The organism is Paenibacillus aceris (assembly GCF_017874035.1).
GTDB lineage: Bacteria > Bacillota > Bacilli > Paenibacillales > NBRC-103111 > Paenibacillus_E > Paenibacillus_E aceris.
The window spans coordinates 230,685-288,355 of the sequence record NZ_JAGGKV010000007.1; the positions used below are offsets into that span (position 1 = coordinate 230,685).

The window sequence follows — 57,671 nt, forward strand, 5'->3', positions numbered from 1 at the left end:
AAGGATCTGATTTGGATGCAGACCGCGGCAAAACAAAGATCGGCGACAGCCACTTCGGCTGGTCGATGAAATACCCGGCCGGTTTAGTAAAAGGGCGACAGTCCGAGGATGGGAACTCCATCAACTTCGTGGACGCCAAAGGGGAATTTTCGCTGTCCATTCAGGTAGACAGTGAGAGCGATGAGCTATCCCCGTCTGCGCTTTTGAACAAATTGACAGGCGCTGAAGAGGATGACTATGGCTATGGCGATGAAGCGCCTTCGACCATTCTGGAGCGTCAATATGTGAAGCGCGAGGGCGGTCCTTTTGCCAAAATAGTCGGTCGCTCCGGGGACCAAGGCTATATCCAGACCCGCGGCTTCCTTCACGAGGGGCGCTTATATAAGCTTCAATTATTTGTGACGAAAGACCACTACAACAATGATTTTAAACAAAATAGTTATAACGATTTGCTGGATTCTTTCAAGCTTTCCTTTAATGCGCAGGATGAATCGCTTAAGGATATCTCCGTATATTCTAGCGGCAACACGACCTACACGAATGAGTACGGTCTATCCTTCGCACTGCCTTCCAGCTGGCAGAAAAGCAGCTACACCGGGAATTCATCCTTCTTTAACGATGATTATTCCCAAATGGTTCAGGTACGCGTCACTTCCGCTTCTTCCGGCGATACGTTAGCCGCTTGGTCTGAGCGTGAGCGCAAGCAGTTTGAAGCTCAGTATGTACCGAAATACCGCAAGATTGAGAAACCTGAAGAGCTTACTTTGGCTGGCGTTCCGGCTTTGAAGACAGCTTATGCTGAAACGTTGGGCAACAAGTGGACCGCGGGGTATTCCCTCTTTTTCATCAAAGATAAATATAAGTACCAGCTCGAAGTCAGCTATCCGCAAGATGAGGAGGGGGCTGAGGTTAACGATCTGCTGCATACCCTGACCTCCACGATTGAAGTGGATAAAGAAAGCATGGATCAGGAGCTTGGTTTCATTCAAGATCTAGACGAGTTGATGGATCCGGATCGTACCATTACCTATAAGAACGAGAAATATAAATACTCGCTGCAAATTCCGGAGATGTGGACAAGCAGCAAGTCATATGACAACAAAGATCAGGTGAGCAAATCCTTCCTCTTCACAGGCGGTTACTTGACGATCGGGGCAGACACTAAACAATCCTATGAAGATGCGGTGAAAGAGGAAGACGCCGCTCAGAAGAAGAGTCATGATAACGATAGTGAATATGTCTTTACCAATGAGGAAACCACTTTATTTGGTGGCGTGAAGGCAAAAAAATATGAAGTTAACTATGCAAGCGCCAAAGTTCCATATAAAGAAACAACCTACATTTTCAATCAAAACCAGATTTCCTATACCGTAACGCTGCGCATGGACGAAGCGGTTCGTACGGAAGCCAATGAGGCGCGGTTGAATAAAGCTTTTGCTTCCCTTAAATTTTTGGATGCTGCGAAAAAATAGCACTTAGCGCTCCTTATGAACCCTCTCATCAGTTTGAGACTGAAGGGAGGGTTCTTATGTCTTATGTTGGCTGACTAGAGGGGGACGATCAGCATGGGGATAAAGTATATCCGGCCGCTTATGTGGCTGCTTTTTATAGGCTATACGAGCTGTTTGCTGTACTGGATGTTTTTGGGGTTTGGGCGGCAGAATCTGCGGGCCCTTGGTCATTTCGACTACAATTACAATATAGTTCCCTTCAGGACCATTGGGATGTATATCCGGCATGCCGGTTCGTTTCCAATGCGGACGTGGGCGATTAATTTATTTGGCAATATTGTGGTCTTCATGCCATTCGGGATTCTGCTGCCTTTCTTATTTGGGATGGCGAGAAGGTACCGTGCGTTTCTTCTGCTTTTTGGTTGCACGCTTGTCGGTTTGGAAGTGATGCAAATGCTGCTCAGAGTAGGGAGCTTGGATGTGGATGACGTGATTTTGAATGTGCTTGGGGCAAGTCTGGCTTATGGCTTATTTATGATTTTCAAAAGGGGGTGTGCTTCGAATCGGGTTGAAATGGGTTGAAATGAAATACAGGGTATAAAATGTGACCAATTGCCTCAATATAGCCCTTGTAACGATTTCAATTCTGAGGAGGTTCCCATTCACGATGACAAAGCAAGATTCAAGCTTACAGTCACAGAACCCGATATCATCTGCGCAAAATTCAGTCGATAATGTCCACCAAGCCGTTAATCATGCCATGTCGCACCCAACGCCTCAAACGCTGCAAGAGGCCCGGAATGCCATCGGCAAAGCGGAAAATTCGCTGGAGCAGGCAACAGACCAATCTGATGCGCCTGCAGTGCAGCAAGCGATTGAATCGCTCGCCGAGGATGAAGCTAGGCTTCAATCGCTGGAATAAAGTCAATAGGGCTATCCCGGAAGTAGTTTAACTACTAGGGGTAGCCCTTTGGTTTTTTCGCAGAGTGTGCGCGGACGTAGGGCGGTAAGATGTTTGTTTGCTTTTGAGGGAACTACAGGGCGCTATTTGAGCTAAATGAGCCACTTTGAGGTGTAAGACGGAACTACAGGGCCTTATTGTTCTGAAAGCCAGTATTTCGCGGGAAAATGATACGCACGCCCGTATACCCCCGTAGACACACAAGCGCATAGCCCCCAAAGTCGCAAAACCGTATACGCCCGAAGACACAGTCGCACAACCACATGCCCCACGCTACTAAGCCAGATATCCGCACCGTCCCAAACCGATAGCCAAAAGAGGCTATCCATCAGATCATTCCTGATCTGTTCAGATAGCCCCTTGTATTTGTTTCACAGATCCACACTCAAGTTGCGGCAAATGGCAAACCTATCCGTTGCACCTCTGATAATGTCCAGGAAGTAGCCTTAGTTTGCCTAAGCAGCCCAGCATTATTTGCGGTATAGCGCATACCCTGGGTCTACCGGCACTTCAATCGCGATGATGCGAAGACTTTGCTCGCTATCTGCTTTCAGCTGAAGAGCTTCGGCTGCTTGGCTATCCGTTTGGACAACGACAAAATCTTTATGTGACAATGCTTGAAGCGATTTGCCAGCCGCGGCTTCGCTGAACCCTTGCCCCCTAATAACCAGGAAGGCCAGCTGCCGCTTTGGATCAAGAGAGTAAGTGAAGGTCGTGCCAGGCTCGAGGCTCCAGTCGTACATGTTCACGTCGGTATCCAACTGAATCGGAGCGCCGCCGCCAATGACGTTTTTCACTGTTACGCCGTCTTGTTGGTTGACTGGGAATTGATCATGCTCATACTGATTGTAGGTGGCAGGCTTCTTCGCCGTTTCACTGAGATGAGGCTCGAACCAGATTTGCATGCCTTCGGTTCCGACGGTCCGGAACGCTTCCGCGTGAGAGACGCCGGATCCGGCTTGAATGACTTGAGCGCCGCCGTCCGTCACGGTCTCTAGAGAGCCAAGAGAATCGCGGTGTTCCACGAGACCTTTAATCACATAAGTGACGATTTCGAACGCTTTATGCGGATGCATGCCGATCTCGGCAACATCGGTTGCATGACCCCATGCCCAGTAGAATAAGGAACCTACACGATCGACAGCCGTTTTTTCGCCTGGAAAGCTGATTGCGCGCTGCTCCATAAATTTACCGCCGTCAAACGCTCCAACGCCCTGTTGATCAGCTGAAAATACTTGTATATGCATAAGAATCGCTCCTTCGCTTTAAAATATTTAATTACTTACTATATGTAAGTATTATAGATCTTTTTTAGCCCAATGTAAAGTAGATTCAGTTCCTCCAACAACATATCTTGACTTCTCCGCATGACTCCTACTACAATTTGTAGTGTAAGGAGTGTGCCTATCATGAAAATGCAAAACTTTAAATACGAAGGAAGCGGACTTAACCGTTTTTTCGGTCCCTTGGAAGCCAGAATTATGGAGATTTTGTGGGATAAAGCTCAGGAAATGACGATTAAGGACGTCCAACAGAAGCTCGACAATGACAACAAAGCGAATAATTTCAACACGGTCATGACTGTGATGAACCGCTTGGTGGACAAAGGCATTTTGCAGAAAAAAACGGTTGCCCGTTCCTCACAGTACAAGCCTGTCGTTACCAGAGAAGAGTTCATGGAAGCCCAGTCCAAAGAGCTAACGCTTGATCTGATTGAAGAGTTCGGTTCCTTGGCGGTGACCCATATGGTGGATGCGCTGGATAAGGTAGATCCCGGTCTGCTCGACCAATTAGAGCAAAAAATCAAAGAAATGAAAAAGGATCGATAACGATGATGGAAAAGCGATTGAAATGGCTGTATGCTGCTTCTTTAGCCTTGTCGGGGGCTGTTTTGGGACAAATGCTGCTGTTTGTTGCCCAGTTTCTCTTCAAATCGAAAGTTCGCTACAACATCTTTGATTTGTGCGTCATCTTATTTCAAAATCTTCATGTACCTGCGCCTGTTGCACTTACTTTGGTGAATATCGTGATCCTTTATACACTCAGCGCCGTGATTTGGTTGACGGTTCTGCAGGCTATTCAGGCAACGAAAGCGAAGAATCTTGTGAAAAAGCACCACGATGTCAATATCACCTTACAGTACCGCGGCATTTATCAGCTAGACGAGCATCAACTGCGAATTATTACTTCTAAAATACCAACGGCGATGACGATAGGTTTCTGGAAGCCGCAAATTATTCTTTCGACCGGATTGTTGGATATGCTGGAACCGAGTGAACTTCAGGCTGTGATCGAACATGAAAAATGCCACATGAAGCACCGCGATCCTCTCGCCATCTTCCTGCTTTCCGTTATCTCGAAGGCACTTAGGTATATCCCGATATTCACCTGGATTGCTGACAAATACCCCATCATGATTGAGCTTAGGGCAGATAAGTATGCCATTGGTCAAATGAATCAGCCTGCAGATTTAGGCAGTGCTCTCCTCAAACTTCTTAAACAACAAGCGCCAACACCACATCTATCCTTATCTCACGCTTCATTCGCTGAAACATCCATAAATGTTCGCATTAAACATATTCTCGATCCGCAATTGAACTTGTCTCTTCCTTGGCCGCTGCTTCGTATGGCGATTTCATTGTTCACCTTCATTTTGCTGATGGGGCTCATTTAGAGCCCTGTTTGGCATAGCTTGACTTTCCAAATTTTTCACACTACACTTTGTAGTGTATAGAAAATAGATGAGTGAGGAGAGAGATTGATGGATTATATCTTGAAAAATCTGCACTTCATAGTGACGCATGTCCCTATCGCACTTCTTATTTTTAGTTTTGTCTTTGATGTCATTGCAATGATCATGAAAAAAAGGGAGTGGCATTCCGCCGGTATGCTTTGCCTTGTTGTAGGGGCGCTTGGCGCGGTTGCCGCTGTCATGACGGGCCCGTCTCCATGGCGGAATCCACTGGTTGTCCCTCATGAATTTTATGCGAAATTAACGATGCTTGCGGCGATTATTCTCGCGATTATTCGTATTGGTTTACTCATTTGGAAAAAGAAAGAGGCAGGCCGCCATCCAATTTATTTGATCGGTTCGCTAGCGGCGGTGATTCTTGTCAGTTACACAGGTCATCTTGGCGGCCAAATGGTACATAGACCCATGAACGCACCAGCCATGGCGCCTGGTGGCGGGACACCTGGTGGACAGCCCGGTGGACAAGGCGCACCTGGCGGACAGGGTGCGGGGGCGCAAGGCGCACAGGGCGCGGGAGCACAAGGCACACAAGGTGTACCCAACGGACAGGGAGTCGGCGCACAAGGAGCTAAGGAGGCTGCGGTGTCACCGGCGGCATCGGCAGCACCTTCAGGTAAGTAAGGTTTGAGCGCTCTAACCGTTCGCCTAGGAACTGGAGTCCGCTATTTGGATCAAAGCGACTGCTTTCGGGCGTTGGCGGAACTACAGGGCTTTATTTGTCCGCGGATGGATACTTTTGGCCGAAACGCAGCTAAATAAAGGACCATAGTTCCTCTTCATGTGCCGAAAGGCTGCAGTTGCTGGAAATAAGGAATCGTAGTTCCCGCTCGTGAATCAAAGGGGTTATCCAACAGGTCTATTCAGACCTATTGAGATAGCCCCTTTTTGCTCAAACACTTTATGGTTAAGCAGGCTCGTCCAATTCCAACTCCTCCAGCGAGAAACGGTTATCCCACAAGAAAACCATATCATACTGTGTAGAATCGCGTTTAATAAACCGGGCAATGAGTGCAATTACGCCTCCGATTACGACCCCGAATGCGCCAATCCATCCTAACAAAGCAAACACTTTATCGACCATGCCCATCCACTCCCCTGCGCGATATGAACCCATATGCTATGAATATGCCGGAAGATTTTGAAACATGTGTGACGATTGAAAACGTGTTAAATGGCAAGTAATTTCATCCGAAATGTCGAGGTAAGATAGTTCTTTTATAGTCTTTTTCTCCGATTGACAGTGGCTTGAAAAGGGTGTTAAGATCACCTCTGTAAGCGTAGTTATACAACTTTTGGAAAAAATAGAGACGCAAGCTGGTTTGCGATCGAGAAGGAGGGTTTCAAGATGATTAAGATGGTTCTAGATCCAATTGCGCATTTTGAGCACGAAGATATCAACCAACTAATTTCATACTTAGTAACCCGCCTGTTAGCCGAAATAGAAGCGCCTTAATGGTGTTTGTTCGGCTGCCGCAACCTCCTCACATAAGCTGATGAAGAAGCGCGGGTTACGAAGAAGTTCGTAACGAGCGCTTTTCTGTTTTAGAAAGGGCATATCGCTGCGTGCGGTGTGCCTTTTTGCGTGGATAAGTAAAGTAAAGGAGTGATGACATTCATGTTTAGCGTATTGAAAAAATTAGCTTGGTTTTTCCGAACGAACTGGAAACGATATACGATCGCAATTGGACTTCTCATTATTGTCGGAATCATTGACGTGATTCCCCCGAAGCTGATTGGCTATGCCATTGATGGGATACACATGGGGACTTTAACAGGCAGTAAGCTGTTCCAGCTGCTCGCCTTCTGGGGGACGTTAATTGTAACCGGCTATGGATTATCCTATGTCTGGCTGTACCAACTGTTTGGGGGCGCTTTTGTCCTGGAACGCGTGCTTCGTTCCCGATTAATGAGGCAATTGCTGCGTATGACGCCATCCTTTTATGAGCGCAATCGCACGGGCGATCTCATGGCCAGGGCTACGAATGATCTGCAGGCGGTGTCGACAACAGCGGGTTTTGGGATTTTAACCTTCGTAGATTCCACATTGTTCATGTTGACCATTCTCAGTATGATGGGCTTCTTCATCAGCTGGAAGCTGACGCTTGCCTCGATCCTCCCGCTGCCATTGATGGCTGCTGCGATCACGATCTATGGGGGACGCATCCACGAGAGGTTCATCCGGGCTCAGGACGCTTTCGGACAAATGAACGATCGGGTGCTTGAAACAATAGCCGGGGTGCGGGTCATACGTGCTTTTGTACAGGAAAAAGCCAGTGAACAAAGCTTTAAAACGATGACAGACGATGTTTTCCGCAAAAATATAGCGGTAGCTTTTATCGATGCACTTTTTGAACCAACGGTCAAAATCCTTGTCGGCATTTCCTATTTAATCGGACTCTGCTACGGCGGGTACATGGTGTTCCATAGTGAATTAACGCTCGGAGAGCTCGTGTCCTTCAATACGTTCCTTGGCATGCTGATTTGGCCGATGTTCGCGATCGGGGAGCTCATGAACATCATGCAGCGCGGCAATGCCTCTCTGGACAGGGTGAATGAGACGCTTGGCTATAAGCCTGATGTCAAAGACTCACCGAATGCAACGACCTTGCTGCTGCCCAATTCGATTAGCTTCAAAAGCGTTACCTTCCGCTACCCGTCATCTTCGATTGATAATCTTGTCAATATTTCCTTCGACCTGAAGCGCGGGCAGACGCTTGGCATTGTAGGCCGTACAGGAAGCGGCAAAACAACACTGCTCAAACAGCTGCTGCGCGAATATCCGCTAGGGAAAGGCACGATCGCTATCTCGGATACGCTGATTGATCAGCTGACGATCGATACTGTGCATGGATGGATTGGGTATGTTCCGCAGGAGCCGATTCTTTTCTCCAAAACGGTGAAGGAGAACATTATGTTCGGCCGCAGCCAAGGGACGGAGGAGCAGCTCATCCAAGCGCTGGAGCTTGCGGCTTTCCGCAAGGACGTGGAGTTCTTGCCGGAAGGACTGGAAACTTTGGTCGGTGAGAGAGGCGTAGCCTTATCCGGCGGCCAGAAACAACGCGTATCGATTGCGCGGGCGCTTTATATTGATCCGGAAATCCTGATGTTGGATGACGCGCTTTCTGCAGTGGACGCCAAGACAGAGGCGGAGATCATCCGCGGCATTCGCTCAGAGCGCGCAGGCAAAACAACACTCATCACGACGCACCGCCTATCTGCGGTACAACATGCAGATTGGATTCTCGTGCTGGATGAGGGGTATATCGTCGAGGAAGGCACGCATGAGGAGCTGCTGGCACTCGGCGGCTGGTATAAAGAGCAGTATGACCGTCAGCAACTAGAGGAGCAGCAGGTTAGCTGAACGGAAGAAATAGTGTAGGAAGACATCTAGTGAAAAGAAGGTGAGAATTCTAATGAAACAAACAGGCAAGCGGTTATTTCAATATGCAGCAATTTTCAAAAAGCCTCTGCTGATCGCACTTCTGTGCTTATCCGTCGCTGTTGCCACGGAGCTGGCTGGCCCTTTCATTGCCAAGAAGATGATCGACACGCATATCCTTGGGATTGAGAAACCATGGTATGAGACGGTATCAGCCACACAAACCGAAAAGGCTGTCCCGTGGAACGGGGCCTTTTATAAGCGGGTCGATCATTTTGCAGCGGGAGAGCCGAAGGGGCAGGAGGCTCGGATTCTGCAGGTAGGCACCCAGTTTGTATGGGTGGATCAGCCTCTCGTCTTTGATGGCGTACGCAAGCTGTCGGAGGATGGGAAGCTTACGATTACGCAGGGAACGGAACAGGCGGAGTATGCGGCTAAGAAGCTCGGCATTCAGGAGCTCTACACGTTCTATGAGCCTGAATTTATCAGTTTAATGAAGTTGGCGGGTCTTTACTTTGTATTAATTCTTATTGGCGCAGCTTTTACCTATGGTCAGCGCTATCTGCTGCAGTCTGCGGCGAATCGGATCATTCAGCGGATGCGGAGCGATGTGTTTGCACAGATTCAACGGCTGCCGATCAATTATTTTGACAATCAGCCGGCGGGGAAAATTGTTTCACGGATTACGAACGATACGGAGTCTGTCAAAGACCTGTACGTTCAGGTGTTAGCGAACTTTTTTACAGGTGCGATTTATATCGTCGGTATTATTGTAGCGTTGTTTATTTTGGATTATCGTTTAGCTTTATTCACGCTGCCTGTTCTTCCTTTGCTCTATGTATGGATCATTGTTTACCGCAAGTATGCCTCTCACTATAATCATGAGATTCGTGAACGGATCGGCTCCATCAACGGGATGATTAATGAGGCGATTCAAGGGATGACGATCATTCAGGCTTTTCGCAGGCAAAAAGAAACGACACAAGAATTCGAGCAGTTGAATGATGAATATACGAGATACCAAAATAAATTGCTCAGCCTGAACTCGCTGACTTCTCATAACCTGATGAACGTTGTAAGGAACTTGTTCTTCTTCGGGCTCATCTGGTACGTCGGCGGCAGCTCCCTGCACTCGTTAATCACGGTTGGTGTTCTATACGCATTCGTAGATTACTTAAACCGTATGTTCCACCCGATGGTGGGGATTGTGAACCAGCTTCCGAACTTGGAACGGGCTATTGTATCGGCTGATCGTGTGTTCGAGCTGTTGGATGAGCAAGGTCTTAACGTGGCGAATGGAGAAGCTGAGCGCTATCTGGGCAATGTGAAGTTTGAGCATGTTCGTTTTGCTTACAAAGAAGGCGAAGAGGTGCTGAAGGATATCACTTTCGAGGCTAAACAGGGGCAGACGGTTGCGCTTGTGGGGCATACCGGTTCGGGCAAAAGCTCCATCTTGAATTTGCTTTTCCGCTTCTACGATGTGAACGAGGGCCGCATCACGGTCGATGGCCGCGATGTTCGCGAGATGCCCAAACAGCTGCTCCGGCAGCATATGGGCATCGTATTGCAAGATCCGTTCCTGTTCACAGGGACGATTGCGTCCAATGTCTCCTTGGACGATCCGTCCATCACCCGGGAACGGGTCGAAGCGGCGCTGCGCGAGGTCGGCGCAGCGGAAATGTTTCAGAGCCTGCCGCACGGCATCGACGAGCCCGTGATCGAGAAGGGCAGCACGCTGTCGGCTGGGCAGCGGCAGCTGATATCTTTTGCCCGGGCGCTGGCGTTCGACCCGGCGATCTTGATCCTCGATGAGGCGACGGCCTCCATCGACACCGAGACCGAGGCCGTCATTCAGGCGGCTCTCGAAGTGCTGTCGAAGGGGCGTACCACCTTCATCATTGCCCATCGTTTGTCGACGATCAAAAACGCCGACCAAATTCTTGTGCTCGACCACGGCGAAATCGTCGAGCGCGGCAGTCACGAGGAGCTGATGGGGCTCCTCGGGCGGTATTATCAGATGTACCAGCTGCAGCAGGGACATCCGGAGACGGCCGCCGCTGACGAGGACGGGGTGCGGAGCGGCTTGTAGGAGCGCCGGCAGGGCGCAGCGTTGCCGCCTTGCCTATGTTGCACTTTTTAGGCATATCGTTGCATTTTGTGCAACATAGATAACCCGTCTCTCCTTTTCTGCTCAAACCATTTCGAGAACGTATAAGCCTATGCTACAATACAATATAGAAATAATTTCCTTGTCGAAATGGAGGGGCGGTATGCGTTCAGATACAATCCGTTTACTAAACCTGCTTCAGCTGCTATCGGAAATCGCGATTGCTGTCGGGTATTTGCTGGGGCTTATCCCCTTCGTTTACCTGTGGTCCTGTGCGTGGGTAATCCCGCTCGTGTTTGTGAATTTAGTGTTTGCGATTCTCACTCACAATGGCACTACGACCAAGACGGTAATAAACATCATTATGGCTTTTTTGAGTTTTATTCCCGTGGCAGGGTATGTGTTCCGCATTGTCGGCATCGTGATTTCGTGGCTCAACATTGCAGCTTTATCCAAAGAAAGAGCGAGACGCTACTAAAGCGTAAAAAAAGGATGGAAGCCCAAAAGGCATCCATCCTTTTTCTTTCTATGCGCACCTCCGCGATGCACCTCGCCATGCTAATAAGCTATCCCCACGCGGTGCCCGATGTACTCGTCCGCGCAAGCGACGCGGTAGGTAAAATCCGCCGTGTCGCCCACCGAGATGGATTTGCCATCATCAGGCAGGAAATCCCGTGCCACGCGGTAGGTTCCAAGCGCCTCGCCATCCGGCAAGTAGGTTGGGCAGACGATGGTCCATGCCAAACCAGAGGCTTGCAGCAGCTCCCATGCTTTGCGATGCTCCTCGGCGGCCCGTGTAGAGGAACGTCTGGTGTCCGGCGTTTCGTAGCGGAGCAGTCCGGTATGTTCCTTGCTTTGCAGGATGCCGGCTGTACCGATGGTGACAATTCGGCTAACCCCATGAGATTTCATAGCCGCGATGAGAAGGGGCGTGGCTTCGGTCAGTACCGTACCTCCATCGGTGCCCAGGCAACTGATTACCGTATCAACGCCTCCAAGGGAACGGTGGATGTCTTGGTGATGACAGGCGTCACCTTGCAGCAAGGTAAGCTGTTCTGAACTATGGTTTATTTTTTGAGGACTGCGTACAAGTGCTGTTACTCTATGGTGATCTGCCAAAGCTTGCTCCAAAACGCGAGACCCTACTCTTCCTGTAGCTCCTAGTATAAGAAAATGCATGCTAGCCTCCATATTTTATCAATGTTCAATGTGGTCCCTATTATACGCTCCTTGCTTACGGTTAGGAAATGTTCTCGGTACCGTCGAGAGTATCGGTGTTGAAATGACAGTCGGGCCTTACTCGTGCTATGCCGACGAAATAGAGCGTGTCGTGTCAAGATCGCCTCCGTTCTCAGGAATGGGGCGATTTCCTTTTGCCATTTTACACCTGACTTGAACCGAAGTTGCTAATCCAGCATAATAGGAGATAGTAGAAATCAGGATCACGGCATAGAAGGGGATTTCCCAAGCATGAGAATCAATAAATTTATTAGTGAAACAGGGGTTTGCTCCAGGCGGGAAGCGGACAAGTGGGTGGAAGCCAAACGTGTTACCATCAACGGGGTGGTTGCCGGACTTGGGAGCGTAGTCGATCCAGGCGATGAGGTTCGGATCGATGGTAAGCCGATTGGCGAGAAGAAGGATCACGTTTATATTGCGCTCAATAAGCCAGTGGGAATTACAAGTACGACAGAAGCTCATATTAGAGGCAATATTGTAGATTTTGTGGGGCATTCGGAGCGTATTTTCCCGATAGGCAGACTTGATAAAGATTCGGAAGGGCTCATTCTTCTAACGAATAATGGTGACATCGTGAACCAGATTTTACGCGCTGAAAATAACCACGATAAAGAGTACATCGTGACGGTGAACCGGCCAATTACACCGATGTTTTTGAAGGGAATGGCGAGTGGCGTTCGTATTCTCGGCACGGTCACGAAGCCTTGCGAAATTTATCCGGTTGGCGATCGGGTGTTTCGAATTATCCTGACGCAGGGACTTAACCGGCAAATTCGCCGCATGTGTGAAGCGTTCGGATATCGTGTGGTGCGCTTGCAGCGTGTACGGATCATGCATATTCATCTGGGGAATCTGAAGGTGGGCAAATGGCGTGATTTAACGCAAGGGGAAATGAAGGATCTCATGTTCACTCTAAGCCAAGAAAGCGCGAAAGCGACCAAATCCCCGAACGGTACATAAAAAGCACATCTTCAAACATCCTTGGCGGGTGCTTGGAGATGTGTTTTTTATTTTTTTATTTTTATGGGGGTCGACAGCAACTTTTTCTCCAACTTCTGCGTCAAGAAGGTACTATGGAAATTTTTACATTCCAAAAGGAGGAAGAGGACTTTGAAAATAGTCAAACAAGCAGGAACGCTGGTACTTGCTTCGAGCTTGCTGCTCACGGCTGCTCCGGCCGTTTGGGCCAATGAGGTGAGTGCAGATAGTAAGGCCATTTCACTCCCCACTTTTCCTGGCAGCGACGTTAAGCAGCTGGATGCCAAAATTACAAAAGAACAGGCGCTCGAACGGGCTAAAGCGTACATAGCGCTGCCTGAAGGCTACACCTTTCAGTCGATCAGCTTAAACGCTTACTATGGCATGAACGGCCGAAATATCCCGACGTGGAACATTAATTATGTGAAAAAGGTGAAAGAGCAGAACTATGGCTATATGAACATATCCATTAATGGCCTGGACGGATCGCTCACCGCCTATAACATGAGTGATAATGATCCCAATCGTAAACCGAGTTACCCTCCTAAGGTAGATTTCCAAGCAGCTAAAGATGTCGCTTCTGCCTTCATTGCTAAAGTAAATCCAGACAAGCAGAAGGAGGTTATCTACAACGATTCGGAAGAGAAAGCGTTCCGAACACCTCTGAATGGCAATTATCAATATAATATTCGATTCGACCGCTCGGTTGACGGTGTTCCGTTCGCTATGAATGGCATATCGGTAAGCGTTAACGGTGACGGTCAAGTTACTAGTTATAATTTCAACTGGCAGGATAACGTCACGTTCCAGCAGAACGTAACGGCTATTACCAAAGAGAAAGCCGCTCAATTGTTCCACGACAAGGCTGACTTATCGTTGCTTTACCAGATTCCATACGGCACCAAAGGAAAGAAATTGCCGATTATTTCTTACATGATGGACGCGTTCTCGCTCAATGCGGTGACCGGAGAATTGTGGAAGGCGGCCCCGCATACGGAGGAATCCAAACCGTTAACGGACAAACCGCTCGCCGAACGTCCAACCGCGACTCTGAATCTGACCAAGGAAGAGGCTGTGAAAAAGGTAACTGCCTTGTTCAACCTTTCAGCGGACTACAAGCTGCAGGAGGCTTCCTACAATGAAGGGACGAATCCTGAAACCGGGGAAACGAATTCCAATTGGAACCTGAGCTGGAACGTCACTTCCGAGAAAGACCTTACAGGCAAAATGGGCGGAGGCGCTTGGGCAGGTGTGAACAGCAAAACCGGAGAAATTACGAATTTCAATAGCTACGTGCCTTACGGGCCTGACGCCAATAAGGAGATTGAAGGTAAGATTTCCTTAGAGGATGCAGTGGCCAAAAGCGTTGATTTCGTGAAAAAGCAGATCCCTGCGTACACCGATCAATTGGTGCTTAACAAGCTATCCGCAAAGGATTACCCGGAAGATCAGTTGAAACATATGCGGAATTGGGATATCCGCTTCAATCGCGTCATTGACGGGGTTATAGCAGGTAATGAGGCTGTAATGATCAGCATCGACCGTGTAACCGGTCAGATCATGAGCTATCAATTCGGACTCAGCGACTTGCCGTACCCCAACAAGAAACCGGAGGTTTTAGCCCCGGATACAGCTAAGGATCTGTGGCTCTCCCAGTTCGATATTAAATTAAACTATGTGCTCGAAGATGGCGGGTACAATGGCGTTATTTCGATTGAGAAATACAATGTCATGGTGGCCGCAGGAGAAATTCCTCCGACTGCAGCAGTGACTGACGCCAATGAGAAAGTGGAAGCTAAGCTTGTTTACTCGCTCGTTCCGAAGTTCAACCGTGAGGCTTTCTTGCTGGATGCGCAAACTGGAAAGTGGAGAAACAGCCAAACGGGCGAAGTCATATCTTTAGATAAGGTAACCGTTAGCGATATCGATAACCACTGGGCTAAGAATGAGCTTCAACTGATGCTGGACTATCAAGCGCTCGATGTGCAGGACGGCAAGGTAAACCCGGATCAACTGATTAAACGGGGCGAGCTGGTCAAAATGCTTGTCATCGCCATGAATGGCGGGAACGGCGGCATATACTACGGAGCGGACCGCAAAGCATCGTTTGCGGATGTGAGCAACACATCGCCATATTTCGCCTTTGTCGAAAATGCGGTTGACCGTGGTTTGCTGGAAGCAGGCGCTGATTTCAACCCGGAGGCTACACTCGATCGCGAAGAGATGGCCCAACTGATCGTGAAAGCGCTGGGGTACAAAAGCTTGGCGAAATTCGACGGCGTCTTCAACAGCCAGTTCTCGGATGCCTCTGAGGTTAAACAAGTAGGCGTGGCGGCAATTGTTGTCGGGCTTAACATTATGTCTCTGGACGGTGATAAATTTGCACCGAAGCAAGAAGTGTCGAAGGCACAAGCAGCCAGCGCTTTCTACCGCTTCCTGCAAAAACGTGCGGAGCTGCAAGATTCGCCACGTTACTATTTCTAGGAAGTCAGCCCCGCGCTGTGTGAATGGGAACTACGGGGTGCTATTTGTGTGAAATGAGCTGATTTCGGGGTTATAGAGGAACTACAGGATCGTAGATCCCACTGGTGCGAGATCCGCATAGTAATCATAGAAAAGAGGGCTATCTACAGGTCATTCCAGACCTTTTGAGATAGCCCCTTCTTCACGTGCTTATCAATGCTCTAGAGCATTGGGAATACATAATGAACTAAGAAATATAGAACACCAAAGATGATAACGATGTAAGCCGCATACTTAATGAAGGTGGAAGCTACTAGGCTGGAATCTGATTTTTTCTCCACATGGCGTTCTTCAATTTCATAATTACGTGGCTGAGTCGACATGGCAATCACTCCTTTAAAGGTATCTTGATCATTAATACCCTCCTGAGTTTGGAGTGAATCAGAGCAATTTTAGAATGTTCCAATAATATTTTCTTACAGGCGCTCTCCAGTATGCTACAATAATCTTTAAAATTTATTAAGCATTTGGTGAGAAAGGAAGTAAGAGAATAATGGTTGTTTCCGGAAAAGTAGGTTTGGAAGATATTATTAGGGCCAATCATGTGCTCAGCAAGGTGATCGAACCATCGCCTCTGCAACGCAATGAGCTGCTCTCTACCTTGTATGAATGTAACGTTTATTTGAAACGTGAAGATATGCAAGTCGTACGGTCTTTTAAAATTCGCGGAGCGTACAATGTGATCCAAAGCTTGACGCCGGAGGAACGCGAAGCGGGTGTCGTGTGCGCCAGTGCCGGCAATCATGCGCAGGGCGTGGCTTATTCCTGTAAACAGTTAGGGATTGAAGGCAAAATCTTCATGCCGACGACAACGCCAAGACAAAAAATCTCGCAGGTGAAATTATTTGGCGGAGCTTTCGTAGAAGTGATTCTGACTGGGGATTCGTTCGATGACTCCTCCAATCATGCCAAAGCGTATTGCGCGAAAGAGAATAAAGTGTTCATTCATCCATTTGACGATATCCGCACGATTGCCGGACAAGGCACCGTCGGCTTGGAAATTATGAATCAAATGTCCGATACGCCGGACTATATCTTCGCGACCATCGGTGGCGGCGGTTTAGTAGCGGGTGTGGCGACTTATGTGGACAGCGTTTCTCCGCGCACGCGAATTATTGGCGTTGAGCCGGAAGGCGCCGCCAGTATGCAGGAGTCGCTGAAGCAGGGCAAAGTCGTAACGCTGTCTACGATTGAGAAGTTTGTAGACGGTGCAGCAGTGAAGCAGGTGGGCGAGCTTACCTTTGATATTTGCAAAGAAAAGCTGGACGATATCGTTATTATCCCTTCGGGCAAAGAGTGTACGACGATCCTGGAGCTTTACAATAACAATGCAATTGTTATCGAGCCCGCTGGTGCGCTGCCTGTTGCGGCGCTTGATGCATATCGGGATCAAATCCGCGGCAAGAACGTAGTTTGCATCATTAGCGGCGGCAATAATGACATTGACCGGATGCAGCAAATCAAAGAAAGATCACTCGTGTACGAGGGCTTGAAGCACTATTTTATTCTCAATTTCCCGCAGCGCGCAGGTTCCTTGCGTGAATTTCTGGAAGAAGTCCTGGGCCCGACGGACGATATTACCCGGTTTGAGTACACAAAGAAAAACAACCGGGACGATGCCCCGGCCCTAGTGGGGATTGAGCTTAAAAATAAAGACGATTATGAGGGACTTATTGATCGGTTGTCCCGGAAGGACTATGGTTACATCGAAATCAATAAGGATCCAAAACTATTTAATTTGCTCATTTAAGTATGAATAGCCAGACAGGAAACAACTGTGATATAGTTAATTAGTCCTGATTTTTAACGTTTTTAACCTGAATATCGCTAAAGGCAAACTTATCGAAAGGTAAGGACGCAAAGCTCCGGGTCTAAGGTTGCCTCCGCAACGATGACGGCTGGGCTGCCGACAGGATGCAATTTACCGATACAGGTGCGCCTACGGCTATTCCGATTTGGAATAGCCTTTTTTCATTACCGGAATGGAGGTTCCCCCCAATGAGAAGCTTTTTTATAAAGTGGATTCAACGGACCAAAGCGCAGGAGCTCCGCTATTTTGGCTTACTGGGCTTCTTTCTGCTGACAGCCAATCTACTTGCCGCTGCTTCTTTCAAATTTACCCCTAAGCTTCTACTATTCATGCTTTTTCAAGCGCTAATCTGCTTCTTTTTTGCCATCTGTATCCGTCAACTGAGACTAATCGGCATCGAGCATGAAGAGAAGAGTAAGGAGCTGGCCTACCTAGCCTACCACGATACATTAACGGGATTGCCTAACCGCCGATTGTTCGAGGACCGATTGAAGCGGGTGCTTCTCCATGCTCAGCGCAATGACCAGCTTGCGGCCGTTGTCTTTTTGGATATGGACAGGTTCAAGGAGGTCAATGACTCTATGGGTCACGCCTTCGGGGATCGTCTCATTCGTTTGGCTGCCGAGAGATTGATAGGTTGTTTGCGAGGTTCTGACACGGTCTATCGGCAGGGAGGCGATGAGTTTATCATTCTGCTTGAATCTTTTACGAGACCTGAAGATGTGAGAGTAGTAGCCACACGCATTCAATCGGTTTTGGAGGAGCCTTTTATGCTGGATGGGAAGCCTGTCATGATCACCGCCAGTATGGGAATTGCGCTTTATCCGCTGGACGGTACACAACCCGAGCATCTTTTGCAGCGTGCGGATGAGGCGATGTATGAGGCCAAAGGCCAGGAGAATAACCGGTTTCAATTCTATGCGTCACATATCGATGCTATGGTGAAGAGTAAAGCTCATATGGAAAGCGAGCTTCGTTTGGCTTTAGAGCAAGATCAAATTGAGTTGCTCTATCAGCCGCAATATGAAATCACTGGCCGTAAGCTCATCGGGATGGAGGTCAGCCTTCATTGGGAGAAAGGGAGCAAGCAGCTGCGAACCCTTATGGATTGGCGGAAAGCAGCAGAGGAATTAGGTCTTATGGTGCCGATCGGCAATTGGGCAATTGGGACAGCTTGCAGACAGATGAGAGCCTGGCAGGACGCAGGCCATGAGCCGCTTAGAATGACGATTGCGATTACGGCTTCACAATTTAAAAGTGAGTATTTCGCAGGAGAAATTGCTGATATCTTGCAAGAAACCGGGATTAATTCCGCGCAGGTCGAGCTGGACCTTACAGAGAGCATTACGTCGTCGAATGTGCAAGAAGCAAGTAAGAAGCTGATGATGCTGAAGGAGCTTGGCGTGCGCATCGCCATGGATGACTTGTGTACGGGACTATTTACACGAAGCGGAATGGAAGGCGTGCCGTTTGACAGCGTGAAACTGGACAGTACGTTGATTAGGGATTTAGTCGATGACGAAGAAAATCAACTGCTTGCAGCTGCCATTGTTCGAATGGCTCACCGCTTAGGATTAACGCTAATTGCGAAAGGTGTCGAAACAGAGGAGCAGTTCGAGTATCTGAAGTTTCTGCAATGTACAGAGGTGCAAGGACAACTATTTAGCAACCCGATGCGACCTGATCAATTCCTGACATTAATGGCCTGAAAATTTAGAAATAGGCTATCTAGATTTTATTGACCGGTGGTAGTATAATAAATAATTGGGGCTTAAAACCTATATTGTAGGGGTTTACAAAAAGGCCGTGTTAACTTGTTTAACATCACGAATTATGTTCAATTGCCGTGTCGATTGCTTTTAAGTTCATGTTCAAAGTGATACACTCGGTCTAAAGTCAGATATACATAATTTAACTAGTTCTGGTCAACCTAGAATGTGGGATTTAAGGAACAATTTTAAATTATCTTTTGGGGGTAGAAATGATGAAAAAAGTACTCACAACAGCACTAATGGCTGTCACTGTTTCCGCGTTGGCTTTAACTGGTTGCGCCAAAAAAGAAGAAACAAAACCGGCGGCATCCGCATCTCCAGCTGCAAGTAGCGCGGCATCCGCAGCACCTGGCAACAACAGCGGCAAAGATTTCAAAATCGGCATGGTAACAGATATTGGCGGCGTAAACGATAAATCCTTTAACCAAAGCGCATGGGAAGGCTTACAGCAGTTGAAAAAGCAAACCGGCGCAAACGTGAAGAACTTGGAAAGTAAAAGCGATGCTGACTACACGCCTAACTTGAACCAATTCGTTAAAGACGGTTACAACTTGACATGGGGTATCGGTTTCTTGATGGGCGATGCGCTTAAAACGGTTGCAACACAAAACCCGAATGCTAAATTAGCGATTATTGATAACGTTGTTGAAGCTCCAAACGTAGAATCCGTTACATTCTCCGAGCAAGAAGGTTCTTACCTCGTGGGCGTGGTTGCAGGTCTTACGACGAAAACCAACAAAATCGGTTTCGTTGGCGGTATCGACATCCCGGTTATCAAACGTTTTGAGGCTGGTTTCGTAGCCGGCGTGAAAGCTGTTAACCCTAACGCAACGATTAAAATTAACTATACAGGCGCTTTCGACAAGCCTGACCTTGGTAAAGCAGCAGCAGCAACGATCTACAACGATGGCGCTGATATCATTTTCCATGCAGCAGGTTCCACAGGTAACGGTGTGTTCAACGAAGCAAAAGACCGTGCGAAAAACGGTAAAAAGGTTTGGGTTATCGGTGTAGATAAAGACCAATCCCTTGAGTTCGGCGATGAAGTGACACTGACTTCCATGTTGAAACGTGTTGACAACGCAGTTGCTCGTGTTTCCAAAGACGTTATCGACAACAAATTCCAAGGCGGTAAAAATGTAACGCTTGGTCTTAAAGATGACGGTGTAGGTCTTCCTGAGACTTCCAAGAAAAACGTAACAGCCGATATCTTGAAAAAAGTGGATGAGTACAAAGCAAAAATCATCAGCGGCGAAATCAAAGTTCCTGAAAAACCATAAGAAGCGTATAATAGGCATAGCGGTTACGAACGATAGGTTTACTCCTGTTCAAACAAGGCTAGTTATAATAACTAGCCTTGTTCTTAGTTTAAAGGTAATAAAAAATTGATCCTTAGGGTGATCTGATGAGTGAAGTAGTCCCTGTTGTTGAACTTAGCAACATTACGAAGCGGTTTCCGGGTATTGTAGCGAATGATGCCATCAGCTTGAAGCTGATGAAGGGTGAAATCCATGCCCTGCTGGGCGAGAACGGTGCGGGTAAATCCACACTGATGAATATTTTGTTCGGGCTTTATCAGCCAGACGAAGGGTTTATTAAAGTACAAGGCAAGGAAGTTTTTATCGATAGCCCCAATCGTGCGATCGAGCTGGGTATCGGGATGGTGCATCAGCATTTCAAGCTAGTTCAGCCGTTTACGGTAACGGAAAACATTATTTTGGGCATGGAGCCTAAAAAAGGGCTGAATGTCGACATTAAAACAGCACAAGACAAAGTGCGCAAGCTATCCGAGCAATATGGGCTGCGCGTTGATCCAAAAGCAAGAATCGAAGATATTTCCGTCGGTATGCAGCAGCGTGTTGAAATATTGAAAACGCTGTATCGTGGCGCCGATATTCTCATTTTTGATGAACCTACAGCCGTACTAACGCCGCAAGAAATCAGTGAATTGATGGTCATTATGCGCAATCTGGTGAAAGAGGGCAAATCCATCATTCTCATTACACATAAGCTGAAAGAAATTATGGAGATTGCTGATACCGTGACGATTATTCGCCGCGGCAAAGTAATTGATTCCATCGCAAGCGCGGAAGCGAACCCGCAGATTTTGGCGGAGAAGATGGTCGGGCGCGACGTCTCTTTTAAGGTTGATAAAAAGGAAGTGAACCTTGGGGAGCCTGTTCTCCAAGTTAAGAATTTGGTTGTGCGCAATCAACAAGGGCTAGCTGCTTTGAAAGAGCTTAATTTCGAGGTGAAAGCCGGAGAAATACTGGGCATCGCCGGTGTCGACGGCAATGGACAGAGTGAATTGATCGAGGCATTAACGGGACTGCGGTCCGTTGACAGCGGACAAGTATTGCTGACGGGAAGCGATATCACGAACCAGACGCCGAGAGAGATCTCAGAGGCGGGTTTGTCTCATATTCCGGAGGACAGGCATAAACACGGACTTGTACTCGATTTCTCCATGAGTGAAAACATGGTGTTGGAAACGTATTTCCACCCTGCCTATAACAAAGCGGGCTTTCTCAATTATGAAGCGATAGACCGCCATGCGGAAGCGCTCATTAAGCAGTTTGACGTAAGAACGCCAAGCATTTATAACAAAGCCCGTTCTTTGTCAGGAGGCAACCAACAAAAAGCAATTGTTGCCAGGGAAATACACAAGAATCCAAATCTGTTAATTGCCGCTCAACCAACGCGCGGGTTGGATGTCGGAGCTATTGAATTCGTACACAGGCAGCTGATTGAGCAGCGGAACAAGGGCAAGGCCGTTCTGCTGATTTCTTTTGAGTTGGATGAAATTATGAATGTGTCGGATCGCATTGCGGTTATCTACGAAGGACAGATTGTGGGAGAAGTGCTGCCGCAAGAGACGAACGATCAAGAGATCGGACTCCTCATGGCCGGCAGTAAGCGCACGGGGAAAGGAGCCGCTCATGAATAAGGTTGTTCGTGTTTTAACAAGTGAATCAGCGGTGAATCCCATCGTGGCGATTGTGCTCGGGCTATTATTCGGAGCGCTCGTCATGCTGGCAGGCGGCTACAATCCGATTGCTGCTTATGGTGCGTTATTTGCCCGTGTTTTCGGGAATTCGTATGACATCGGGGAAGCGATTCGCGCGATTACTCCTCTGATTTTGACGGGCTTATCTGTCGCTTTTGCATTCCGGACGGGCTTGTTTAATATCGGAGCTGAAGGGCAGTTCGTCATGGGTATGACCGGGGCAACCTTTATCGGCGTCAAAGTGACGGGGCTTCCATGGATTATTCATGCACCGTTAGCCGTTATCGTCGGGGCTCTTATTGGCGGGCTCTGGGGAGCGATCGCTGGTTATTTAAAAGCCAAACGCGGGGTTAACGAGGTTATTACAACGATCATGCTTAACTGGATCGCGTTATTCCTGTCGAACTATATCGTGAATACATTCCTGCTGGAGCCGAAGCAGCAGCGTTCTTACATGATTCAGGACTCGGCTTCACTAAGTATCACTTGGTTGTCAGACCTTATGAATCATGCCAGGATCCACTGGGGGACCGTGATTGCCATCCTTGCAGCGGTAGCGTTTTATGTGATTTTATGGAAAACCAAGCAGGGCTACGAACTGCGTGCCGTTGGCCATAATATGGATGCTGCGAAGTATGCGGGCATGAACGTGAATCGAAACATTATTAAAGCAATGTTTATCTCGGGTATTTTTGCCGGGCTTGGCGGCGTATTTGAAATTCTTGGCGTGTTCCACTATCAAGTCGTAGCCGCGGCATCGCCTGGATATGGATTTGATGGCATCGCCGTGTCCTTGTTAGGTGCGAACAATCCGCTCGGGATTGTCCTCGGAGCCGCGCTGTTCGGCGGTTTATCCTACGGATCAGCGGGAATGAGCTTTGGTGCCGATGTGCCGCCGGAGATTATCCGTATCGTCATCGGTTCGGTCATCTTCTTTGTGGCCACACAAGGGATTGTCAAATGGGTGCTCATCCCGTTCTATAGCAAACGCAAGAAAGAGAGGGCGTCGTAACATGGACCTGCTCACAATGCTCAACGCGTTTTTCACGAAATTCAGTGAACTTATCAACACAACACTCGTATACTCGACAGCGCTGATCTTCGGAGCTATTGCCGGTATTTTCTCGGAGCGTTCCGGTGTAGTCAACATTGGGATTGAGGGTCTTATGGTATCGGGAGCTTTTGCATCCGCCGTTGGCGCCTATTATGCGGAAGAGGCGAATATGGGCGTTTGGTCTCCTTGGATTGGATTGCTGACAGCTATGTTGTTTGCGCTGATTTTCGCTCTTATTCATGCGGTAGCGACAATAACCTTTAAGGCCAATCAAGTGATCAGCGGTGTGGTTATCAACTTCTTGGCTGCAGGCGTGACGCTGTTTCTGGTTAAAGTGCTGTTCAACGGCGCGGGTCAAACCGAAACGTTAAACGATGTGTTTTCCAAATGGGAATTTCCGCTTTTGTCGAAAATCCCGTATATCGGATATGCGTTCTTCACGGCCTATCCAACGACATATATTGCGCTAATTCTCGTGGCTGTTACGTATTACGTACTGTTCAAAACCCCATTCGGTCTGCGTCTGCGTTCCGTAGGCGAGCATCCGAGTGCGGCGGATACCGTTGGGATTAAAGTCAAGCGCATACGTTATATCGCTGTACTGATCAGTGGTCTGCTGGGCGGGCTTGGCGGCGCGACGATTACGCTGACGACAACAAGCGCCTTCTCGCATAACACCATTTCAGGCCAAGGATTTATCGCGATGGCTGCGATGATCTTCGGCAAATGGCATCCGTTTGGCGCCCTGGGCGCTGCCGTCTTCTTCGGTATGGCGCAGGCGCTCAACAACTTCATGCGGTTGTTCGATTTCTCGAAGAACATTCCACAAGAGTTCCTCTACATGCTGCCTTACGTACTGACGATTTTAGTACTAGCAGGCGCAGTAGGCCGAGCTAAAGCACCGTCAGCACTCGGTGAGCCTTACGATCCGGGCAAGCGTTAAGAGCCAGAAGTTAAAGATAGAAAATGAAAATGCACCACTTTGGGAGTAGTAGCTCCTGAGGTGGTGTTTTTGTCTTTATTTCGCAAGTAGTATCTGGAAGATTGCCTAACCTCGGCGAAGACGAGATTGCCTCTATGCGGAAAAACATCAGTGGCTTGCTCGATACTTCTCGGAGATCATCGGCAAAATATCGGAAGTCATCTCCCATACTGCCGCATCCTCCGAAGAACTGACCGCGATCGCGAACTAGTCGACGAAATCGTCTGAACACATCACGCTTGCCGTTAAGCAAGTGATCGAAGCTTGCGGAGCAGACCAGCCGGTTTAAGCTGAAATAATAAGAAGGGCTGCATAGGATCAATCATGATCTTGATGCAGCCCTTTATTATAGCGATTTGATTTGATTGCGATACTCGCTCGGCGAGACGCCGTATAAGCGGCGGAATTGTTTGGAGAAATATAGCGGATCATAAAAACCGACAGACGATGCGATTTGTTCAATCGTCAGCTCCAACCGCTCGCGCAGCAGTTGGCGCGCTTTATCCACTCGCAGCTTGAGCAGGAACGTTACAGGGGTCATCTTGGTATGCCGTTTGAATATGCGCGATAGGTAGGCGCGGTTATAGCCCAAGCTCTCCGCCATCATTTCGATGGTAATCGGCTCGGCGTATTGCGTGGACAGGTAATGGATCGCTTGCTGCACAACACGGTCGCTTTCGGCTTCAGCGACGAAACCTGCCGCCCCCGAGGCGGATAAAACTTCGCAATACTCGCCCAGCAGTTGGTACAGGTACCCAATCGACCGCAGCTGAGCGTTGGATTTTCTGGCGCGTAAAGCTTGCTGGATATGGCGGAAAAGAACCGGGATATGCCGATTACGGGTTGTGTGAATAATAGGCTGTAAAGGATTAACGCCTGTAGACGCAATCAGCTCCGAAGCCTGCTCGCCCGTAAAGGCAATCCAGCAGTAATGCCACGGATCGTGCTCATCCGAAACATAGCTGATCAGCTGTTCAGGTTTGATGACGAAGCTTTCTCCGGCTCCAAGCTCGTAGTCCTCTCCTTGCGAGGAGAAGACACCTTTTCCCGAAATGACGTAGTGGATCAGGTAGTAATCATATACTTTGGGACCCAGCCGATGGACAGGCTTCGTTTGGCTCTCTCCGGCAAAAAGCACGGTCAAAGCGCCTTCCCTGGAGGGCAATGGATTGGAAACGACGTAGTAGCTTTCCTTCTTAGGCGTCACTTGTCTCAGCTCCTATCGAGAAGTCTGTTGACTCTTTCCAATGTACCATATTTGACGTTCAGGAACCAAACGTGAGATCACATTTTTCCATGTGGAAATTACATGCCTCCATAGCCAATCACACGTTCTTCTCTTATACTGAAGTTACAAACTTGCTCCTACAGCAATCCAAAAAATACTAAAGGCGGTGCCAGAATGGCAGACTTGCAAGCTTTGAAGGACACGTTTATTGAAATTTACGGGGAATCCGCAGCGCCAATCTCAGCGTTTCATGCTCCAGGCCGGGTTAACCTGATCGGCGAGCACACGGATTACAACGGAGGTTATGTATTCCCTGCGGCGTTAACGTTCGGAACGACTCTTCTTATCCGTCCAAGACAAGACCGTGTCATTGGATTTGCATCGACCAACCTGGCGCTTCGCAAACAAATTTCCATAGATGACTTGTCCTACCAAGAAGAAGATAACTGGATCAACTATCCGAAAGGAATCTTCGTGCATTTGGCCAAAGAAGGCTTTCCGGTTACGCGCGGCTACGATCTATTGTTCCACGGTGAAATTCCGAACGGTGCCGGACTTTCGTCCTCCGCTTCCATCGAGGTTGTTACGGCATTCGCCTTAGAGACATTAGAAAAATATCCGGTTGATACCGTGAAAATTGCCTTGCTGGCGCAAAAAACAGAGAACCAATTCGTTGGTGTGAATTGTGGAATCATGGACCAATTCGCAGTAGCTAATGGCAAAAAGGATCACGCGATCCTGCTCATGTGCGACACGCTGGAATATCGCCATGTGCCGTTCCAAAGCGGCAGCTACAAGCTGGTGATCGGAAACACCAACAAACGCAGAGGTCTCGTCGACTCCGCTTACAATGAGAGAAGAAGCCAATGTGAGCAAGCCGTTGCTTATCTGCAAAAGCAATTCCCTGCTATCACACTGCTAGGTCAATTGAACCTTGATCAGTTCAACGAATATAAGCATCTGATTCCAGACGAAACGGTTCGCCGCAGAGCGCAGCACGTTATAGAAGAAATCGATCGTGTCCTCAAGTCGATTGAAGTTCTGGAAAAAAATGATCTTGAAGCTTTCGGCAAGCTGATGATTGGTTCCCACGACTCCCTGCGTGATCTCTATGAAGTAACCGGCATAGAGCTGGATACGATGGTTGCGGCAGCATTAAAAGTTCCGGGTGTACTTGGGGCGCGCATGACAGGAGCAGGCTTCGGCGGATGTACGGTTTCTTTGGTTCATGAGGACAGCGTGCAAACATTTATCGATCAAGTCGGCAAAGAATATACAGAACAAACAGGTTTAACACCGAGCTTCTATGTATGTGATATCGGGAATGGTGTCGAACAGGTCGGGGAGGCGTTGTAAAATGGCGATACTAGTAACGGGCGGAGCCGGCTATATCGGTTCGCATGCAGTAGCTGAGCTGCTGGAAAAAGAGGAAGAAGTTGTTATTGTCGATAATTTGCAGCAAGGACACAGAGATGCTGTGTTAGGCGGCAAGCTGTATGTCGGCGATCTGCGTGACGGTGAGTTTTTGGATACTGTTTTTTCAGAAAATAGCATTGATGCAATCATCCATTTTGCGGCGAATTCGCTTGTTGGCGAGAGTATGACGAATCCAGCCAAATACTATCACAATAACGTGTACGGAACACTTTGCCTGCTAGAGAAGATGAATCAATACGGCGTGAAAAATATCGTGTTCTCGTCGACAGCGGCGACCTACGGCGAGCCTGAGAATATTCCGATCCTGGAAAGCGACCGTACTTTGCCTACGAATACGTATGGTGAGACGAAGCTGGCGATGGAGAAAATGATGAAATGGTTCGACACGGCTCACGGCATCAAATATGTATCGCTTCGTTACTTTAATGCGGCTGGCGCGCATGCCGGCGGCAAAATCGGCGAGGATCACAGCCCGGAGACGCACCTCATTCCAATCATTCTGCAAGTAGCTCTTGGACAAAGAGCGCATATCTCCATCTACGGAGACGACTATGCAACTGAAGATGGCACTTGCGTACGCGACTACATTCATGTCAGCGATTTGGCCAGCGCCCATGTGCTTGCAGTAGAGAAGCTGCGCGGCGGAGCTGAAAGCAATATTTATAACCTAGGTAACGGCACTGGTTTCTCGGTTAAGCAAGTGATTGATATCGCCCGCAAAGTAACGGGGCATGCGATTCCAGCAGTAATCGAACCGCGCAGAGCGGGTGACCCTGCAACGTTGATTGCCTCCTCCGAGCGTGCAAGAACGGAACTGGGTTGGAAGCCGAGCCGCGATTCCTTGGAATCCATCATTGAAAGCGCATGGAACTGGCACCAAAATAACCCGAGCGGTTACGCCGAGTAGGCTTGTTTAGAAAGGAAAGTGGCACATGGAACGGACAGCTAAAGCAACGCAATTTGCAGCATTGACCATAGAAAGGCTCCTTCAGTTTGCGCAGCAAAATGAATTGATTGAGCAGTTGGATGTCTATACTTCACGAAATGCTTTGCTTGATTTATTCGGTCTTGCCGAGCCTTATGCAGGAGAAGTGCCGGCTGAGAAGTTAAGCAGCCCTGTTGGCCTCCTTGAAGAGCTGCTGGACGCGGCTTACGAAGCAGGCCTTCTGGAAGAGAATACAACGACGTATCGCGATTTGCTGGACGCACGGATTATGGGGCTGCTCATGCCGCGTCCTTCCGAGGTAGTGAATCAGTTCTGGAGCATGGCTAAGACCACCGGGGTCGAGGCGGCAACGAATTATTTCTACAAACAATCCATTGATTCGAACTACATCCGGATGGATCGTATTCAGAAGAATGAATATTGGCTGGCGGGCACCGCATACGGCGATCTTGAAATCACGATCAATCTCTCGAAACCTGAGAAGGATCCGAAGGAAATCGCCCTGCTCAAAACGCTGCCGCAAAGCAGCTATCCCGCATGTCTGCTTTGCGCAGACAATTTAGGCTATGCTGGCCGTGTAAATCACCCGGCAAGGCAAAATCTGCGGTTCATTCCACTAGAGCTGGATAACGAGAAATGGTACTTCCAGTACTCTCCTTACGTGTATTACAACGAGCACAGTATTATTTTCCACGAGAAACATATTCCGATGAAAACAACGGCGAGTACGTTCTACCGTTTGCTTGATTTCATCGATCAATTCCCGCACTACTTCATCGGGTCCAATGCGGATCTGCCAATCGTGGGAGGTTCTATTCTGAACCATGATCACTTCCAGGGCGGACGTCATCAATTCCCGATGGAAAAAGCGCCCGGCGAGAAAACGTTTGTTCACGCTGAGTTTGCCGGCGTGAAGGCTGCCATCGTGAAGTGGCCGATGTCCGTAGTCCGCTTAAGCGGCCACAACAAGCAGCTTCTGTATAAGCTCGCGAGCAAGCTGCTCGACGACTGGCGCGCATACAGCGATGCGGAAGCGGACGTCCTCGCCTTCAGCGAGAAGGACGGACAGCGTATCCCGCATAACACGATTACCCCGATCGCCCGCAACAATGCGCGGGGCGAGTACGAGCTTGACCTGGTGCTGCGGAATAACCGTACCAGCGAAGAGCATCCGGATGGCATTTTCCATCCGCACCAGCACTTGCACCACATCAAGAAGGAGAACATCGGCTTGATTGAGGTCATGGGGCTGGCGGTACTGCCAGGCCGACTGCAAGAGGAGCTGGCGGATATCGCCAAGATCCTCACGGGCGAAGCCGACTTCGGCAGCGCGATCCGCGAAGAGGCCGGTCATCCGCTGCATAAGCATGCGGCATGGATCGAAGCGATGCTCGCGAAGCACGGCGCTGCGCTGACGGCTGACGGCGCGAAGGCGGTGCTGCAGGCGGAGGTCGGCGGCAAGTTCATGGACGTGCTGCTCGACGCGGGCGTGTTCAAGCGTGACGAAGCCGGGCAAGCGGCGTTCGGACGGTTTTTGGAAGCTGCGGGCTTTGCGCAGCAGCAGTAAGATGGGAGCCCCTTGGTCTTTGACCGGGGGCTCTTTTGTGCGTTGATAAGAAATTATAAGTTTTTCACTTTTGCTTCGCATCAACCTTGGCAAACGCGGACGTCCCAAAAGGACGATGAAGTCGTTTATCCATGGTATGTTCGGGTTTCCTCACATTAACGAGTCAATTGCTGGGGCAAAAAGGCCCGCTAAGCGAGCTGTTTACGTCTATGTCTACGGCTTGGCGAAAAGGCCAACAAAGCAGGCTATGTGTGGCTTGTAACGATGTTTTACACCGTTACCGATGCCTCCGCAGTAGCTGTAGGACGCTCCAATGATGCTTTACATCGTAGCAGGTGCGAAAAGGCCGATCAAGCAGGACGTGTGTGGCTTGTAACGATGTATTACATCGTTACGGATGCCTCGGCAGTAGCTGTGGCACGCTCCAACGATGTTTTACATCGTTAATTCGAATGCGATCTGTTGGAGGGATATTTTTTATGTGTGCGTTGGCTCACTGTAAAGTGCAGAGGGGAAACGCTAACGGTTAGTTACGTTCGTCGATTACACCCTTTGAATCCTGCCCCCGATTTTAGTACACTTAATAGGTAGTTGATGGAAATTTCGCTTGATCTAAACCTATGTGGATCGAGGAGGCTAACGGAATGGAAGGCTTTAATGCGTTGATGGTGGAGCGGACGGAGGAGCGTTTTTCCGCTCATGTGAAAGAGCTGCGAATGGAAGATTTACCGCCGGGTGAAGTGACGATACGCGTGCGATACTCGGGTATTAATTATAAAGATGCGTTGGCCTGCAGTCCGAATGGACGCGTCGTGCGCACGTACCCTATGGTGCCGGGCATAGATCTGGCAGGGACGGTTGCCGCCTCGTCGGACCCGCGTTTTCGCGAAGGCGATGAGGTGCTAGTGACCAGCTATGAGCTGGGAACGGGACACTATGGCGGATTCAGCGGCTATGCGCGTGTTCCGGCTGACTGGGTTGTGCCACTGCCGAAGGGGCTATCCCATCGCGAGGCGATGATACTGGGAACGGCAGGCTTTACAGCAGCGCTCTCGATCCAGCGCATGGAGGAGAACGGGCTGAACAAGGAGAGGGGCCCCGTGCTTGTTCGCGGCGCAACCGGCGGTGTAGGGAGCAACAGTGTGTCGATGCTGGCAGCGCTCGGCTATGAGGTGGAAGCAAGTACGGGCAAGTCTGCTGATCATCAGTACTTGCTTGATTTGGGGGCGACACGGGTAGTACCGAGGGAAGAGCTCTCCCCGTCCGTGAGAAAACCGATGGACAAGGAGTATTGGGCGGGCTGTGTCGACCCTGTTGGAGGAGACTCGCTTGCTTATGTGCTGAGCCGGATGAAGTATGCCGGATCGGTTGCCCTGAGCGGTTTGACGGGCGGCGGTGAGTTTACCGCTACGGTGTTTCCTTTTATTCTGCGGGGCGTGAATGTACTGGGCATTGACTCGGTGTACTGCCCGGCGGAGATCCGGAGCCCCCTCTGGGAGCGGATAGCTGGCGAATTGAAGCCGCGGCTGCTAGAGCGGATGGTCTATAAAGAAGTTACGCTGGATGGGGCTGCTGAGGCGGCGCAAGAGGTTTTGGGTGGAAAAGTTAGAGGACGAGTGCTCGTTAGCTTGTAACTCTGGCGCACAGAAACGATGACAAGTTGAGGAGAGATGGGCGTTGAAAATGAGAGTTTCGGCCGTGCAATATCATTTGCACTCGATTCGTAATTTTGAGGAATTCGCCGCGCAGGTGGAGCATTATGTGAAGGTGGCTCAGGAATTTGAGGCGGATTTTGTACTGTTTCCCGAATTGTTTACGACACAGCTAATGTCGATCGGCGATGAGCACGGTAAAGCGCTGCCGATTGATGCTTTGCCCTCGTACACGGATGCTTACCGGGAGCTTTTCCAAGGGTTGGCGAAGCAGACGGGCATGCATATCATTGGCGGTACGCATATTACCTCTGAGGAAGGTAAACTGTACAATACGGCATTTTTATTTTATCCGGATGGCCGGATCGGGGAACAGAAAAAGCTCCATATTACCCCAACTGAAGTGAAGGAATGGAATATGGGCGCCGGCGATTCCTTGCAGGTTTTTGACACCGATAAAGGGCGCATTGCGATCCTCGTCTGTTATGACGTGGAGTTCCCGGAAATTGTCCGAATGGCCAGAGCCCGCGGCGCTGACGTGCTGTTTGCCCCATCCTGTACGGATGACCGTCACGGGTTCCATCGGGTGCGTTATACGTGCCATGCACGAACGATCGAGAATCAGATCTACGTCGTCACGACGGGGACGGTAGGTGCTCTGCCAACGGTAGATTTCATGCGCGCGAACTTTGGTCAGGCAGCTGTCATTACCCCGAACGATGTGCCTTTTCCGCCAAAAGGCTTGTTGGTTGAAGGTGAAATCAACGGCGACATGGTAGTCACGGCTGATTTGGATCTAGACCTGCTAACCCTTGTCCGCGAAAAAGGCTCTGTCACTACGTGGCGTGACCGCAGGACGGATCTGTACACCGATTGGGCTTAATCTGGGCGAGGGGGCTTGCATAGCGTCATGGATGTAAATTCGCACAAATTTTACGCCAAAAAATTGTACGTCTTCGACGGCGACAAGCCGATTGAGGCGGTCATACGCAATTATGAAAAGGCGGATTTCGACGCGCTGATCCGCGTTCAGCAGGAAAGCTTTCCGCCCCCGTTTCCGTCAGAACTTTGGTGGAACGAAGAACAGCTCACTGAGCATGTTACGCGTTTTCCTCAAGGCGCACTTTGTGTCGAGGTGGCGGGTAAGATTGTTGGGTCGATCACGGGGCTGCTCGTCGACTACGAGGAAGAGCATGCGTCCGATCATAGCTGGTCGACGCTGACAGACGACGGCTACATCCGTACGCATCAGCCTGACGGCGATACCTTATACATTGTGGATATCTGCGTGATGCCCGCCTACCGCAAGTTTGGTCTCGGCAAATGGTTGATGCAGTCCATGTATGAGGTGGTCGTGCATTTGGGCTTGCGCAGGCTGCTTGGCGGCGGGCGCATGCCGGGTTACCACAAGCATGCGGGTACTATGAGCGCGGAGGATTATGTGAAGGCGGTCATGGCAGGGACTTACAAGGATCCGGTTCTTACATTCCTGCTCCGCTGCGGCAGGACACCGGTGCAGGTGGTGCCTGATTATTTGCAGGATGAGGAGTCGCAAAACTATGGGCTTTTGATGGAGTGGCGGAATCCATTCCGAATTTTGACATAAAGGAGCTTGAGAACGAATGGAATACATACGGATTACAAGTATAGATAACCCTTTGTTTCGTGCGATGCATGATCTGATGAAAGAGGTGTTCCCGCCGGAGGAAGTGCTGGAATATTCCTTGTGGAAGGAGCCGCTTGCGGATCCCGGCATTCGGGTGTTTGTTGCTGTTCATGAAGGAAAGGTCGTTGGTACGACGGAGTACCGCTATTACGAGGATTTCCAAGTAGCGATGACGGATTTCACCATTATCGGTCAAGCGGGGCTTGGCATTGGCCGCTTCCTGGCGCGCAAGCGCTGGAACGACCTGGAGGCCTTAGCTACCGAGTCGGGCAAGCCGATGCTGGGGATGTTCGCCGAAATCTATGATCCCTACCGGATCGAAAGCCATGCGTTCGGCGGCGTGAAGCCGATGGATCCTTACGTGCGGCGCGAAGTCTTGTCCCATCTGGGATACAAGCGGATCGATTTCCCGTATGTTCATCCTTCTTGGGAGAACAATGGGGAAGCAGTGGAAGAGCTGGATCTTTGTTTCCTCCCAACAGATGAAGATAAGACACAGCTTGACGCAGCGATTGTAGTGAAGTTCCTGAAGCGTTACTATTCCGTTCTTGCGAATAAGCCGCAGGCCTGGCATGAGATGGTCGAGAGACTAGAGGGGAAAGCATCGCTGGCTCTTTTGCCGTTATAGAGTGAATGAAAAGGCGAGCTCAAAGGGCCTGGAAAATGACCTTTTGAGCTCGCCGCATGTTACCAACCAAAATCCAATGTTTTACCCGTCTCCGCAAATGTTTTGATATTGCTTAATATCATCCACCAGCTTGCTTTTGTTCTCTCGAAGCTTGGGTGGTTCGGCGTCCATTGGTCATTGATGAGCGTCATTTTCGTGCAGCTGCCGACTGTCTCCAAGGTAAACGTCATCCGGGATTCAAAATCCGCATGGTTCGGATTGTAGGACGGGCCAGCATGCTCTATGCAGGAGAGAAGCTTTTCCGGTTCATAGGCCAGTATCGTGCCGTATACATGGACGGTTTCATCGCCGTCATTGCCTGGTCCGATGTATCTGAAGTCGGAGCCAATCTCGAACGTGGACTCTAATACGCTGCCGAAGAAAATCTTACGCGTCCCCTCCGGAGTCACTAGAATATCCCACACTTCTTTGCATGTTGCACCAATATAAAATTCGTATCTCAATTCCAACTTTAAACCCACTCCCTCACTATGTGTTAAGCTCATGATATAGGTTTGTACGTTCCGGGTATTGTAAAAACGCGACAAGGAGTGATCGGCATCATGTCTGACCTCATTAAACCCAGTCTAGGGATCATGAATCTCCAGCAAGTGACGCGGAAATTTCAGCTTTCCAGAGTAGCACCCTCCGAGGATTTGGCTTTTTTCATTCGCCATTTCTGGATCGTGCGGTGGGACTTAAGAGGGCAAGAACCTTACGTGCAGCATGTGATCCCGAACCCTTGCGTTAATCTGGTTGTTGAACCGGGGCGCACGGCTATTTACGGTCCTGGCAAAGAAAAATACGGGCATTACCTGCATGGGCAAGGGTGCGTATTTGGCGTGAAATTTAAGCCCGGCGGCTTTTATCCGTTCGTGAAGCAGCCAGTCTCCGGCATGCAGCTCAGCCCGCTGAGCGTTCAGAACGTGTTTGATGCCGATCCGCTTGCGCTGGAGAGCGATGTACTTGCGCAAGAAGATGAGCAGCAAATGGTAGAACTCGTCGAGCAGGTGATCCGGCCCAAGCTGCCGGAGCCGGATGCGCAGGTAACTTTTATCAATGAAATCATCGATTATATCAACGAGCAGCCTGACGTCACCAAAGTAGACACCCTTTGCGACTATTTCGGTGTGAACAAAAGAACGCTGCAGCGATTATTCGACCTCTACGTCGGCGTTAGCCCCAAGTGGGTCATCAAGCTGGCGCGCATTCAGAATGCGGCGGAGACGACCGATACGAGTGAGAGGCCGAACTGGTCCAAGCTGTCGATGGATCTCGGCTATCACGACCAGTCGCATTTTATTAAGGATTTCAAATCCATTATCGGCCAAACGCCGGATGAGTATGCCCGGCAGGCGCTGTAACATCAAAGAAGAGCCGGCTCCTGAGGGGGCGGGCTCTTCTTGTCTAATTAAGTGAAATGGCGTCAATTGTGGGTGTTATACCGGCTGCAGTCGCCAACTGCAATCTGCTGCAAATTCATCTTCCCTTATGCGTGAAGCTGCGGTGAATTTTACGAACCGCAAACAAGTACACAATGAACGGCAGCGGTGCTTGAATAATGCCCCAGATACCCCAGAACCAAGGGTAACGGGCACTGCGTCTGCGCGCGTCAATGAACAGCCATGTGCTCTGTGTGAGCATAACAAGGGCTATGCCAATCCAAGCCCATAGGGGTAGCGCGTCCCAGTTCTCATGATTCATGTGAATCCACCTGCTTTCGAAGGAATAGCCAAGTCAGAGGCGCAATGATCGCCAAAGCTTGGAAGGTCATAAAGACAAAGGGCTGTGCAGCCGCGGTCATATAGAGAAGAGAGAGAAGCAGCAGCCCAGCGCACCACAATTTAAACAGATCACCGAACAACCGCGTACGATGCTTAATCCGCGCAGCGGCGATTTGTTGATCAAACCAAGCTGCACTAGGACGAGTTGCAGGAAATAAGTCTTCTAATGCGTCAAGCCCCTGCTGCAGCCTTTGAACGGCAGCGTCGTCGCGGTTTGCATCGTTCTCCTCTTCAGAGTTCTTCATCTGCGGCTTTGTACGATTGGCGTTCTGTAAGTCGTCCTTCCTACCGTCCATCTACACCAGCTCCTTCCGTAATTGTTTCAAGGCATGATGCACTCTTGATTTGGCGGTCCCTTCCGCGATGGAAAGAATTTGGCCTACTTCTTCATATGTGTAGCCGTAGTAATGCTTGAGAATGACCGGAATCCGGCTCTCCTCCGGCAGTTCAGCCAAGGCGTTCAACACATCAGGCCAAACCTCGTTCTGATTCTCGGCCTGCCATTGCATCTGACGGAGCGCCTGCTGCTGCTCCTGCCACAGCTTATGACGTTTGCGCCGCCTTCCCTGATCGATCATCAATCGAGTAGCCATCGTGATGAGCCAAGAGGAAAACTTGGATTTTCCGTTGTAGAGGTTAATTTTCTCGATACATCGAATCATCGTATCTTGCGTAAGATCCTCCGCCAAGGACGGGTTCAGCGTTATTTTCAACAAATACTTGTATACAAAATCATAGTGCTGCTGCAGCAGCAGAGACAGAGCGGTGCGATCTCCCTGTGCAGCCCGTTTTAGCCTTTCATGCTCTTCCAAGTCAAGGGTCACCCTCTCTGCCTGAATTCATAGATAGTACGAATAACGGAGGCCGATCGTTCACTGCACACGAAACTTTATGTAAAATTATTTATTAGCTTACCACGCCGCAGACCAGACATGTATAATGACAGTAGGCAAGAAATTAAGTCGTATGGAGGACAACCTAGTGAAACAAGGCATTATTCCACGGGCAGGACTGTCAGCGCAGGAGCTGGAGGAAGTTAGGGAATTGTGGGAGGCTTGCAACAGCCATGACCATATTGAGATAAAACTGAACTGGAGCACATTATCCGACCGTCCGCCAGGAGTGACGAATGACTTTTTATTTTACCGGGATGACCGGATTGTCGGTTTTTTGGCAATATATAGTTTTCTGTCTACGGAAGTGGAAATTAGCGGAATGGTGCATCCAGAGGCGCGGAATCAAGGTATTTTTGGCCAATTGGTGCAGACGGCGCTGGAAGCGTGCAGACGTAGAGAGGTGCCGAAGGCGATTTTCATCAATGAACGGGGATCGGCGAGAGGCAAAGCGTTTCTGTTGAAGATTGGCGCGGGCTATAGTTTCTCCGAATATGTGATGGAGCTGCAAGAGGATGCGGCAGTAGCTCCGCATAATGGCGAACAACTGCTCACGCTTCGTTCCGCCGATGTGCAGGATACGGAGCTGCTCGTTCAACTTAACATGTCTGGCTTCAACATGGCGGAGGAAGATACGAGAGAATACGTCAGTCAGACGATTGCCGGGGACAAAGAAAGGACCTGGATCGCAGAGCTCGGGCTAGGTGAGAAGAAAGAGCCGATTGGTAAGATCGGAGCCATGATCGGGGAGGATGCCAGCGGATTCATCTACGGCTTTTGCGTCCTGCCGGCGTATCGTGGCAAAGGGTATGGGCGTCATATTTTGAGCCAGACTATTACCGAGCTTAAGCAGCGTCATCAGGCGGGCTTGATCAAGCTTGAGGTTGCGGTCGAGAATGAGAAAGCATTGGGTTTATATGAATCATGCGGCTTTAGAACGAAGAATGCGAATGATTATTACGTGTTGATGCTGGGGATAAACGAATAAGCAAAAAAAGGATAGAGCGACAGTTGTAAACTGATCTCTATCCTTTTTTAATGTGTCGTTAACCTTGCTGATAGATGAGCTCGGAGGAGGCGCTGATGATCGTGCCTGTATTTTGCCCTGCACAAATTTCTTTCATGGAGCCGGGTTTGTCGAAATTGAACACATGGATGGGAATATGATAATCCCGCGCTAGAATGAAGGCGGACTGATCCATGACCTTCAGATTATGGTGGATAACGTCGTTGTAGTGGAGAGATTTGTATTGGAGCGCCTCTTTATGATGCTTAGGATCTTTATCGAAAACACCGTCAACCCCCTGCTTAGCAACGAAGATCGCTTCACAGTTCACTTCAATGGCTCTTTGGACCGATGGATAGTCGGTGGTGACGAAGGGTTGACCATTGCCGCCTGCGAAAATAACGATGTACCCTTTTTCCAAATGATGAATGGCTCTAAGCCGGATAAAAGGCTCCGCCACAGAAGCGATCGGTATCGCCGTCATGACACGCACTTCCGCGTCAGTCTTCGCTTTCAGCACCCCGCGCAGCATCAAGCTGTTGATGACGGTAGCCAGTGTGCCGATATTGTCAGCCTCCGCTTTCTCGATCCCCCAGCTCTCGCCCATATTGCCGCGGAATATATTGCCTCCGCCAATGACAAGGCACACTTCAACCCCTAACTGAACGACGGTCATAATCTCATTGGCGATATGATCCAGTTGTTGTGGATCGAAGCCGAATTCGCTTTCGCCTGCTACTGCACCTCCGCTTAGCTTAATGAGGACCCGTTTATACCGCATATCGATCTCTCCTCCCCTGTGAGATAATTTGTATTCCTGCTGCATCAACGCTGCCCGCTAAGGAGGGACAGCTTCGGTGCGAAAAAAAACACTAAAGCAGCGAACGCTTTAGTGTTTAATAGAAATGAGAAATAAGAAACGGCGCTGTTTCTTCTTGATGACAGGACCCTTCATATTCCTCACACCTTTCGCTTATGATTAAAAGCTATTGTACACGAACTAAGTGGAAGAATGCAATTTCTGCGGCACCCGCATATGCACAATGAGACCGATCACGACCAGCAGCAGTAAAGAACCAAGTGCGACGCGGCTGGCGAGATTACCAGTGGAAGCGAGTGCCCAGGTGATCGATCCGTACAGCGCAGGCCCAACAATCGAGGATACTTTGCCGGAGAAGGCGAATAAGCCGAAAAACTGGCCGCGTTTCTCCTCGGGCGTCAATTGCACGATGAGTGTACGGGACGTTACCCACATGGCGCCCATGGATACGCCGTATAGGCTTCCGGCAGCCCAGAACAGGCTTTGGCTAGTTGCTAAGGCTGCAATCGCAATTGCGATGATCAGAACGAAGGCAACGATCGTCACGGCTCTCTTAGGTCCTACATTGCGGGTGACATAGCCGAAGAGGAAGGAGCCGACGATGCTCGATACGGTCGAGACCAGGTAGAGCAGAATGAACTGACCGGTTGTAAAGCCCATCACCGTATTCGCATAAATCGCCATAACGGCAATCGCTGTGGCGATGGCATCGTTAAAGAAGAAATAAGCGATCATGAACAGGAAAGCGGCACGATACTTGCGTGCTTCCTTGAATGTAGCCCAGATCTCGCGGTAACCGCTGAGAAGTGATTTTTTCTCGCTAATCGGCTTCTGCGATTTTTCCTTGTAGAGGAACATGATCGGCAGGGAGAAAAGTAAGAACATAAGCGCGCTGGGAATAAACGTATTTTCAAAATGATTGCCGTTAATTAAAGGGAAAACGACGAGCCCGACTAGTGTGCCGACATAACCAACCGCTACGCCAACTCCGGAAATAATGGGAATTTCACGCTCGCTGCCCAGATCCGAAATCATGGAATCGTAGAAAATCAAGCTGGAATTATAAAAGAATTTGGCAATCATGAAGAAGAAAATGACACCCACAATCGATGCGTTGAGTCCTGCCCACTGCTGATCGGTCTGCCAAAGAGCGGAGGCGCCCATGAGCAGCGTTGCCAGTATGGCAATTAAGGTGAAAGGGACGAGGTAGGCCTTCTTTTTGCCCGTCCGGTCGATCCACACCCCGAATAAGGGGGAAAGCAGCACGAGAAAGAAGCTGGACAAAGCGTTGGAATATGTGATGAAAGTGCTGGCAATCTGATTGAGTTCCTCGCTTTTTCCTAAGGTTTCTTTTAAGTAAAAAGGATAGAAAACCGTCACGATATTGGAGGAAAAAATCGTGTTCGCGAAATCGTACATAGCCCAAGCGAATATAGGCAGTGAGAAGAACAGTGTCCATGCACTGCGAGTGTGTAGCGGGTTAGAAGCGGGTTCAAGCTTTGCCACTTGGGTCACCCTTTCGAAGTTATGAATTACTTTTTCTCTAGTATATTGGCTGAAGGGCAGAGAAATCCCTGTCGGTTTACAATAAAAAAATCTCCCCCTTCCCAAATGGGTGAAGGAGAGATGAGGCCGTGCTAGGCTTCAGATTTCGGCTTCTTAATTTCGACCTCGATCATATCCAAATTTTCTTTCATCTCAAGCACATCGATTCCGTTGCGCTGTAAAGTATTCGAGAGGGAATCCTTGTCCTGCGCCGGAAAAACATACGCATTGCTCTTCTTGTTATCAAGCAGATTCTTGGCTACTTGGACGAGGCGCTCCATGGTGAAAGGCTTTTTGAGATATTTCTGGATTTCTTTCTCATGGAAATCATGCGGCTGATCGAGTGCGGTCGACACAATCACTGGAGTCTGATAGTACATCGGATGCCTGGATAAATCGGAAATGAAATCCCATCCGTTCTTAACGCCTTCGAGATGAATATCTACGATGAACAGAATCGGCTCCCCTTTGCAGCGATTCAAAGCGATAATCCCCTCTTCGGCAGAGCGCAATTGAATGGAAGGGAGATCCAGTTTATTCAGCGCAATTTGGATCAGTTTGGCGAGATCGTCATCATCTTCGAAAATTACAATTTTTCCGTCCATCGAAGAAAGCTTATACTGATCGAGTTCAATCCGGAAGGTGGTGCCCTCGCCCATTGTAGATTCGTAGGAGATCTGTCCGTCATGCCCTTCGACGATCTCTTTCACAATGGCTAAGCCTAAGCCGGTTCCCCCAATTTGGCGGCGGTCGGAGTTATCGACACGGAAGAACTTGGAGAACATTTGATCATGGGCATCCTCGGGAATACCGAGTCCGTAATCCTGCACGGCTGCAACAATTTTACCGTTAACTGCGGATAAATAAATGTCGATGCGATCTGCACCCGGAGAGTATTTAATCGCATTGCTGATCAGGTTATGGAACACTTGCCGGATTCGGTCGGCATCCGCCCGCACCCATAGTTCCGCCTCCTGCTGATGGATAACAATGTTGTGGTTTTGCTTGTCCTGCCATTGATCAACGATATCCTGCACAGTAGGCAGCAAATTGATCGGGGAGAAGTGGTATAACTGTCGACCGGATTCCATCCGCTGTAAGTCAAGGAAATCGTTAATTAAATTCGAAAGACGATGAGCTTCTTTATAAATCGTTTCCATGTACTTTTTCTGCTTGTCTTGCGGAAGCTCGCGATGCAGCAGAATCTCAATAAAGCCGAGCACGCTGGCCAGGGGAGTCCGCAGCTCGTGAGAGACAATGGAAATGAACTCATTTTTCATTTCATCCACACGTTCTTCTTCCGTCCGGTCACGGAAAACGAAGAGGTACCCCTGCTGCTCCGTATCCTCACTGACGACGGTCGCATAAAGCTCCACGTGCTGGGGCTGATCGTCAAGCACAAAGCCAAAACGCTGAGTGAGATGCGTATGAGTGCCGTTAATCAGCGCTTCAATGGATGAAGCTGCACCAAAGAAGCCCGGCGTCTCAACCGCGATGGCGTGGCAGCTAGCCACTAAATTCTCGCCGATACGCGCATTAAGACCAAAATAACGGCTCATCCGTTGATTCGAGAAAAGGATGGTGCCCTCGGAGTCACACATCATCATGCCTTCGTGCGCAGATTCCAAAATATTTTGAATCAGGTCGCGCTGACCTTCGATTAACTGTTTTTCAGTAATGAGTTGATCGTTCAATTCCGCTAAATGAGCGGCCTGCTTTACTCTCTCGTCATTCATCACCTGAGCGAAGAATGCCAGGCCGAACTGACGTACCAGGCCTTTGGTCAAGCGTTGGTTGTTTTCTTGGAACACCGAGCTCTGGTAACTGGTAAGAAGCAGAAAGCCGATGACTGCCTGTTTATCGTCGAGCAGCGGAACATAATGATCGACGGCGTGGCTCATCCCGCCATGTACACCTTTCTCATGTCCGGAAACATCCCGTGTGTGAATCAGGTTCGTTCCTTCCTCGAAAACACGCCTCGCCGGCCCAAAAAGCTCCTTCTGATGTACCTGAATGTGCTCCTTCGGATACCCGATCGAATGGATGACTTCATAGGAAGAAGCGCCGCCGCCAGACTCCCGTTTCATAACGACAAGGGCTGCGTCCTGCAGCAGAGAATTCAGCAGTGCAGGCAGTGTATGCTTCAAGAAATCCTTGAGCTCCACATAGCCCGTAAGCTTCTCTTGGTAGGAAGAAATCAGCTCAAGATCCCGTTCCCTTTCGGACAGCTTCGCTAAAGTGACCTGCTGTTCTTCCTGCTGCGCAATAATCTCTTCATTCTGTGTTTCTAAACTTTCTGCCATGTAGCGATAGTTTTCCTCGCTTTTACGAAGCTCTTCTTCGGCGTGAATAGCCCGGAAGGAGATGAAGAGGGACATCGCACCTGCAATTAAAGCAATAATGCCTCCAACCATAGTAATGGTACGTGAGGTTTTTCCGGCTTTGAGAGAAGCTTGGTAGGCATCTTCTGTGATCTGTACAATGGTCTTCTCGATACTCGTATGAATGACCCGGTAACGATCCATCATCGTTTTGCCTGCTGCAATCCTGGCTTTGGCTTCATCCGATTTACCCGCACGAATCAGTTCCAACTGGCTGTCAAAAAACCGCTGCAGGTTGGTGATGGCAGGTATGGCTTGCGTATCCATAATGAGCTGCAGGGTTGGATATTTTTTGTCGTAAATACGGATGGTATCGAGATCATCCTCCAGCTGTTTTTTGCCTGTCGCATAAGGCTCCAAATATTGCTCATTGCCAGTTAACTCAAAACCGCGGATGCTGGTTTCCTGGTTGATCAGGTCGGTCAGCAGGCTGTTCGTCGTTTTGGAGATCGGAATGGAATCATTCACGATCGCATCTCCCTCACTTTCCATGTTCCGGGAAGCGATGTAGTTCGATATACTGACAAATGCAAGTAAAACCACGATTAAAATAACGTATAGCATGGAAATTCGCGATCTCGTGAATGTTTTCATAGCCACTTGGTCACCTGTATTCTACATAGAATAAATAAATCAATTGGATGCAATTAAAATTCGACAAGGCTCAACAAAATCCCTTTAATAATCGGTCGTGTCATGTTTTCTTCCATCAATACATTGCATGAAGCGACAATGTCGTTTACAATACTATTCATTACTAGAACTATGTCATGTTTAAGAACATGGAGGTTTCACATGAGGAGGGCGCACACCGTGCAGGCTAAAGATAGCAGGATTCCGCTGAGACATGAAGTACGTCCATTCTTCCAGCCCATACTATCTCTTCAGACGCAGGAAATTATCGGCTACGAGACGTTGGGCAGGAGAATTCGGGAGGGAAACGTCGAAAGCTTGGGTCCTTTTTTCAAAAATCCTGATATCCCGGAAGATGTGCAGCTTCTTATCGATCGACACCTAAGGGAGCGGGCCATTGAACAGCTTGCTTCCACGAACGACGCAAGTTCATTATTTATTAACTTAAAACCGTCATGGATCTATCGGACCTATAAGCGCACAGGTGTGCTCCCAACGATTGAGCTATTACGGAAATATCATATAAATCCGGCACATATCGTGATTGAAATTACAGAAGAAGAGTTCACAGGAAAGCTTCATGAGCTTACTCAGATTGTGGAACTGTATCGAGAATTCGGATGTACGATCGCGATAGATGATGTGGGCAGCGGATTTAGCAATTTTGATCGTATCGCCAGCTTACAGCCGAAAATATTGAAAATCGATCTAAATATACTGAAAAAAAGCGCCATTCACGCAGGCTATAAAGCATTGATGCAATCCTTCTCCGTCCTGGCGGCTCAAATGGGCGCCTCTCTGCTCGTGGAGGGAGTCGAAACCAAGCAGGAGCTGCACAGTGCGCTGCAAGTCGGTGCCAGGTATGTGCAAGGTTATCTCTTTTCGAAAGCGGAGCCGTACCTGCAGCACAAGGATGCTTTCAAGCCATTGCTAAAGGAAGAAATGAGTCTCTTCAGTCAAGGAGAATTTCAGCGGAACACCCACCTGTCGGTCATTCATCAAAACCTGGATGCGCTCACCCAGTCGGTTATTCGGATTTTAACGGCGGAAGACGCGGACCAGCTTATTGAACATTCGATCCATACCATGACTGACAATTGTATACGGATCTACATATGCAGAGAAGACGGCTATCAAATTTCTTCCAACTATATCCGGAAAGACGATGCCTGGACCAAAGATGAGAGCTATCGCGGAGCAAACTGGACGTGGCGTCCGTATTTCATCTCCAACATTCTCATGATGAACCTGCAAAAGCAAGGAATCTTATCGCAAGTATACACAGATTTGGATACCTCGCATCAGATTCAGACCTACTCCTGTGCGTGGGGTGTTGGGTATTATTTGTTTTTGGATTTGATGATATAGGGGAGGGAGGAGGCACATTCTGTAACGAGGTATAGGTGCTTATCAGGTGTGGGAGATGTGTAGCAGGTGTGTGGCAGGGGGAAGATGAGGTGCAGCGGGAATACAGCAGGAATATAGCAGAGATATAGATGAGGTGTAGCAGAAGTACAGCAGAAGTACAGATGAGGCGTAGCAGGGGGAGCTGAGGTGCAGCGGGAATACAGCAGGAATATAGCAGAAATACAGATGAGGTATTGCAGAAGCACAGCAGAAGTACACCAGAAGCGCAACAGAAGTACCGCCTTAACCGTTGGTTTCGTTGTATAAAATACAACTTAAAGGCGATTTACGTCTTGTTATCCCCCTGTTCATTGTACAAAGTACAATTAAATTAACATAAATAGCTCGAAAATAGCGAATTTTAACCCACAGCGTTGCACTTTGTACAACATAGAGAAAGACCGTCAGGCATATTTAGCCTAGACGGTCTTTTTTTTGACACGTGATGGGGAGATACAAGTGACTCATAAATGCGTGACCTGCTCCCTCACAGTTAAGGGAACGACAGGGCGCTATTTTACCGAAAATAGCCATTTGATCCAACGTGAGGGAACTATGTTCCTCTATTTTGCCGTTTTGGTTAGAAACGGGCTCATTTCGCTGAAATAGGGCCCTGTAGTTCCACTAAAAATGTGAAAGCTCCGTTTTTCGCCTAAATAGCGGCCTGCAGTTCCCTTTTATAAAGTTGCCTCAAACCAATGCTCCGTTTAGAGAACGAGGTCGCACCTCCTTGTAAACACAAGGGCCTGCGTGGACTCGCACACGGTTCAAACACGGATCAAGGACGATTCAACACGGTTCAAGCAAATTCCGCTAGTGGAACAATGCGTCCGCCGCTACTATGACAGTTGCCTGCATCTACAGTGTCCACCAAGTCTGTCGCATCCACCGCATCCGCCGAGACCACAGCGTCCACCAAGACTACCGCATCCACTGAGACCTCAGCATCCATCGAGTCCAGCACGGCCTACTACGCCTCCACCCACTCGCGCCGCAGCGAGAACAAGTCCCGCAGCTCGTCGGTCGACAGCTCGGTGATCCAGTTCTCGCCGGAGCCGACGATCTGCTGGCTCAGGCCGAGCTTGCGCTCGATCATCTCGTCGATGCGCTCTTCCAGCGTGCCGAGCGTGACGAACTTGTGCACCTGCACATGGCGTGTCTGCCCAATACGGAAGGCACGGTCCGTCGCTTGGTTCTCGACGGCGGGATTCCACCAGCGATCATAGTGGAACACATGATTCGCCGCCGTCAGATTCAGCCCGATGCCCCCGGCCTTCAGCGAAAGAATGAACACATTGCGCTGCTCCTCCGCCGGCCGGTCATCAGTGTCCTGGAAGTGCGCGATCATGTCATCGCGCCCGGTTTTGGTTGTTCCGCCATGCAGGAACAGCACGGTCTCGCCCAGCTCCTGCTGCAGCACATGCTGAAGCAGGTTGCCGGTCTCGACAAATTGCGTGAAGATCAAGCATTTGTCGCCTTCCTGGCGCAGCTCCTGCACCATCTCCAGCAGGCGCTCGAGCTTGTTCGAACGTCCGCTCCACGGTGCGGACAGCCCTTCCTTAAGCAGCAAAGCAGGGTGGTTGCACACCTGTTTGAGCTTCGTCAGCGCAGCAAGGATGAGTCCGCGCCGCTCCATCGCGGAGAGTGTATCCAGCCGGTCGAACATGTCCTGGATATAATTTTCGTATAACGAGCCCTGCTCGGCGGTCAGCGAAATGAACGTTTTGGACTCGTTCTTTTCCGGCAGATCCAGCTGAATTGCAGGATCTTTCTTCTCGCGGCGCAGCAGGAACGGGCGGATCAGCCTCTGAACCTTGCCGATGATCTCGGTGTCGCGCGTTTTCTCGATCGCATTCACGTAGCGATGCGTAAATTCGCGCACCGTGCCGAGATAACCCGGATTCGCGAAATCGAAGATCGACCACAGCTCCGTGAGCCGATTCTCGATTGGTGTACCCGTTAACGCAATGCGATGGTACCCGTTCAGACGGCGGATGGCCGAGGCTTGCTTCGTATAGGCATTTTTTATATTTTGCGCTTCGTCCAGACAAATGGAGTTCCAGGCAATACCGCCAAGTTCCGCTTCATCCAGATGGGAAAGCGTATAAGAGGTCAGTATTAAATCAACTTTGCCAACCGCTTCCGTAAAGGCAGCACCTTTTAAACGCTGAGGTCCATAGTGCAAATGCACTTTCAGCGAAGGGGCGAAACGCTTCAGCTCCATCTGCCAGTTACCGAGGACAGAGGTTGGACAGATGAGCAGCGAAGGCGCGTCAGGCTGCTCGGTCTCTTTGACGGTGAGTAAATAGGTAATCCATTGGATCGTTTTGCCGAGCCCCATGTCATCGGCTAAACAGCCGCCGAGGCCGAAGCGCCGCAGGAACAACAGCCATGAGATGCCGTCGACCTGATAGTGGCGCAGCGAGCCTTGAAAGCTTGGCGGCGGCTCCACCGTAGGAATCGCAGCCGTCTGTGTCAGCTGATCGACCATGTGACGCAGCTGTTCATTCAGCTCGACTTCCATCTCGATGTAGCGCATCGCATCGGGGTCATCCTCTTCAGGAAGCAGTCCCGCTGCATCGCCGGCGAAATGGAGCTCCAGCACATCGCGGAAGGAGAGGCCTTGCTTCTTCTGCACCTGTTTCATGATTTGCTCGACTTGCGCCATGAATTTCGGATCGAGCTGTATCCAGTTGCCGCGAATTTGGATCAGCTTGCGCTTCTCCTCCAGCAGCAGACGGAATTCCTCTTCCGTCAGCTCCAAATCGCCCACAGCCAGCTTCCAGTCGAACTGCATCAGCTGGGTCAGCCCGAACATCGTCTCCCGTCCCGAACCGACGGAAGACTTGATCTTCGCGCGCAGCTTCGGCTTCATCTTGCGGATGCGATCCCACCAGGCCGGGAGGAACACACTTGTCCCGGCCTCCACGAGCCGCACGCTTCCCTCTGCGAGGAAGCGCCAAGCCTCCTCCTCCGTCAGCGTCTGACGGAGAGCGCCTTCGCCCGCATCCAGCCAGGGCAGGATGCGCACCCATTTGGCCGCGTCACGTTCGACGCGGCTCAGCTCCGGCTGCCACGCCTCCGGCAGCGGCAGTTCGCCCGCCACCGGCTCGCCGGTGGGCGTCACCGTGCGCAGCACGTCCGGCGCAAGCCGGTCCTGCAGCAGGATGCGCAGCTTCCAGCCTGCGCCGTGCGCCAGGTCCGGCTCTGCGAGCTGCAGGCACGTGCGCATCGGCGACCGGTCCTGGCGCCAGCCAATGGCGACGAGCCAATCCTCTTCGTCGAGCCAGAGATCGGCTGCGAGTTCACCGCGGCGCATGAGCGGGTACGCGGACTCAAGCTTGCGCAGATTGTCTTTCATGATGCCGTCCGCGTCCACCCATTCGGGGATGAGCGCATGAATCCAGCGGGAGACGGCTGGCGATTCCAGAGACTGCAAGTCGGTTGGAAGCTGCAGCTTCCAACCGATCTCGCCCGCTTTCCATTTCTCATAATCCGGCATGAAGCTTCCGGATGCCAATGCCTCACGAACCGCAGGTGCTAATCGAATGAAATCCGCACAATCCTGATGCCAGCTAAGCTGCAGATGCTGCACAGGCTGGGGATCGCTGAAATAATCGAGCGCCTCTAGCGGCTGCAGCTCGATGCCTTCGCGATTTTGCCATTCGCTCGGCTCCATGAAGGTGCCGTAGAAGGAAGCTCGGTGCCAGGCAAAGAGCATATTTTTCAAATCAAGGGCGTCCCAAATGCCGCCGTTCTCGCGGGATCCCCAAAGGAACAAGGAACCGCTGGGGAGGGAGCTTACATGAACCGTCAGCGCGCTGGTTTCGATCATCGAATCCATTTTCCTTTCTTAAGCTCTTCTTGGAAGGCACGCAAGCGTGAGAATTTATCCGCTAAACGATACACATAGTGCTCCCAGCGATCGTTCTGGCCTAGTTGTTTGTAAATGGCGTGGAGCTTCTTCAGAAGACGGACAGCGGTCTTGTAGGATGCTCTGTTTTTCTCCAAAACCGCCCGTTCCGCCGCTTGATGATATAGAGGAAGGAGCAGAGCTGCATCGTGCTCTTCAATAGCTTTCAGCTCCAACGTGTACAGGTTCAGTGGTGAAATACGGTTTGCAAGCTGTAAATCGACCCATTGGCGATACCGTTTTGTCTGCAGCAAATATGCCGTGTAATAGTAATACGAGCGAGGAAGCAGGGACTCCATGACCTGTACCCATTCGCTGTCGGAATCCAGATGTTTGGTCGTATCCAGCCAATATTGGCAAAAGGTTCGGAAATCATCGTGATTAGCCTGCGGAATGGACTTAAACAACCAACGAAGCCAAACCAGGACGTTGTTCCACTGTTGATCGTTGTAATAGTAATTCAGGTACAGGAAGTAGTCTTTCGCATGAGGATGAGCCAACTGCTCGAGCAGCTTGAAGGCGCTGTCCGTATCCTCCTGGATAATGTGAAAATGAGCTCTTGCCGCAATCAGCACATCCTTCTTCTTAGCTAGAAGATCTTTTTTAGCAAGAAGGGCGTCCAGACGTTGAATCTCCTCTTTCTGCGCCCCCGTTTGACCGGACAGCTTCCACCAGATGAACCGGTACACAAATAGCCAGTCAATCGGGCTGTCTTTACCCTGCAGCGCGAATTCACCGAGCATTTTTAGCGTAGCAAGCATGTGTTTGGGCTCAGCCGTGAAGATGGCGTTCATATCCATCCCTTGCGCGAGTTCAACGAGCTTATCTTCGCAATTTTTTGCGGCGATTTTGCACCCGTTTTCGTGGTAATAAGACAAGTAGGAGCTTTTGGTCTCTTGGTAAAATTGTTCGATTTTACGCATCATGAAAAGCACGATATGAAGCATGTAGATTTCGCGCATCGAGCTTTTCCAATCGGCTGCAAAACCCGGCAACGACTCCAGCGCAGAGTCATAAAATGTTTCAATGGAATGCTGATGCGAGATCGAAAATCCATGGAATCTTCCTTCGAAAAAACGATGCCAATCAGCAGGCAAAGCCTCTTCGGCAGGTTTGTTCGCCTTGGCGGCCTCTTTGCGTTCCTGTGCCGGGGAAGCGCCTCGTACGGGCTTTTTGCGAGCATATATTTGTTGCTTTAACTGTTGCAGCAGCAGCTCCGGCCGTCCATAAGGCGCGTACAAGCTGAAGAACGTGGCACCGATATGCTGGCAAAAGCCATCGAAAGAACAGCTGCATGAGCTGTCCGGAAAATGTTCCAAATTCACCGTCGTGTTGTGCAGTCTCTTGCCTGCAACCGTCGATTGAATGCTGGTGCCCTTCAGATCGATATCCGCCACGCGGCCTTTATGATAGTACTCCCAGCCCTGCTCCAGTACGGCAGCATCAAAATGCAGCGGGATCTGCTTGATTAGGTAGTTCATTCGATTTTTGGGAATCTGCAGTTTCAGCATGTGTGCTTTCCTACCCTCCGAGCGGTACATTCCTTCTTCCATAGTAACAGATTTTTTCCGAAATTGCCCATTTCCACAGTTTATGCCAAAGGGTATTTTTTTATCCGGGGTAAAATCGGTTAACCCTGCATTCCAACCTATAATATGATAAAGTGAAGACAGAAGGTTAGCTACCGAAGGGAGACTTTATAATGGGTATAAAATTCGGAAGAGAATATAAGGACATTGTCACGGATTTCGTGCGCGGAATTGAGATGGTTGACGGATTCTATGAGCTGCTGGAAATGAGCGCGGATGATTGGCAGGAGCTGGAGCAGGACGAACAGGAAGAATGCCTGCGTACGCTGGCCGACGATATTTTTTACGGATTGGGAAGCAGTCCTGTGATGCAAATCGGCGTGGGCTCGGTTCGCCATGATCCGGGTAATCACGTGTTGAAGGTACATGACGGGGAAAAGCTCGTTTCGGTCATTTACTTGGTTTAAGCGAGATTGTGTTTTGAAGTGAGATAAAAGAAAGGTGTATACAAGCTATGCTGGATGGGGCAAGAAAGGTTTTACAACAAGTATATGGATACCCGGAATTCCGCGAGGGGCAGAAAAATATCATTACCCATCTGCTTGAGGGAAAGGATACGCTTGGCATTATGCCGACGGGCGGCGGCAAATCGATCTGTTATCAGGTTCCTGCGATGCTGATGGAGGGTGTGACGCTCGTCATTTCGCCGCTCATTTCCTTGATGAAGGACCAAGTGGATGCCTTGGGTGTGTTAGGAGTCCCGGCGACGTTCATTAACAGTACACTGGAAGCCAGAGAAGTTGAACAGCGGATGCAGGGTGCTATGCAGGGCAAATATAAGCTGCTGTACATCGCGCCCGAGCGGCTGGAGTCAGAGCGGTTTCGCGCGCGGATGTCGGCGCTGAATCTCCCTTTTGTGGCCATTGACGAGGCACACTGCGTGTCTCAGTGGGGGCATGATTTCCGCCCCAGCTATGTTGCCATTGCTCCGTTCATCCGCGAGCTTCCGAATCGCCCGATCGTAGCCGCCTTTACCGCTACGGCCACAGCCGAGGTGACGGCAGATATCGCAAGGCTGCTGGAGTTGGATCAAGCGGGCATCTTCGTGAACGGCTTTTCGCGGGATAATTTGGAGTTGACGATTCTTCGCGGAGAGAACAAACGGGATTACATCCACAATTATGTGAAAGAGCATACGCACCAACCTGGTATTATCTATGCCGCTACCCGTAAGGATGTAGAGGAGCTGTATGAATCCTTGCGGAAAAAAGGCTACGCCGCAGGCAAGTACCACGCCGGTTTAACCGACGATGAGCGCTCCTACATGCAGGAGTCGTTTCTCTATGACGATATTCGGGTGATGATCGCCACGAATGCGTTCGGGATGGGTATCGATAAGTCGAACGTGCGGTATGTCATTCACTATAATATGCCGAAAAATATGGAAGCGTATTACCAAGAGGCAGGTCGCGCAGGGCGAGACGGGGAGCCGAGTGAATGCATTCTGCTGTTCAGCGCACAGGATATTATGACGCAGAAGTTCCTCATTGAACAGAACCAGCTCTCGCCAGAGCGCAAAGCGAATGAGTATAAGAAGCTGCAGACGATGATCGATTACTGCTATTCACCACGGTGCTTGCGGAATGTCATTCTGCATTATTTTGATGAAACTAATATCAAAGACACCTGCGGCAATTGCTCCTCATGCAAAGACGATCGCGATACGGTTGACATTACCGTTGAAGCGCAGAAAATTTTCTCCTGTATCCGTCGCATGAACGAACGCTTCGGTATTTCGATGGTTGCTTCTGTCCTCAAAGGTTCGAAAGCGAAGAAAATTGTCGAATATCGCTTCGATCGACTGCCGACGCATGGCATTATGCGGGATTTGCCTGAAAAAGAAATTTCCGATCTGATCAATGTGCTAATCTCGGAAGGGTACCTGCAGCTGTCCGAAGGCCAGTACCCGGTGGTGAGGCTTATGCAGCCCGCAGCGGAAGTGCTTCAAGGCAAGCTGCCCGTGTTCCAAAAGGTGCGCAAGCAGCAAGTCAAAGCCGCTGCTATCGACAATACCCTGTTCGAGCAGCTTCGTCTGCTTCGCCGGGAAATTGCCGCACGCGAAAAGGTGCCGCCGTATATTATTTTCTCCGACAGCACACTGCGTGAGATGAGCGAGAGCTGCCCGACCTCGGAATCCGCCATGCTGCGGATCAAAGGTGTCGGCGAGGTCAAATACCGCAACTACGGCAAGCCCTTCCTTGATCTTCTTCGCACGTATGCGGGAGAGAGTGAAGTCGAGGCTGTTGCTTATGATTTTGAGTAATTGAGTAGGGTTGGAAGGGGTGGCAGTACGTGAAGCTTGGAAACACTGACATTGATCAAAAGCTCGGAGCGCTAACCGGTTGGACGACAGACGATCATAAATGGATTGTTAGGAAATACCGATTTGCGGAGTTCATGCAGGGCATTTCTTTCGTGAATCACGTCGCCCACATCGCTGAAAAGGATAACCATCATCCGATGATCGCCATCGATTACAAAATGGTTACGCTGCGGCTTACTTCTTGGCATGCAGGCGGATTAACGGAGCTGGATTTTCAATCTGCCGCTAAGTTTGATCAAGCTTTTGAAGAGGTATCTGCGGGTGCAGGCGGCGCCTAGTCCGATAAGCCTTCGTCGTAAACCATGCAATGAAATTCAGCTGTTCCGGTGGGCGTCCACTTTACATAGGTATCGGTAATAGTAAAGCCGGCACGCTCATAAGTGCGGATTGCTCGCTTATTCCAGGCCAGCACCTCCAGATCGATCTCCTGCCCGGGGGCTCGCCGCACCGCTTCACGGGTAAGGAGCCGCACGAATTGTGCCCCGATTCCGCTGCCTTTTCCGCAGAGATCAGGACGGAGGCCCAGTCCGAGGCGCGTGACGCCAAGCATCGGGAAGAACTGAACGAACCCGGATAAGCCGCCTTTTTCATCGACGACAGCCCGGTATTGTTGAGCCCGAATGTGAGGGTCCGCGAATTCGGTCTGCTCCCGCAGCATAATGTCCCATGACGGCCAATTGTACAGCTCGTAGGGAGACGGATATTTCCACGTACATACCTCCACACATTGCGCGTTAGTTAGGGGTACAACTCGCCAGGGTAAGCTTGCATCTGCCACTTTTATTATCACCCTTTCATTTATTGTTGGAGGTTCAGGTTCGCATGGGTTGGCTTTTACATATTCCAATTACTACATGTATTTTGTTCTCTATGCTTATGTTGGGATTACATATATTTCGAATCTCTGTGAATAAGAAATGGCCAATTGCGCTCATCATTACTCTTGTTATCTCTTGTTTGGTAGAGCTATTCACGTTTATGATAGGTACGAAGTCTTGGAGTCCTATGCTTGCTATTGTACTGGAAGCTGTTAGTGTTCACTATCTATTTCGATTGCGCAAGCTCCATGCGCTCAAGATCGTACTGCTTGGGGCAATCGGTTACACCGTCTATTTGGCCATTGTTCTATTTACTGTATCGGTAGTAACGGAAGTTCTTGTGGACGATTATTTTGACGGGCTGGATTCGTTGTATCGTCCCCTGAAAATTTATGCCGCGCTGCTTACGTGCCTTACCGCATTGGTCTTGAATAGGAACCGATTAGGTTTTACTTTGCGACTGGGGCGGAATTCCAAGAATGAAAGAAGCTTAAGAGATTCCAGTAATGTCAAGCAGGCATGGCGTCCCCGTAACTATGTGCTTTTTCCCGCTCTTTTGACTGCCTTTGTTTTATTCTCTTCTGCTCATTATGGGGTATCCATGCATGTGGCGTCCATTTTCTATTGGGCTGCGGGCTTTTGCATCGTGCTGGTTTGGATGATCTATCTGCTATATCGCACGGAAATGGATGAGTTGTAGCCATCGCAGGTCATGTTTATGGTGCCCTCGTTACATGATAGACAGTTTTTGGGTACAATGAAGATAACGATTTTATTTGGAAGAGGAGGTCATTTCAATGACCCAAGTTACAGTTAGAGAAGCTGTTATACAAGATATTTCCCAGTTAAAAACGTTAATGCTCGCTTATATCGTGGACTTCTATCAATATCGCCAGCCTGAGGATGAGAAGTTGAACGGACTGATTCACCATCTGCTGGAGCAAAAGGACGGCATTCAATTCGTGGCCGAGACGGAAGACGGGACATTGGTCGGTTTTGCGACCTTATATTTTACCTTCAGTACCTTGCGTGCTTCCAAAATAGCAGTCCTGAACGATCTCTATGTCATTGAAGCGGAGCGGGGCCAAGGTGCCGCTGCGAAGCTATTCGCAGCTTGCAAAGGGTATGCGGCCAGACACGGCTACGCCAATTTATCATGGACCACGGCCAAAGATAACTTCCGTGCGCAAGCTTTTTACGATAAAGTGGGCGGAGATCGCAGTGACTGGCTCACGTATTCTGTGAATCCGACGATTGGGATCGGCGATTAATTGCATTCCCACACCAGGTAAACCTTCATCTCCCGTTACGGGGTTGGAGGTTTTTTTGCGTGAAGTTTTATCGACTGAATCGAACTTAAAATCATTTTCATAATGTTTGCAGAATCACAAATACTAAAGATATCTCCAAATTATTCATATATAAAAATTGACATATCATTAAGATCGGAACATAATAATGATTCGTATACGAAATAGTTGAGTGAAGCACTCTTGGCCCTACAGCAGCGCTATTTACAAATCTTCCGGACGTATCACATGTGAATCAGGATCTCTTTTAAGTAATGTCTAGCGTTACTCAACGCCATGCTGTACTAGGTGATCTAGAGAAGTTCAATCGGGTGCAAAATGAGATTTTAATGATTTTAAAGAACATAGGTGAGGGTGATTTCAATGACTAGCATGGTAAATGCAAAACTACGCAAAGGCCCCATCATGGCTTCGCTGCTTATTGCCGCATTCGTGGCATTATTAAGCCAAACTGTCTTAAATGTGGCACTCCCCAAAATGATGATCGACCTGAACGTCAATGAAAGTACGATTCAATGGCTGTCTAACGGCTATATGCTCGTGAACGGCGTTCTCGTTCCGATTAGTGCTTTCCTGATCAACCGGTTCACAACGCGTAAGTTATTTCTAACTGCCTCTACGTTATTCGCCGTCGGAACGATTGTTTGTGCATTATCCGGTAGTTTCAGTTCGCTGTTAGCCGGCCGGCTTGTACAAGCTGTTGGCGCTGGAATTCTAATGCCGCTTATGTCCGTTGTTGTTCTAACGATTTTCCCTGTCGCTGAGCGTGGTAAAGCTATGGGCATGATGGGGATCGCGATGATTTTTGCTCCAGCAATTGGACCCACGATGTCCGGATGGGTTGTGGAGCATTACCATTGGCACGTTTTGTTTTATATCGTCCTACCGTTGGCTGTCTTTGCCGTTATATTCGGGGCCTTCTCCATGAAGGACGTTATTAAAACATCAAAGCCAAATCTGGATATCCTTGGCGTTATCCTTTCTACACTTGGCTTTGGCGGTATTCTTTACGGTTTTAGCGCAGCGGGGTCCGATGGCTGGGGAAGTACAGATGTAGTTGCCTGCCTCGTGGTGGGGGGAATCTCCTTGCTGCTCTTTGTTCTCCGTTCGATATTTGGCAAGACACCGTTGCTCGAGTTCCGCGTATTTAAATACTCGATGTTCTCGCTAACAACATTAATCAACGCCATCATTACGATGGCTATGTTCTCAGGCATGATTCTGCTTCCTATCTTTCTGCAAAACATCAGGGGATTCACCCCGTTAGAATCAGGTCTGCTCTTGCTGCCGGGGGCTATCCTGATGGGGATTATGTCCCCTATTACAGGTATGATTTTCGATAAAGTGGGTGCTCGCTGGTTGGCTGTTATCGGGCTTATCATTACAACCATCACTACTTATGAGTTCAGCCAACTTACAGCAGAATCGACCTACAATCATTTGATGCTGGTATACACGCTGCGGATGTTTGGAATGTCCATGCTGATGATGCCGATTCAGACAGCCGGTATGAACCAGCTGCCGCGGAGCCTGAATGCACACGGATCTGCGATGTCGCAGACGCTTCGTAACGTATCAGGGGCACTAGGAACGGCGCTGCTTGTGACCTTCATGACGAACAAAGCGGCTTCTCATGCGAAAGAGCTCATCGTCTCGGGCCATATCGATCCGAGCAACAAGGCCAAGATGGCAGAAGTTTCGCAAGCGGCGACGATCTACGGCATCAACCACTCCTTTGTGGTCGCCACATGGCTGAGTGTTGTTGCGCTTGTGCTAGCCTTCTTCATCCGCAAGGTAACTCCGCACGAGGAAAGAGCAGTTCCAACGCCAGTTTCTGCAGCAGCGGTTGATCTTGCCGATAATTGAGGAGATTTTGGCCAGAGGCCGTTAAGTCTCTACTCGGGTGGCCTTTACCGGTAGCCTATGTTGTACTTCGTACAATATAGGGCCGCTTGCGCCTAACAAATCCGTATTTCATTGTATGAAGTACAATCATTTCAACTCAAAAGGTGCGAAATCAACGATTTTTGCCCGAAATGTTGTATAAAATACATCATAGAGTCGCGCTGAGGCTTCTTTGCAGCCATGATGTTGTACGATGTACAACATAGAAAGATCGTCTGGCTTATTTATTGGCCGAGCCGGTCTTTCTTTTTTAGCGATGAAGCAGCGGGGGAACGCTAACATCTCTGGTTTGGCTGCGAGTTTTTCCTACTAACCAAACCATGTACCAGCCCTACAAAGCCAGCACGGACTAGTTCCAAACATAACTTCCGTGCGCAAGACTTTTGCGATAAAATAAGTGGAGGTCAATTTGTTAGGGCAATTACTTGCAGGTAGGGGAAGGTGGCAGAATCTGTGGAAAATATCGTGAGTCAATCGTGGCTGCTCGGGCAGTTGGGCGATGCGAACATCGTCATTGCGGATTGCCGTTTTGCGTTAGGACAACCTGAATCAGGCAGAAATCATTATGAACAAGATCATATAACAGGAGCTGTATACGTAGATTTGGAGAAGGACTTATCCGGTGCCAAAATGGCGCACGGCGGCAGGCATCCGCTCCCTGATCTCGGTGCATTCTCCATCCTCGTGGGCAGCCTCGGGATCGACAGCACCAAAACCGTCGTCGCTTACGACGATCAAGGAGGAGCCATGGCTTCACGCCTATGGTGGATGCTGAAATTCCTCGGGCACTCCGAGGTCTACGTACTCGATCAAGGGTACGCTGCCTGGAAAGCGGCGGGCTTCCCCATCACGGATGAAGCACCTGCCATATATCCGCGAACATTCTCACCAAAGGTGCAGCGTACCATGCTGGCCTCGATGGACGAAGTCAAGGACAAGCTTGGTCGTCCGGGCGTCGTGCTCGTGGACTCGCGTGAGGAGCGCCGCTACCTCGGCTTGGAAGAGCCGATCGATCCGGTAGCCGGGCACATTCCTGGCGCGCGGAACTACTTCTGGAAAGGCGTGCTAGGCGCTGACGGCGCTTGGTTGCCCGCGGCAAAGCAGGAGCAGCATTTTGCCAGCTTGCGCGATGCCGATGAAATCATCGTTTACTGCGGCTCCGGCGTGACGGCTTGCCCGAACGTCCTGGGCCTGAGCGAAGCGGGCTTCGATAACGTGAAGCTCTACAGTGGAAGCTGGAGCGATTGGATCAGTTGGGAAGACAATCCCGTGGCGACGGGGGAGGAGTAGAAGAAACCACTCGTGCTCTGGGAGACGCGGTTTCGAGGGCTGTGACAGGCTGCCTGCGGGTGGATTGTTGCAGTCCTTTTTGTTACGCCTTTCCTTCAGCGAAACCAGTGTTTTGAGGACAGCACTGGGGCAAGAAAGCAGATAATGAAAGGAGTATGCTCATGATTACACATTTTGCTCAATTGGAACTGCATACAGTGTCCATTCAAGGTGTTAAGCAGTTTTACCATGATCAACTGAAGTTTCCGGTTGGTTTTGAGTCGGCTGATGAAATCCATTTACATCCTACGGAACATTTCGCACTAATCTTTAGGGAGGTAACGAAGGCATTAAATCCTGTGCATATTGCCTTTGAAGTGCCGTTTACAGCATTCGATCATGCAGTGAATGTTGTTCAGCAAGCCGGTGTAACGCTTCTGAAGTGGCCTGATGGCAGAACGGTTGATAAGTCAGAAACAGGCAGGAACGTTTATTTTCGGGATGGAGACGGGAATCTGCTAGAACTTATTGCGCACGTCTATGTACATGAGGGAGTGCTGCGTCCATGCGGTGATTTGAACATTCTGTATCTGAGAGAAGTAGGGTTTCCGGTGGATGACGTGACTGCTTTCAGGGAGTTGTTGGTGGAGCTGTTTGATTTTAAGCTGGATAAAGTAGCCGATAATTTTACATTTGCTATTGGGGGAACTGCGCATGCGGTTGTCGTTTCGAAAATGAGAAAGTGGATACCTATCGCCATGACAGCTCTACCACCGGCAATGAATGTCACGCTAGGTGTGCCAAATCAGCCCGTCATCGATGCTGTCATAAGGAATCTAGAGGCAAAAGGTATCCTGTATACGATAGCAAACAACAGGCTTCATTTTAAAATAGATG

Annotated in this window: 52 protein-coding genes and 1 riboswitch (2 of these 53 cut by a window edge); of the genes, 36 read left to right on the forward strand and 16 right to left on the reverse strand. The window is 49.5% G+C overall.

What is annotated here, in order from left to right; all coding sequences use genetic code 11:
• The 3 genes from J2Z65_RS15660 to J2Z65_RS15670 form a co-directional block, all read left to right on the forward strand.
• Nucleotides 1-1,472: the 3' portion of a S1C family serine protease gene (locus J2Z65_RS15660; protein ID WP_167054622.1), read on the forward strand. It extends 1,045 nt beyond the left edge of the window; the window shows 1,472 of its 2,517 coding nt (coding positions 1,046-2,517); its start codon lies beyond the left edge, outside the window; the stop codon is at nucleotides 1,470-1,472.
• Between the two features lie 93 nt (nucleotides 1,473-1,565).
• Nucleotides 1,566-2,033, forward strand: coding sequence for a VanZ family protein (locus J2Z65_RS15665; RefSeq protein ID WP_167054620.1), 468 nt, complete (start codon nucleotides 1,566-1,568; stop codon nucleotides 2,031-2,033).
• A gap of 85 nt (nucleotides 2,034-2,118) precedes the next feature.
• Entirely contained in the window at nucleotides 2,119-2,373 is a 255-nt protein-coding gene (locus tag J2Z65_RS15670) for a hypothetical protein (RefSeq protein WP_167054618.1), read from the forward strand.
• 509 nt (nucleotides 2,374-2,882) lie between these two features.
• On the opposite strand, the gene J2Z65_RS15675 is transcribed toward J2Z65_RS15670, so the two are convergent.
• Nucleotides 2,883-3,659: a pirin family protein gene (locus J2Z65_RS15675; protein WP_167054616.1), complete on the reverse strand. Its 777-nt coding sequence runs from the start codon at nucleotides 3,657-3,659 to the stop codon at nucleotides 2,883-2,885.
• Between the two features lie 162 nt (nucleotides 3,660-3,821).
• Between J2Z65_RS15675 and J2Z65_RS15680 the strand changes: the two genes are divergently transcribed.
• From J2Z65_RS15680 to J2Z65_RS15690, 3 genes are all read left to right on the forward strand, one after another.
• On the forward strand, nucleotides 3,822-4,241 hold the full coding sequence (locus J2Z65_RS15680; RefSeq protein WP_167054615.1) for a BlaI/MecI/CopY family transcriptional regulator: 420 nt from the start codon (nucleotides 3,822-3,824) through the stop codon (nucleotides 4,239-4,241).
• A gap of 2 nt (nucleotides 4,242-4,243) precedes the next feature.
• Nucleotides 4,244-5,086: a M56 family metallopeptidase gene (locus J2Z65_RS15685; RefSeq protein WP_167054613.1), complete on the forward strand. Its 843-nt coding sequence runs from the start codon at nucleotides 4,244-4,246 to the stop codon at nucleotides 5,084-5,086.
• A gap of 87 nt (nucleotides 5,087-5,173) precedes the next feature.
• A complete protein-coding gene (locus tag J2Z65_RS15690) occupies nucleotides 5,174-5,785 on the forward strand; it encodes a DUF2231 domain-containing protein (RefSeq protein ID WP_167054478.1) in 612 nt (203 codons plus the stop codon).
• Between the two features lie 283 nt (nucleotides 5,786-6,068).
• Here J2Z65_RS15690 and J2Z65_RS15695 read toward each other — a convergent pair whose 3' ends face one another.
• Entirely contained in the window at nucleotides 6,069-6,245 is a 177-nt protein-coding gene (locus tag J2Z65_RS15695) for a hypothetical protein (protein WP_167054611.1), read from the reverse strand.
• A 534-nt stretch (nucleotides 6,246-6,779) separates the two neighbouring features.
• Between J2Z65_RS15695 and J2Z65_RS15700 the strand changes: the two genes are divergently transcribed.
• The 3 genes from J2Z65_RS15700 to J2Z65_RS15710 all read left to right on the forward strand — a co-directional run bounded on the left by J2Z65_RS15700 (nucleotide 6,780) and on the right by J2Z65_RS15710 (nucleotide 11,128).
• Nucleotides 6,780-8,525 carry an ABC transporter ATP-binding protein gene (locus J2Z65_RS15700; protein WP_167054609.1) on the forward strand — a complete coding sequence of 582 codons (1,746 nt, stop codon included), beginning with the start codon at nucleotides 6,780-6,782 and terminating at the stop codon, nucleotides 8,523-8,525.
• Between the two features lie 52 nt (nucleotides 8,526-8,577).
• Nucleotides 8,578-10,632, forward strand: a complete 2,055-nt coding sequence (locus tag J2Z65_RS15705; protein WP_167054607.1) for an ABC transporter ATP-binding protein — start codon at nucleotides 8,578-8,580, stop codon at nucleotides 10,630-10,632.
• 181 nt (nucleotides 10,633-10,813) lie between these two features.
• Complete coding sequence (locus tag J2Z65_RS15710) at nucleotides 10,814-11,128, forward strand: hypothetical protein (protein WP_167054605.1); 315 nt, start codon at nucleotides 10,814-10,816, stop codon at nucleotides 11,126-11,128.
• A gap of 80 nt (nucleotides 11,129-11,208) precedes the next feature.
• Here the strand turns inward: J2Z65_RS15710 and J2Z65_RS15715 are convergent, their stop codons facing one another.
• Nucleotides 11,209-11,829: an NAD(P)-dependent oxidoreductase gene (locus J2Z65_RS15715; RefSeq protein WP_167054603.1), complete on the reverse strand. Its 621-nt coding sequence runs from the start codon at nucleotides 11,827-11,829 to the stop codon at nucleotides 11,209-11,211.
• Between the two features lie 291 nt (nucleotides 11,830-12,120).
• Here J2Z65_RS15715 and rluF point away from each other — a divergent pair, with 291 nt between their 5' ends.
• A complete protein-coding gene (gene rluF, locus J2Z65_RS15720) occupies nucleotides 12,121-12,849 on the forward strand; it encodes a 23S rRNA pseudouridine(2604) synthase RluF (protein ID WP_167054601.1) in 729 nt (242 codons plus the stop codon).
• A gap of 150 nt (nucleotides 12,850-12,999) precedes the next feature.
• Nucleotides 13,000-15,351: a YcdB/YcdC domain-containing protein gene (locus J2Z65_RS15725; protein ID WP_167054599.1), complete on the forward strand. Its 2,352-nt coding sequence runs from the start codon at nucleotides 13,000-13,002 to the stop codon at nucleotides 15,349-15,351.
• Nucleotides 15,352-15,551: 200 nt separating this feature from the next.
• Here the strand turns inward: J2Z65_RS15725 and J2Z65_RS15730 are convergent, their stop codons facing one another.
• Nucleotides 15,552-15,713 (reverse strand): hypothetical protein, encoded by a 162-nt coding sequence (locus J2Z65_RS15730; protein ID WP_167054597.1) that lies wholly within the window; start codon nucleotides 15,711-15,713, stop codon nucleotides 15,552-15,554.
• A gap of 170 nt (nucleotides 15,714-15,883) precedes the next feature.
• Between J2Z65_RS15730 and ilvA the strand changes: the two genes are divergently transcribed.
• The 6 genes from ilvA (at nucleotide 15,884) to J2Z65_RS15760 (ending at nucleotide 23,976) form a co-directional block, all read left to right on the forward strand.
• Nucleotides 15,884-17,140, forward strand: a complete 1,257-nt coding sequence (gene ilvA / locus J2Z65_RS15735) for a threonine ammonia-lyase IlvA (RefSeq protein ID WP_167054595.1) — start codon at nucleotides 15,884-15,886, stop codon at nucleotides 17,138-17,140.
• Nucleotides 17,141-17,212: 72 nt separating this feature from the next.
• Nucleotides 17,213-17,301, forward strand: a riboswitch (cyclic di-GMP riboswitch).
• An 87-nt stretch (nucleotides 17,302-17,388) separates the two neighbouring features.
• On the forward strand, nucleotides 17,389-18,909 hold the full coding sequence (locus tag J2Z65_RS15740; protein WP_167054593.1) for a putative bifunctional diguanylate cyclase/phosphodiesterase: 1,521 nt from the start codon (nucleotides 17,389-17,391) through the stop codon (nucleotides 18,907-18,909).
• A gap of 275 nt (nucleotides 18,910-19,184) precedes the next feature.
• Nucleotides 19,185-20,252 (forward strand): BMP family lipoprotein, encoded by a 1,068-nt coding sequence (locus J2Z65_RS15745; protein ID WP_167054993.1) that lies wholly within the window; start codon nucleotides 19,185-19,187, stop codon nucleotides 20,250-20,252.
• A 125-nt stretch (nucleotides 20,253-20,377) separates the two neighbouring features.
• A complete protein-coding gene (locus tag J2Z65_RS15750) occupies nucleotides 20,378-21,919 on the forward strand; it encodes an ABC transporter ATP-binding protein (protein WP_167054591.1) in 1,542 nt (513 codons plus the stop codon).
• Entirely contained in the window at nucleotides 21,912-22,991 is a 1,080-nt protein-coding gene (locus tag J2Z65_RS15755) for an ABC transporter permease (protein ID WP_167054589.1), read from the forward strand. Before J2Z65_RS15750 ends, J2Z65_RS15755 begins: the two co-directional genes overlap by 8 nt.
• Before the next feature lies 1 nt (nucleotide 22,992).
• Nucleotides 22,993-23,976: an ABC transporter permease gene (locus J2Z65_RS15760; RefSeq protein WP_167054587.1), complete on the forward strand. Its 984-nt coding sequence runs from the start codon at nucleotides 22,993-22,995 to the stop codon at nucleotides 23,974-23,976.
• Nucleotides 23,977-24,361: 385 nt separating this feature from the next.
• Here the strand turns inward: J2Z65_RS15760 and J2Z65_RS15765 are convergent, their stop codons facing one another.
• Nucleotides 24,362-25,231, reverse strand: coding sequence for an AraC family transcriptional regulator (locus tag J2Z65_RS15765; protein WP_167054991.1), 870 nt, complete (start codon nucleotides 25,229-25,231; stop codon nucleotides 24,362-24,364).
• Nucleotides 25,232-25,417: 186 nt separating this feature from the next.
• Between J2Z65_RS15765 and J2Z65_RS15770 the strand changes: the two genes are divergently transcribed.
• The 8 genes from J2Z65_RS15770 to J2Z65_RS15805 all read left to right on the forward strand — a co-directional run bounded on the left by J2Z65_RS15770 (nucleotide 25,418) and on the right by J2Z65_RS15805 (nucleotide 33,139).
• Nucleotides 25,418-26,599, forward strand: a complete 1,182-nt coding sequence (locus tag J2Z65_RS15770) for a galactokinase (RefSeq protein WP_167054585.1) — start codon at nucleotides 25,418-25,420, stop codon at nucleotides 26,597-26,599.
• A gap of 1 nt (nucleotide 26,600) precedes the next feature.
• Entirely contained in the window at nucleotides 26,601-27,587 is a 987-nt protein-coding gene (gene galE, locus J2Z65_RS15775; protein ID WP_167054583.1) for a UDP-glucose 4-epimerase GalE, read from the forward strand.
• A gap of 25 nt (nucleotides 27,588-27,612) precedes the next feature.
• Entirely contained in the window at nucleotides 27,613-29,193 is a 1,581-nt protein-coding gene (locus tag J2Z65_RS15780) for a UDP-glucose--hexose-1-phosphate uridylyltransferase (protein WP_167054581.1), read from the forward strand.
• A gap of 264 nt (nucleotides 29,194-29,457) precedes the next feature.
• Nucleotides 29,458-29,640 (forward strand): hypothetical protein, encoded by a 183-nt coding sequence (locus J2Z65_RS15785; protein WP_167054579.1) that lies wholly within the window; start codon nucleotides 29,458-29,460, stop codon nucleotides 29,638-29,640.
• Nucleotides 29,641-29,837: 197 nt separating this feature from the next.
• Nucleotides 29,838-30,827 (forward strand): acrylyl-CoA reductase family protein, encoded by a 990-nt coding sequence (locus J2Z65_RS15790; protein ID WP_167054577.1) that lies wholly within the window; start codon nucleotides 29,838-29,840, stop codon nucleotides 30,825-30,827.
• A gap of 43 nt (nucleotides 30,828-30,870) precedes the next feature.
• Nucleotides 30,871-31,728 carry a carbon-nitrogen hydrolase family protein gene (locus tag J2Z65_RS15795; RefSeq protein ID WP_167054575.1) on the forward strand — a complete coding sequence of 286 codons (858 nt, stop codon included), beginning with the start codon at nucleotides 30,871-30,873 and terminating at the stop codon, nucleotides 31,726-31,728.
• Between the two features lie 27 nt (nucleotides 31,729-31,755).
• Complete coding sequence (locus tag J2Z65_RS15800; RefSeq protein WP_167054573.1) at nucleotides 31,756-32,451, forward strand: GNAT family N-acetyltransferase; 696 nt, start codon at nucleotides 31,756-31,758, stop codon at nucleotides 32,449-32,451.
• Between the two features lie 16 nt (nucleotides 32,452-32,467).
• Complete coding sequence (locus J2Z65_RS15805) at nucleotides 32,468-33,139, forward strand: GNAT family N-acetyltransferase (protein ID WP_167054571.1); 672 nt, start codon at nucleotides 32,468-32,470, stop codon at nucleotides 33,137-33,139.
• Nucleotides 33,140-33,198: 59 nt separating this feature from the next.
• On the opposite strand, the gene J2Z65_RS15810 is transcribed toward J2Z65_RS15805, so the two are convergent.
• The gene (locus J2Z65_RS15810; RefSeq protein ID WP_167054569.1) at nucleotides 33,199-33,648 is read right to left on the reverse strand and encodes an SRPBCC domain-containing protein; all 450 of its coding nucleotides are present in this window, start codon (nucleotides 33,646-33,648) and stop codon (nucleotides 33,199-33,201) included.
• 93 nt (nucleotides 33,649-33,741) lie between these two features.
• Between J2Z65_RS15810 and J2Z65_RS15815 the strand changes: the two genes are divergently transcribed.
• Nucleotides 33,742-34,542 carry a helix-turn-helix domain-containing protein gene (locus J2Z65_RS15815; RefSeq protein WP_193580823.1) on the forward strand — a complete coding sequence of 267 codons (801 nt, stop codon included), beginning with the start codon at nucleotides 33,742-33,744 and terminating at the stop codon, nucleotides 34,540-34,542.
• A 115-nt stretch (nucleotides 34,543-34,657) separates the two neighbouring features.
• On the opposite strand, the gene J2Z65_RS15820 is transcribed toward J2Z65_RS15815, so the two are convergent.
• Genes J2Z65_RS15820 through sigY form a run of 3 tightly spaced genes read right to left on the reverse strand, consistent with a single transcriptional unit; the run spans nucleotide 34,658 to nucleotide 35,774 of the window.
• Entirely contained in the window at nucleotides 34,658-34,882 is a 225-nt protein-coding gene (locus J2Z65_RS15820; RefSeq protein WP_167054566.1) for a sigmaY antisigma factor component, read from the reverse strand.
• A complete protein-coding gene (locus J2Z65_RS15825; protein WP_167054564.1) occupies nucleotides 34,872-35,258 on the reverse strand; it encodes a DUF5345 family protein in 387 nt (128 codons plus the stop codon). Before J2Z65_RS15825 ends, J2Z65_RS15820 begins: the two co-directional genes overlap by 11 nt.
• Nucleotides 35,259-35,774: an RNA polymerase sigma factor SigY gene (gene sigY / locus J2Z65_RS15830; RefSeq protein WP_167054562.1), complete on the reverse strand. Its 516-nt coding sequence runs from the start codon at nucleotides 35,772-35,774 to the stop codon at nucleotides 35,259-35,261.
• Between the two features lie 169 nt (nucleotides 35,775-35,943).
• Between sigY and J2Z65_RS15835 the strand changes: the two genes are divergently transcribed.
• Entirely contained in the window at nucleotides 35,944-36,843 is a 900-nt protein-coding gene (locus J2Z65_RS15835) for a GNAT family N-acetyltransferase (RefSeq protein WP_338111598.1), read from the forward strand.
• Nucleotides 36,844-36,901: 58 nt separating this feature from the next.
• On the opposite strand, the gene pyrH is transcribed toward J2Z65_RS15835, so the two are convergent.
• From pyrH to J2Z65_RS15850, 3 genes are all read right to left on the reverse strand, one after another.
• Complete coding sequence (pyrH, locus tag J2Z65_RS15840; RefSeq protein ID WP_167054558.1) at nucleotides 36,902-37,642, reverse strand: UMP kinase; 741 nt, start codon at nucleotides 37,640-37,642, stop codon at nucleotides 36,902-36,904.
• Between the two features lie 219 nt (nucleotides 37,643-37,861).
• Nucleotides 37,862-39,187: an MFS transporter gene (locus J2Z65_RS15845; protein WP_338111597.1), complete on the reverse strand. Its 1,326-nt coding sequence runs from the start codon at nucleotides 39,185-39,187 to the stop codon at nucleotides 37,862-37,864.
• A 131-nt stretch (nucleotides 39,188-39,318) separates the two neighbouring features.
• Nucleotides 39,319-42,201, reverse strand: coding sequence for an ATP-binding protein (locus tag J2Z65_RS15850; protein WP_167054556.1), 2,883 nt, complete (start codon nucleotides 42,199-42,201; stop codon nucleotides 39,319-39,321).
• A 219-nt stretch (nucleotides 42,202-42,420) separates the two neighbouring features.
• Here J2Z65_RS15850 and J2Z65_RS15855 point away from each other — a divergent pair, with 219 nt between their 5' ends.
• Nucleotides 42,421-43,608 (forward strand): EAL domain-containing protein, encoded by a 1,188-nt coding sequence (locus J2Z65_RS15855; protein WP_167054554.1) that lies wholly within the window; start codon nucleotides 42,421-42,423, stop codon nucleotides 43,606-43,608.
• 838 nt (nucleotides 43,609-44,446) lie between these two features.
• On the opposite strand, the gene J2Z65_RS15860 is transcribed toward J2Z65_RS15855, so the two are convergent.
• The 3 genes from J2Z65_RS15860 to J2Z65_RS15870 are packed head-to-tail and all read right to left on the reverse strand — an operon-like array spanning nucleotide 44,447 to nucleotide 49,071.
• A complete protein-coding gene (locus J2Z65_RS15860) occupies nucleotides 44,447-44,611 on the reverse strand; it encodes a hypothetical protein (protein WP_167054553.1) in 165 nt (54 codons plus the stop codon).
• Between the two features lie 6 nt (nucleotides 44,612-44,617).
• Nucleotides 44,618-47,491: a DEAD/DEAH box helicase gene (locus J2Z65_RS15865; RefSeq protein ID WP_193580822.1), complete on the reverse strand. Its 2,874-nt coding sequence runs from the start codon at nucleotides 47,489-47,491 to the stop codon at nucleotides 44,618-44,620.
• Nucleotides 47,479-49,071, reverse strand: a complete 1,593-nt coding sequence (locus J2Z65_RS15870; protein ID WP_167054549.1) for an SWIM zinc finger family protein — start codon at nucleotides 49,069-49,071, stop codon at nucleotides 47,479-47,481. Before J2Z65_RS15870 ends, J2Z65_RS15865 begins: the two co-directional genes overlap by 13 nt.
• 191 nt (nucleotides 49,072-49,262) lie before the next feature.
• Here J2Z65_RS15870 and J2Z65_RS15875 point away from each other — a divergent pair, with 191 nt between their 5' ends.
• Genes J2Z65_RS15875 through J2Z65_RS15885 form a run of 3 tightly spaced genes read left to right on the forward strand, consistent with a single transcriptional unit; the run spans nucleotide 49,263 to nucleotide 51,750 of the window.
• Nucleotides 49,263-49,556, forward strand: coding sequence for a hypothetical protein (locus J2Z65_RS15875; protein ID WP_167054547.1), 294 nt, complete (start codon nucleotides 49,263-49,265; stop codon nucleotides 49,554-49,556).
• Nucleotides 49,557-49,603: 47 nt separating this feature from the next.
• The gene (recQ, locus tag J2Z65_RS15880; RefSeq protein WP_167054546.1) at nucleotides 49,604-51,412 is read left to right on the forward strand and encodes a DNA helicase RecQ; all 1,809 of its coding nucleotides are present in this window, start codon (nucleotides 49,604-49,606) and stop codon (nucleotides 51,410-51,412) included.
• A gap of 29 nt (nucleotides 51,413-51,441) precedes the next feature.
• Nucleotides 51,442-51,750: a 4a-hydroxytetrahydrobiopterin dehydratase gene (locus J2Z65_RS15885; RefSeq protein WP_167054545.1), complete on the forward strand. Its 309-nt coding sequence runs from the start codon at nucleotides 51,442-51,444 to the stop codon at nucleotides 51,748-51,750.
• On the opposite strand, the gene J2Z65_RS15890 is transcribed toward J2Z65_RS15885, so the two are convergent.
• Nucleotides 51,747-52,196: a GNAT family N-acetyltransferase gene (locus tag J2Z65_RS15890; protein WP_338111596.1), complete on the reverse strand. Its 450-nt coding sequence runs from the start codon at nucleotides 52,194-52,196 to the stop codon at nucleotides 51,747-51,749. The genes J2Z65_RS15885 and J2Z65_RS15890 overlap by 4 nt on opposite strands.
• 98 nt (nucleotides 52,197-52,294) lie before the next feature.
• On the opposite strand from J2Z65_RS15890, the gene J2Z65_RS15895 reads away from it, so the two are divergent.
• From J2Z65_RS15895 to J2Z65_RS15915, 5 genes are all read left to right on the forward strand, one after another.
• On the forward strand, nucleotides 52,295-52,990 hold the full coding sequence (locus J2Z65_RS15895) for a hypothetical protein (RefSeq protein WP_167054543.1): 696 nt from the start codon (nucleotides 52,295-52,297) through the stop codon (nucleotides 52,988-52,990).
• A gap of 97 nt (nucleotides 52,991-53,087) precedes the next feature.
• Nucleotides 53,088-53,561 (forward strand): GNAT family N-acetyltransferase, encoded by a 474-nt coding sequence (locus J2Z65_RS15900; RefSeq protein ID WP_167054541.1) that lies wholly within the window; start codon nucleotides 53,088-53,090, stop codon nucleotides 53,559-53,561.
• A 402-nt stretch (nucleotides 53,562-53,963) separates the two neighbouring features.
• A complete protein-coding gene (locus J2Z65_RS15905) occupies nucleotides 53,964-55,466 on the forward strand; it encodes a DHA2 family efflux MFS transporter permease subunit (protein WP_167054539.1) in 1,503 nt (500 codons plus the stop codon).
• A 492-nt stretch (nucleotides 55,467-55,958) separates the two neighbouring features.
• Complete coding sequence (locus J2Z65_RS15910; RefSeq protein ID WP_167054537.1) at nucleotides 55,959-56,795, forward strand: rhodanese-like domain-containing protein; 837 nt, start codon at nucleotides 55,959-55,961, stop codon at nucleotides 56,793-56,795.
• 161 nt (nucleotides 56,796-56,956) lie between these two features.
• A protein-coding gene (locus J2Z65_RS15915; protein ID WP_167054535.1) for a VOC family protein crosses the window boundary here: on the forward strand, nucleotides 56,957-57,671 show its 5' portion. It continues 86 nt past the right edge of the window; the window shows 715 of its 801 coding nt (coding positions 1-715); its start codon is at nucleotides 56,957-56,959; the stop codon falls past the right edge of the window.

Excerpts from the sequence above, each read along its gene's own strand:
- J2Z65_RS15665 (WP_167054620.1), top strand. The coding sequence starts at position 1,566 with ATGGGGATAAAGTATATCCGGCCGCTTATGTGGCTGCTTTTTATAGGC.
- J2Z65_RS15670 (WP_167054618.1), top strand. The coding sequence starts at position 2,119 with ATGACAAAGCAAGATTCAAGCTTACAGTCACAGAACCCGATATCATCT.
- J2Z65_RS15675 (WP_167054616.1), bottom strand. The coding sequence starts at position 3,659 with ATGCATATACAAGTATTTTCAGCTGATCAACAGGGCGTTGGAGCGTTT.
- J2Z65_RS15680 (WP_167054615.1), top strand. The coding sequence starts at position 3,822 with ATGAAAATGCAAAACTTTAAATACGAAGGAAGCGGACTTAACCGTTTT.
- J2Z65_RS15685 (WP_167054613.1), top strand. The coding sequence starts at position 4,244 with ATGATGGAAAAGCGATTGAAATGGCTGTATGCTGCTTCTTTAGCCTTG.
- J2Z65_RS15690 (WP_167054478.1), top strand. The coding sequence starts at position 5,174 with ATGGATTATATCTTGAAAAATCTGCACTTCATAGTGACGCATGTCCCT.
- J2Z65_RS15695 (WP_167054611.1), bottom strand. The coding sequence starts at position 6,245 with ATGGTCGATAAAGTGTTTGCTTTGTTAGGATGGATTGGCGCATTCGGG.
- J2Z65_RS15700 (WP_167054609.1), top strand. The coding sequence starts at position 6,780 with ATGTTTAGCGTATTGAAAAAATTAGCTTGGTTTTTCCGAACGAACTGG.
- J2Z65_RS15705 (WP_167054607.1), top strand. The coding sequence starts at position 8,578 with ATGAAACAAACAGGCAAGCGGTTATTTCAATATGCAGCAATTTTCAAA.
- J2Z65_RS15710 (WP_167054605.1), top strand. The coding sequence starts at position 10,814 with ATGCGTTCAGATACAATCCGTTTACTAAACCTGCTTCAGCTGCTATCG.
- J2Z65_RS15715 (WP_167054603.1), bottom strand. The coding sequence starts at position 11,829 with ATGCATTTTCTTATACTAGGAGCTACAGGAAGAGTAGGGTCTCGCGTT.
- rluF (WP_167054601.1), top strand. The coding sequence starts at position 12,121 with ATGAGAATCAATAAATTTATTAGTGAAACAGGGGTTTGCTCCAGGCGG.
- J2Z65_RS15730 (WP_167054597.1), bottom strand. The coding sequence starts at position 15,713 with ATGTCGACTCAGCCACGTAATTATGAAATTGAAGAACGCCATGTGGAG.
- ilvA (WP_167054595.1), top strand. The coding sequence starts at position 15,884 with ATGGTTGTTTCCGGAAAAGTAGGTTTGGAAGATATTATTAGGGCCAAT.
- J2Z65_RS15740 (WP_167054593.1), top strand. The coding sequence starts at position 17,389 with ATGAGAAGCTTTTTTATAAAGTGGATTCAACGGACCAAAGCGCAGGAG.
- J2Z65_RS15745 (WP_167054993.1), top strand. The coding sequence starts at position 19,185 with ATGAAAAAAGTACTCACAACAGCACTAATGGCTGTCACTGTTTCCGCG.
- J2Z65_RS15750 (WP_167054591.1), top strand. The coding sequence starts at position 20,378 with ATGAGTGAAGTAGTCCCTGTTGTTGAACTTAGCAACATTACGAAGCGG.
- J2Z65_RS15755 (WP_167054589.1), top strand. The coding sequence starts at position 21,912 with ATGAATAAGGTTGTTCGTGTTTTAACAAGTGAATCAGCGGTGAATCCC.
- J2Z65_RS15760 (WP_167054587.1), top strand. The coding sequence starts at position 22,993 with ATGGACCTGCTCACAATGCTCAACGCGTTTTTCACGAAATTCAGTGAA.
- J2Z65_RS15770 (WP_167054585.1), top strand. The coding sequence starts at position 25,418 with ATGGCAGACTTGCAAGCTTTGAAGGACACGTTTATTGAAATTTACGGG.
- galE (WP_167054583.1), top strand. The coding sequence starts at position 26,601 with ATGGCGATACTAGTAACGGGCGGAGCCGGCTATATCGGTTCGCATGCA.
- J2Z65_RS15780 (WP_167054581.1), top strand. The coding sequence starts at position 27,613 with ATGGAACGGACAGCTAAAGCAACGCAATTTGCAGCATTGACCATAGAA.
- J2Z65_RS15785 (WP_167054579.1), top strand. The coding sequence starts at position 29,458 with ATGTTTTACACCGTTACCGATGCCTCCGCAGTAGCTGTAGGACGCTCC.
- J2Z65_RS15790 (WP_167054577.1), top strand. The coding sequence starts at position 29,838 with ATGGAAGGCTTTAATGCGTTGATGGTGGAGCGGACGGAGGAGCGTTTT.
- J2Z65_RS15800 (WP_167054573.1), top strand. The coding sequence starts at position 31,756 with ATGGATGTAAATTCGCACAAATTTTACGCCAAAAAATTGTACGTCTTC.
- J2Z65_RS15805 (WP_167054571.1), top strand. The coding sequence starts at position 32,468 with ATGGAATACATACGGATTACAAGTATAGATAACCCTTTGTTTCGTGCG.
- J2Z65_RS15815 (WP_193580823.1), top strand. The coding sequence starts at position 33,742 with ATGTCTGACCTCATTAAACCCAGTCTAGGGATCATGAATCTCCAGCAA.
- J2Z65_RS15820 (WP_167054566.1), bottom strand. The coding sequence starts at position 34,882 with ATGAATCATGAGAACTGGGACGCGCTACCCCTATGGGCTTGGATTGGC.
- J2Z65_RS15825 (WP_167054564.1), bottom strand. The coding sequence starts at position 35,258 with ATGGACGGTAGGAAGGACGACTTACAGAACGCCAATCGTACAAAGCCG.
- pyrH (WP_167054558.1), bottom strand. The coding sequence starts at position 37,642 with ATGCGGTATAAACGGGTCCTCATTAAGCTAAGCGGAGGTGCAGTAGCA.
- J2Z65_RS15850 (WP_167054556.1), bottom strand. The coding sequence starts at position 42,201 with ATGAAAACATTCACGAGATCGCGAATTTCCATGCTATACGTTATTTTA.
- J2Z65_RS15865 (WP_193580822.1), bottom strand. The coding sequence starts at position 47,491 with ATGGATTCGATGATCGAAACCAGCGCGCTGACGGTTCATGTAAGCTCC.
- J2Z65_RS15870 (WP_167054549.1), bottom strand. The coding sequence starts at position 49,071 with ATGCTGAAACTGCAGATTCCCAAAAATCGAATGAACTACCTAATCAAG.
- J2Z65_RS15875 (WP_167054547.1), top strand. The coding sequence starts at position 49,263 with ATGGGTATAAAATTCGGAAGAGAATATAAGGACATTGTCACGGATTTC.
- recQ (WP_167054546.1), top strand. The coding sequence starts at position 49,604 with ATGCTGGATGGGGCAAGAAAGGTTTTACAACAAGTATATGGATACCCG.
- J2Z65_RS15895 (WP_167054543.1), top strand. The coding sequence starts at position 52,295 with ATGGGTTGGCTTTTACATATTCCAATTACTACATGTATTTTGTTCTCT.
- J2Z65_RS15900 (WP_167054541.1), top strand. The coding sequence starts at position 53,088 with ATGACCCAAGTTACAGTTAGAGAAGCTGTTATACAAGATATTTCCCAG.
- J2Z65_RS15905 (WP_167054539.1), top strand. The coding sequence starts at position 53,964 with ATGACTAGCATGGTAAATGCAAAACTACGCAAAGGCCCCATCATGGCT.